The sequence below is a fragment of the Tolypothrix sp. PCC 7601 genome (assembly GCF_025677855.1).
Classification (GTDB): domain Bacteria; phylum Cyanobacteriota; class Cyanobacteriia; order Cyanobacteriales; family Nostocaceae; genus Aulosira; species Aulosira diplosiphon.
Genome location: NZ_CP064879.1, coordinates 1,499,461 through 1,557,131, shown reverse-complemented (window position 1 = coordinate 1,557,131; position 57,671 = coordinate 1,499,461). Strand labels below are relative to the sequence as shown.

At 40.8% G+C, this 57,671-nt stretch carries 51 protein-coding genes (2 of these 51 only partly in view); 32 read left to right on the top strand and 19 right to left on the bottom strand.

Going from position 1 to position 57,671, the window contains the following annotated elements; translation table 11 throughout:
• The 3 genes in view from HG267_RS06420 to HG267_RS06410 are tightly spaced (at most 56 nt apart) and all read left to right on the top strand, a layout consistent with a single transcriptional unit that may run on beyond the window.
• Nucleotides 1-231 carry the 3' portion of a PleD family two-component system response regulator gene (locus tag HG267_RS06420; RefSeq protein ID WP_045871672.1) on the top strand. 135 nt of this gene lie to the left of the window's left edge, so 231 of the gene's 366 nt are visible here — the last part of the coding sequence; its start codon lies off the left edge, out of view; it ends in the stop codon at nt 229-231.
• A 7-nt stretch (nt 232-238) separates the two neighbouring features.
• The gene (locus HG267_RS06415) at nt 239-844 is read left to right on the top strand and encodes a chemotaxis protein CheC (RefSeq protein ID WP_045871671.1); all 606 of its coding nucleotides are present in this window, start codon (nt 239-241) and stop codon (nt 842-844) included.
• A 56-nt stretch (nt 845-900) separates the two neighbouring features.
• Nucleotides 901-2,511, top strand: coding sequence for an ATP-binding protein (locus HG267_RS06410; RefSeq protein WP_045871670.1), 1,611 nt, complete (start codon nt 901-903; stop codon nt 2,509-2,511).
• Nucleotides 2,512-2,710: 199 nt separating this feature from the next.
• Here the strand turns inward: HG267_RS06410 and HG267_RS06405 are convergent, their stop codons facing one another.
• Nucleotides 2,711-3,148, bottom strand: a complete 438-nt coding sequence (locus HG267_RS06405; RefSeq protein ID WP_052335267.1) for a hypothetical protein — start codon at nt 3,146-3,148, stop codon at nt 2,711-2,713.
• A gap of 687 nt (nt 3,149-3,835) precedes the next feature.
• Here HG267_RS06405 and HG267_RS06400 point away from each other — a divergent pair.
• Complete coding sequence (locus HG267_RS06400) at nt 3,836-4,915, top strand: ATP-dependent 6-phosphofructokinase (RefSeq protein WP_045871669.1); 1,080 nt, start codon at nt 3,836-3,838, stop codon at nt 4,913-4,915.
• 151 nt (nt 4,916-5,066) lie between these two features.
• Here HG267_RS06400 and HG267_RS06395 read toward each other — a convergent pair whose 3' ends face one another.
• The 7 genes from HG267_RS06395 to HG267_RS06365 form a co-directional block, all read right to left on the bottom strand.
• Nucleotides 5,067-5,417, bottom strand: a complete 351-nt coding sequence (locus tag HG267_RS06395) for a DUF5615 family PIN-like protein (protein ID WP_045871668.1) — start codon at nt 5,415-5,417, stop codon at nt 5,067-5,069.
• A 3-nt stretch (nt 5,418-5,420) separates the two neighbouring features.
• Nucleotides 5,421-5,651 carry a DUF433 domain-containing protein gene (locus HG267_RS06390; protein WP_045871667.1) on the bottom strand — a complete coding sequence of 77 codons (231 nt, stop codon included), beginning with the start codon at nt 5,649-5,651 and terminating at the stop codon, nt 5,421-5,423.
• Between the two features lie 240 nt (nt 5,652-5,891).
• Complete coding sequence (locus HG267_RS06385; RefSeq protein WP_052335266.1) at nt 5,892-6,896, bottom strand: tetratricopeptide repeat protein; 1,005 nt, start codon at nt 6,894-6,896, stop codon at nt 5,892-5,894.
• A 507-nt stretch (nt 6,897-7,403) separates the two neighbouring features.
• The gene (locus HG267_RS06380) at nt 7,404-7,838 is read right to left on the bottom strand and encodes an SHOCT domain-containing protein (protein WP_045871666.1); all 435 of its coding nucleotides are present in this window, start codon (nt 7,836-7,838) and stop codon (nt 7,404-7,406) included.
• A 315-nt stretch (nt 7,839-8,153) separates the two neighbouring features.
• Nucleotides 8,154-9,857, bottom strand: coding sequence for a DNA mismatch repair endonuclease MutL (gene mutL / locus HG267_RS06375; RefSeq protein WP_045871665.1), 1,704 nt, complete (start codon nt 9,855-9,857; stop codon nt 8,154-8,156).
• A gap of 164 nt (nt 9,858-10,021) precedes the next feature.
• Nucleotides 10,022-11,065 carry an adenosine deaminase gene (locus HG267_RS06370; protein WP_045871664.1) on the bottom strand — a complete coding sequence of 348 codons (1,044 nt, stop codon included), beginning with the start codon at nt 11,063-11,065 and terminating at the stop codon, nt 10,022-10,024.
• Between the two features lie 157 nt (nt 11,066-11,222).
• Entirely contained in the window at nt 11,223-13,751 is a 2,529-nt protein-coding gene (locus HG267_RS06365; protein WP_052335265.1) for a PAS domain S-box protein, read from the bottom strand.
• A gap of 802 nt (nt 13,752-14,553) precedes the next feature.
• Here HG267_RS06365 and HG267_RS06360 point away from each other — a divergent pair.
• From HG267_RS06360 to HG267_RS06335, 6 genes are all read left to right on the top strand, one after another.
• Nucleotides 14,554-15,897, top strand: coding sequence for an adenylosuccinate synthase (locus HG267_RS06360; protein WP_045871662.1), 1,344 nt, complete (start codon nt 14,554-14,556; stop codon nt 15,895-15,897).
• Nucleotides 15,898-15,989: 92 nt separating this feature from the next.
• A complete protein-coding gene (gene rplY / locus HG267_RS06355; protein ID WP_045871661.1) occupies nt 15,990-16,289 on the top strand; it encodes a 50S ribosomal protein L25 in 300 nt (99 codons plus the stop codon).
• A gap of 291 nt (nt 16,290-16,580) precedes the next feature.
• Nucleotides 16,581-18,122, top strand: a complete 1,542-nt coding sequence (locus HG267_RS06350) for an AAA family ATPase (protein WP_045871660.1) — start codon at nt 16,581-16,583, stop codon at nt 18,120-18,122.
• Nucleotides 18,123-18,138: 16 nt separating this feature from the next.
• Entirely contained in the window at nt 18,139-18,639 is a 501-nt protein-coding gene (locus HG267_RS06345) for a hypothetical protein (protein WP_045871659.1), read from the top strand.
• Between the two features lie 70 nt (nt 18,640-18,709).
• The gene (locus HG267_RS06340) at nt 18,710-19,501 is read left to right on the top strand and encodes a YdcF family protein (RefSeq protein WP_045871658.1); all 792 of its coding nucleotides are present in this window, start codon (nt 18,710-18,712) and stop codon (nt 19,499-19,501) included.
• A gap of 215 nt (nt 19,502-19,716) precedes the next feature.
• Nucleotides 19,717-19,938, top strand: a complete 222-nt coding sequence (locus HG267_RS06335; RefSeq protein ID WP_045871657.1) for a hypothetical protein — start codon at nt 19,717-19,719, stop codon at nt 19,936-19,938.
• A gap of 5 nt (nt 19,939-19,943) precedes the next feature.
• Here HG267_RS06335 and HG267_RS06330 read toward each other — a convergent pair whose 3' ends face one another.
• Nucleotides 19,944-20,216 (bottom strand): ferredoxin-thioredoxin reductase variable chain, encoded by a 273-nt coding sequence (locus tag HG267_RS06330; RefSeq protein WP_045871656.1) that lies wholly within the window; start codon nt 20,214-20,216, stop codon nt 19,944-19,946.
• Nucleotides 20,217-20,914: 698 nt separating this feature from the next.
• A complete protein-coding gene (locus HG267_RS06325) occupies nt 20,915-22,828 on the bottom strand; it encodes a protein phosphatase 2C domain-containing protein (protein ID WP_045871655.1) in 1,914 nt (637 codons plus the stop codon).
• 234 nt (nt 22,829-23,062) lie between these two features.
• Here HG267_RS06325 and HG267_RS06320 point away from each other — a divergent pair, with 234 nt between their 5' ends.
• Together HG267_RS06320 and HG267_RS06315 are read left to right on the top strand one after the other, a co-directional pair.
• On the top strand, nt 23,063-23,497 hold the full coding sequence (locus HG267_RS06320; RefSeq protein WP_045871654.1) for an NfeD family protein: 435 nt from the start codon (nt 23,063-23,065) through the stop codon (nt 23,495-23,497).
• A 161-nt stretch (nt 23,498-23,658) separates the two neighbouring features.
• Nucleotides 23,659-24,633, top strand: coding sequence for an SPFH domain-containing protein (locus HG267_RS06315; RefSeq protein ID WP_045871653.1), 975 nt, complete (start codon nt 23,659-23,661; stop codon nt 24,631-24,633).
• Nucleotides 24,634-24,723: 90 nt separating this feature from the next.
• Here the strand turns inward: HG267_RS06315 and HG267_RS06310 are convergent, their stop codons facing one another.
• Nucleotides 24,724-26,556, bottom strand: coding sequence for a DUF5777 family beta-barrel protein (locus tag HG267_RS06310; protein ID WP_045871652.1), 1,833 nt, complete (start codon nt 26,554-26,556; stop codon nt 24,724-24,726).
• A gap of 243 nt (nt 26,557-26,799) precedes the next feature.
• Complete coding sequence (locus HG267_RS06305) at nt 26,800-27,204, bottom strand: Fur family transcriptional regulator (protein ID WP_045871651.1); 405 nt, start codon at nt 27,202-27,204, stop codon at nt 26,800-26,802.
• Between the two features lie 145 nt (nt 27,205-27,349).
• On the opposite strand from HG267_RS06305, the gene purS reads away from it, so the two are divergent.
• The 7 genes from purS to HG267_RS06270 all read left to right on the top strand — a co-directional run bounded on the left by purS (nt 27,350) and on the right by HG267_RS06270 (nt 33,444).
• The gene (gene purS / locus HG267_RS06300) at nt 27,350-27,628 is read left to right on the top strand and encodes a phosphoribosylformylglycinamidine synthase subunit PurS (protein ID WP_045871650.1); all 279 of its coding nucleotides are present in this window, start codon (nt 27,350-27,352) and stop codon (nt 27,626-27,628) included.
• Between the two features lie 70 nt (nt 27,629-27,698).
• Nucleotides 27,699-28,376 carry a phosphoribosylformylglycinamidine synthase subunit PurQ gene (gene purQ / locus HG267_RS06295; RefSeq protein ID WP_045871649.1) on the top strand — a complete coding sequence of 226 codons (678 nt, stop codon included), beginning with the start codon at nt 27,699-27,701 and terminating at the stop codon, nt 28,374-28,376.
• A gap of 440 nt (nt 28,377-28,816) precedes the next feature.
• A complete protein-coding gene (locus HG267_RS06290) occupies nt 28,817-29,188 on the top strand; it encodes a hypothetical protein (protein ID WP_045871648.1) in 372 nt (123 codons plus the stop codon).
• Between the two features lie 58 nt (nt 29,189-29,246).
• On the top strand, nt 29,247-29,501 hold the full coding sequence (locus HG267_RS06285) for a TIGR02450 family Trp-rich protein (RefSeq protein WP_045871647.1): 255 nt from the start codon (nt 29,247-29,249) through the stop codon (nt 29,499-29,501).
• A gap of 788 nt (nt 29,502-30,289) precedes the next feature.
• A complete protein-coding gene (bchL, locus tag HG267_RS06280; RefSeq protein WP_045871646.1) occupies nt 30,290-31,156 on the top strand; it encodes a ferredoxin:protochlorophyllide reductase (ATP-dependent) iron-sulfur ATP-binding protein in 867 nt (288 codons plus the stop codon).
• A 31-nt stretch (nt 31,157-31,187) separates the two neighbouring features.
• Nucleotides 31,188-31,886, top strand: coding sequence for a DUF5331 domain-containing protein (locus HG267_RS06275; protein ID WP_045871645.1), 699 nt, complete (start codon nt 31,188-31,190; stop codon nt 31,884-31,886).
• 154 nt (nt 31,887-32,040) lie between these two features.
• On the top strand, nt 32,041-33,444 hold the full coding sequence (locus HG267_RS06270; RefSeq protein WP_045871644.1) for a ferredoxin:protochlorophyllide reductase (ATP-dependent) subunit N: 1,404 nt from the start codon (nt 32,041-32,043) through the stop codon (nt 33,442-33,444).
• A gap of 186 nt (nt 33,445-33,630) precedes the next feature.
• On the opposite strand, the gene HG267_RS06265 is transcribed toward HG267_RS06270, so the two are convergent.
• Nucleotides 33,631-33,867, bottom strand: coding sequence for a hypothetical protein (locus tag HG267_RS06265; RefSeq protein ID WP_045871643.1), 237 nt, complete (start codon nt 33,865-33,867; stop codon nt 33,631-33,633).
• A 618-nt stretch (nt 33,868-34,485) separates the two neighbouring features.
• Between HG267_RS06265 and HG267_RS06260 the strand changes: the two genes are divergently transcribed.
• The 5 genes from HG267_RS06260 to HG267_RS06240 all read left to right on the top strand — a co-directional run bounded on the left by HG267_RS06260 (nt 34,486) and on the right by HG267_RS06240 (nt 43,802).
• Nucleotides 34,486-35,475, top strand: a complete 990-nt coding sequence (locus HG267_RS06260) for a cyanophycin synthetase (protein WP_045871642.1) — start codon at nt 34,486-34,488, stop codon at nt 35,473-35,475.
• 515 nt (nt 35,476-35,990) lie between these two features.
• Nucleotides 35,991-36,221 carry a hypothetical protein gene (locus HG267_RS06255; RefSeq protein ID WP_155539382.1) on the top strand — a complete coding sequence of 77 codons (231 nt, stop codon included), beginning with the start codon at nt 35,991-35,993 and terminating at the stop codon, nt 36,219-36,221.
• Between the two features lie 589 nt (nt 36,222-36,810).
• On the top strand, nt 36,811-39,345 hold the full coding sequence (locus HG267_RS06250) for a proteasome protein (protein ID WP_045871640.1): 2,535 nt from the start codon (nt 36,811-36,813) through the stop codon (nt 39,343-39,345).
• A gap of 253 nt (nt 39,346-39,598) precedes the next feature.
• Nucleotides 39,599-42,559: a virulence factor SrfB gene (locus HG267_RS06245; protein ID WP_045871784.1), complete on the top strand. Its 2,961-nt coding sequence runs from the start codon at nt 39,599-39,601 to the stop codon at nt 42,557-42,559.
• Nucleotides 42,560-42,707: 148 nt separating this feature from the next.
• Nucleotides 42,708-43,802, top strand: coding sequence for a hypothetical protein (locus HG267_RS06240; RefSeq protein WP_045871639.1), 1,095 nt, complete (start codon nt 42,708-42,710; stop codon nt 43,800-43,802).
• Between the two features lie 249 nt (nt 43,803-44,051).
• Here HG267_RS06240 and HG267_RS06235 read toward each other — a convergent pair whose 3' ends face one another.
• The gene (locus HG267_RS06235; protein ID WP_045871638.1) at nt 44,052-44,231 is read right to left on the bottom strand and encodes a chlorophyll a/b-binding protein; all 180 of its coding nucleotides are present in this window, start codon (nt 44,229-44,231) and stop codon (nt 44,052-44,054) included.
• Nucleotides 44,232-44,445: 214 nt separating this feature from the next.
• Here HG267_RS06235 and HG267_RS06230 point away from each other — a divergent pair, with 214 nt between their 5' ends.
• A complete protein-coding gene (locus tag HG267_RS06230; RefSeq protein WP_045871637.1) occupies nt 44,446-45,261 on the top strand; it encodes a DNA adenine methylase in 816 nt (271 codons plus the stop codon).
• A gap of 242 nt (nt 45,262-45,503) precedes the next feature.
• Entirely contained in the window at nt 45,504-46,583 is a 1,080-nt protein-coding gene (gene trpD / locus HG267_RS06225; RefSeq protein WP_045871636.1) for an anthranilate phosphoribosyltransferase, read from the top strand.
• On the opposite strand, the gene HG267_RS06220 is transcribed toward trpD, so the two are convergent.
• Complete coding sequence (locus HG267_RS06220) at nt 46,513-47,580, bottom strand: TIGR02281 family clan AA aspartic protease (RefSeq protein WP_045871635.1); 1,068 nt, start codon at nt 47,578-47,580, stop codon at nt 46,513-46,515. The two genes, trpD and HG267_RS06220, sit on opposite strands and share 71 nt — an antisense overlap.
• A gap of 330 nt (nt 47,581-47,910) precedes the next feature.
• Here HG267_RS06220 and carA point away from each other — a divergent pair, with 330 nt between their 5' ends.
• The 5 genes from carA (at nt 47,911) to HG267_RS06195 (ending at nt 51,856) form a co-directional block, all read left to right on the top strand.
• Nucleotides 47,911-49,074: a glutamine-hydrolyzing carbamoyl-phosphate synthase small subunit gene (gene carA / locus HG267_RS06215; RefSeq protein WP_045871634.1), complete on the top strand. Its 1,164-nt coding sequence runs from the start codon at nt 47,911-47,913 to the stop codon at nt 49,072-49,074.
• Between the two features lie 124 nt (nt 49,075-49,198).
• Nucleotides 49,199-49,657, top strand: coding sequence for an STAS domain-containing protein (locus HG267_RS06210; protein ID WP_045871783.1), 459 nt, complete (start codon nt 49,199-49,201; stop codon nt 49,655-49,657).
• Nucleotides 49,658-49,911: 254 nt separating this feature from the next.
• Complete coding sequence (locus HG267_RS06205; protein ID WP_045871633.1) at nt 49,912-50,391, top strand: Mini-ribonuclease 3; 480 nt, start codon at nt 49,912-49,914, stop codon at nt 50,389-50,391.
• A gap of 96 nt (nt 50,392-50,487) precedes the next feature.
• Nucleotides 50,488-51,456 carry a 23S rRNA (guanosine(2251)-2'-O)-methyltransferase RlmB gene (rlmB, locus tag HG267_RS06200; protein ID WP_045871632.1) on the top strand — a complete coding sequence of 323 codons (969 nt, stop codon included), beginning with the start codon at nt 50,488-50,490 and terminating at the stop codon, nt 51,454-51,456.
• 97 nt (nt 51,457-51,553) lie between these two features.
• A complete protein-coding gene (locus HG267_RS06195) occupies nt 51,554-51,856 on the top strand; it encodes a DUF1816 domain-containing protein (protein ID WP_045871631.1) in 303 nt (100 codons plus the stop codon).
• A gap of 440 nt (nt 51,857-52,296) precedes the next feature.
• Here the strand turns inward: HG267_RS06195 and HG267_RS06190 are convergent, their stop codons facing one another.
• From HG267_RS06190 to HG267_RS06175, 4 genes are all read right to left on the bottom strand, one after another.
• Nucleotides 52,297-53,154: an alpha/beta fold hydrolase gene (locus HG267_RS06190; RefSeq protein ID WP_045871630.1), complete on the bottom strand. Its 858-nt coding sequence runs from the start codon at nt 53,152-53,154 to the stop codon at nt 52,297-52,299.
• 94 nt (nt 53,155-53,248) lie between these two features.
• Nucleotides 53,249-53,839 carry a CAP domain-containing protein gene (locus HG267_RS06185; protein WP_045871629.1) on the bottom strand — a complete coding sequence of 197 codons (591 nt, stop codon included), beginning with the start codon at nt 53,837-53,839 and terminating at the stop codon, nt 53,249-53,251.
• Nucleotides 53,840-53,904: 65 nt separating this feature from the next.
• Entirely contained in the window at nt 53,905-54,612 is a 708-nt protein-coding gene (locus HG267_RS06180) for a CAP domain-containing protein (RefSeq protein ID WP_045871628.1), read from the bottom strand.
• Nucleotides 54,613-55,080: 468 nt separating this feature from the next.
• A complete protein-coding gene (locus HG267_RS06175) occupies nt 55,081-55,860 on the bottom strand; it encodes a DsbA family protein (protein WP_045871627.1) in 780 nt (259 codons plus the stop codon).
• A gap of 769 nt (nt 55,861-56,629) precedes the next feature.
• On the opposite strand from HG267_RS06175, the gene HG267_RS06170 reads away from it, so the two are divergent.
• On the top strand, nt 56,630-57,671 hold the 5' portion of the coding sequence (locus HG267_RS06170) for a PAS domain S-box protein (RefSeq protein WP_052335264.1). It continues 3,602 nt past the right edge of the window; only the first 1,042 of its 4,644 coding nucleotides appear in the window; its start codon is at nt 56,630-56,632; its stop codon lies off the right edge, out of view.

Sequence of the window (57,671 nt, the reverse complement as noted above, 5' to 3'; positions counted from 1 at the left end):
CCAAACTGTGTGTTAGCTGATATTTTAATGCCGGAAATGAATGGTTTTGAATTTTTGCAAGCTCTCCAAGATGAACAATTAAAAATTCCTACCATTATCATCTCAGCAGATATTCAAGATGGCTCACGCAATCAAAGTTATCAGTTAGGCGCAGTTAACTTTATTAACAAACCGCCAAAAGAAAGTGAATTGCGCGCAGCAGTTCAGCAAGTTCTCAATACCAAGGAATAAAGCCAAGATGAATGTGACAGCAGAACAATTAGATGCCCTCCAAGAATTAATTAATATTGGAGTTGGTAGGGCAGCAAGTTTACTCAATGAAATGGTAAACTCTCACATTCGTCTAGAAATTCCTTTTGTCAAGGTATTAACAGCTGTGGATGCCTATGAAGAATTAGCTTTACGATTTCATGATGATAGTTTAGCCGCTGTGAGACTCGGCTTTACAGGCCCCTTTTACGGTACAGCTGGCTTAATTTTCCCAACTGACAGCGCCTCATCATTAGTAGCAGTTTTGACTGGTGAAAACCCAGATTCAACTGATTTGGATGCAGTTAAAATTGGCACATTAAGCGAAATCGGTAATATTGTAATTAATGGGGTAATGGGTTCAATAGGTAATGTGTTGAGACAGCACATGAGTTACACAATACCTGTTTATTTAGAAGATAAAATTGAAAATTTATTAGCATCTGCCAATGTGAGCGAGTCAAAAATTTTGCTAGCACAAGCAAGATTTACGATTGAGCAATTAGAACTAATTGGAGATATCATTTTAATATTTGAATTAGATACATTTGATACCTTAATTCAAATAATTAATCAGGAAATGGGAGTATCATGAAGCGAAAAAATCTTACAAAAAATAGTATAAATTTTTAAATTTAGTCTGATGATGATATGAATAGAATCGAACAAGCTCAAGAAAAATTCGCCCTGCTAGATAAAATTACTTTAGGAGCTTTTGTTCTACAGTCAGACTACAGTGTTTTATTCTGGAATAGCAGTTTAGAAGAATGGACACAAATTCCCCGCAGTCGGATTTTAGGTAATTCAATTCTGGAATATTTTTCCCATCTTAATCAACCGCGCTACATTCATCGCTTAGAGCAAATTTTTCAAGGTGGCCCGCCTACAATATTTTCTTCGCAATTACATCAATATATTATTCCCGTACCGTTACCCCAAGAAAAATATCGCATTCAGCACACCACAGTAACTGCTGTAGAAGCTGATGGTGATTTTTATGCATTATTTTCCATTCAAGATGTTACCGAACTCACCTTCCGTGTTCAAGAATATAAAAACGTGCGCGATCAAGCATTAGCAGAAGCAGAAGCACGCCAGCGATCGCAAGAAGCCGCCGAAGCCGCAAACCGCATCAAAGATGAATTTCTTGCTATTGTCTCTCATGAATTGCGATCGCCTCTTAATCCAATTTTAGGATGGGCGAAGTTACTCAAAAAACGTAATTTAAATGAAACAACTACCCTACGCGCTGTAGAAACTATCGAACGTAATGCCGAATTACAAGCACAGTTAATTGATGATTTGTTAGATATTTCGCGTATTTTGCGAGGTAAACTCGGCTTAAATTTAGAAACAGTGAATCTCGCCACCACAATTGAAGCAGCTTTAGAAACAGTCAGATTAGCAGCAGAAGCCAAATCTATTCAAATTCATCTCAAATTAGATCGTAAAGTAGCACAGGTAAAAGGTGATAGTAGCCGATTGCAACAAGTAGTGTGGAATTTGCTTTCTAACGCCATCAAATTCACTCCATCTGGTGGAGAAATAGAAGTTAAATTACAACAAATAGATTCACAAGTAGAAATTCAAGTCAGCGATACAGGTAAAGGTATTAGTCCAGATTTTCTACCCCATGTATTTGAATATTTCCGCCAAGCCGATAGTACAATCACCCGTAGATCGGGGGGATTAGGATTAGGTTTAGCGATTGTGCGTCAACTTGTAGAATTACATGGTGGTAGAGTTTGGGCAGAAAGTCTTGGAGAAGACAAAGGCGCAACATTTACAGTTTCTCTACCCGCGTTACCAAAAACCCTAAGATTATCAGCTAGAGATAGCGATTTATCACAAGATTCCTATTCTTTATCTGTACCTTATGCCCCATTAGAAGCAATCAAGGTATTAGTTGTAGACGATGATGTAGATACAAGAGAATTTCTCGCCTTTTTATTAGAACAGCATGGTGCAATCGTCACCAGCGCCGCCTCAGCCAACGAAGCACTGATTGCGATCGCTCAATCAAAACCCGATTTATTATTAAGCGACTTAGGTATGCCAGAAGTTGATGGCTACGCCTTAATCCGTAAAATCCGCAGTATGCCAGCCCAGCAAGGAAAAGAAATTCCCGCGATCGCCCTCACCGCCTACGCCGCAGAAACCACACAACAACAGGTATTTGCGGCGGGATTTCAACTGCATATCGCAAAACCCGCCGATCCGTCAAAATTAATCGCTGCGATCGTTGCACTGGTGAAACGGTGATAGGGGTTAGGGACTGGGGAACTCAGGGCCCCTCTGGGGATAAGGGGTAATGGGGATTGGGGAGAAATGAATAATGACTTTTGACTCTTGTACAGACGCGATGAATCGCGTCTGTTGCAACTCAGCATAAATACGCTTAAAACGCTTACTAATGACTAATGACAGCCCTTGTCAGTTATTTTCAATTGCAACACTCTACTTAAAATTGCGTTACAGTTACACTCAAGCCAGAATCAAGTTTAGGCACTTTCAAATATTCTATCGGTTCGCTGCTATTGCGAGGTGTAGGATTATTGTTTGGCTGCTGACATTTTGCAAACGCAGCTGCTGGATCTTTCAAGAAATCTAAAGGATTGACTTTTTGACATCCTTGCTCTTCGATTCGAGAAATTCTATTATTAGTTGGCAATAAACTATTATTTGGTTGAATAATCACATTCTGCCACTTATTATTAATTGTTGCTGCTTCTGTCATCAGATTCACCGCTTGGTTGGGTACATCTGTCACAGGTTCTACAACAGCAGAATTAGCTGGTTCCATCATTGTGGGCATTAAATTTTCTTGTTGAGCATAGGCATTTTTAGTTCCTGCGATCGCACCCATCAAAACTAAGGAAATTAAAAGAAAATATTTCATAGGTAGATGCCTCAACATTTAATATCAGTTTGGAATCTGTGCTTGCTGTATTAATAGTAACAAGTATAGTTATAGCAAAATAACAGTAAGAATAAGATAAATATTTCCTTTTATGTAGATAATTTGTGAACAATATTACTTTTGTCACATATTGTAAAAAATCAATGCAACTACTAACTTCAAAAGCTATTCATCAATAATAGGACTGAGGCAGCACAAATATTTTCGGGGCATGACATGGTCAAAAATTAGACTTTGGAACGCCAGTTGCTACCCTGCGGGTTCCGCGTTAGCGGTACAAGTCTGGCGAATGAACGCAGTAATTCCTTTTGACTCTGGACAACCACTGCGGGAAAAATATGATACTTGCGTAAGTCCTAAAATATATAGAAATTCGCTTATTAAGAAAGATATAAAAAAGTAAAAATCCGGAAATTATCTCATACAAAGCTTTACATATTTCGCTTGTATTCCCTTAATTAATTGGTTTTAAACATAATCTGATTTTTGTGTTCACAGATAGTTTAATCTACTAAATACGGGTAAGTTGATAAGAAGATTTGTAGGAGTAGAAATAGATGCATTATGCAATAAGCAAATGCACCTAAAATTGCTAAATTTTAATTTCCTTAACCTTGAAATATTCTTGCCGGCTTACTGATTTCTTGTTGGAAACTCGAAAAAAATATGGGGAAATCTAAGCGGATTGGCATTCTTACCAGTGGCGGAGATTGTTCTGGTTTGAATGCAGTGATCAGATCTGTAGTTCATTGTGCTTCGGGAAAAGGTTGGGAAGTATTGGGAATTCGTCAAGCAACTGTAGGATTGATGGCGCGTCCACCAGAATACACAAAACTAGAAATTGACCAAGTTGACCCACTGTTAACTGCTGGTGGCACAATGTTAGGAACCACAAATAAAGGCGATCCATTTGCATTTCCCATGCCTGATGGTAGTTTATGCGATCGCTCCGAAGACATCATTGCAGGTTATCATCAACTCGGTTTAGATGCTTTGATTGGCATTGGTGGTGATGGTAGTTTGGCGATTTTGCGGCGCTTGGCACAACAAGGCGGGATTAATTTAGTCGGGATTCCCAAAACCATTGATAATGATATTGGCATTACTGAACACGCCGTTGGTTTTGATACAGCAGTAAATATTGCCACAGAAGCATTGGATAGGTTACATTTCACCGCCGCATCTCACAGTCGAGTGATCATTTTAGAAGTGATGGGACGTGATGCCGGACACATTGCGATTGCTGCGGGAATTGCTGGGGGAGCAGATGTAATTTTAATTCCCGAAATTCCCTACGACATGGATCAGATTTGCTACAAAATTAAACATCGCCAAGAACAAGGCAAAAACTACTGTTTAATTATTGTTTCTGAAGCAGTTCGGACTCAAGATGGTGAATGTGTAACAATGACCAATCGTGCTGGAGAATCTCGCTATGGTGGTATTGGTCAATACTTAGCCGATCAAATTAGCGATCGCATTGGTGCAGAAACACGCGTTACAGTTTTAGGACACCTGCAACGAGGTGGAACAGCTTCACCACTAGATCGTTTAGTAGCAGCAGCTTTTGGCGTAGCTGCGGTCAATCTTATTGATGAAGGTAAATACGATCACATGGTTGCCTGGCAAAATCGCCAAGTTTTTACTATACCAATTGCGGAAGCGATCGCTCAATATCGCGCCGTCAATCCAGGGGATACTTTAGTGAAAACTGCGCGTGGTTTAGGTATTTATTTGGGAGATTGAAATAGGAAATAGGGCACAAATCAGTAGGGTGTGTTATCGCGTAGCGTAACGCACCTTGAATTATTCTACTCACTAGATCGAGTCTATTTTGTGTATTTTGCGATCGCTTGTTCTTGCCAAAGCTTGGACTTTAAATCTATAGCAAGCGTTTTTACAAGAGTCTCATACGGATGCGATCATCTTCAATCACGCTGAAATGAGCGGCCCAATCGTTTCGAGATGCGATCGCAGTCGCAACTTTTTGAGCCACAACTGCGCCCGAAGGAGCTTTAATCCGAAACAAGATAATTCCACTGGTCGCTGGTAACTTTGAACGGAAGGCGAGTTCACCAAAGTCTTTGTCGAAGGTCAGGAGAATGCGATCTTCGGTTTGAGCGCGACTCAACACCTCAGGATCGGTAATCCCAGGCGCATCGGTGCGAATCCACACAACATCGTGCCCTTGTTGCCTAAGGGCTTCTACAGCATCAGATGGGAAGTTCTCGTTGGCAAGAAATCGCATAGGCTATGCAGGAAAGGCGTAGACTTTTTCCGCTTTGAGGGTGGCGCTGGCATAGCTGAGGCAGGCTTGAACATCCTCAAGGGTAATACCAGGGTAATTGCGGAGAATTTCATCGGTTGTCCAGCCTTGAGCAAGCAAGTCGATAATAAACTCGACAGCAAGGCGAGTCCCTTTGATAATGGGTTTGCCGACAAGGATATTAGGATCAATCGTGATTCGAGATTGCCAGTCCATAGGGTTACGTTGAGTGTATTGTCTTCAGTTTACGCTTGCTCTTACCCACCAAATCAAAAACTAATTCAGTCTGAGTATTTTGCGATCACTTGTTCCTTGCAAAAAGCTTGGTTATAACTTAATTTAATAAACATAACATTAGTCTTAATTTCTTTAAGTTATGTTAGCACTGTGGTTGAGTCGCTAACAGCAACTTTTAGAGATACTATGATCAGCATAATTTGTTTATTAAATAGAAAGTTATTTAAACATCCACTTAAGAATTATATACACTATCAATCCTCCAACTAATAATCCGGCGAAAAAGTTCTTAAATGATTTATTTCTGGCATAATATTGATTTAAATCTAGACCTTGTTGAAAACAAATTGCTTTCATAAATTCTCTATCTAAATCAGTATATTTTCTCTCCCGATCATCATATTTATCTTCAAGATATTTAAAGAGTAAACCCGCTGCTAACTCTTTTTGTTTGGGTTGAGGCGTTGTTGGAAATTCTCTGGCTATTTGTATTGAGAGAGCCTTAAGCTTTGCAGCGTGATACAGCAATTTTTCATAGCTCCCAAAATCCTTCTTAAATACATTTTCTTGTAACTGGTTGCTATTTCCTACTTGTTTTCTACCTAAATTAGAGTTAGCACTTTGGATCTGTTGCAGAATCTTTTGAGCATTTTCATAATTAGGTAGGTCGTTCTGGTCAGAAAAAAGTTGTACAGCTTTTTTAATATCATGAATAGCTTCATCAAAGAGACGCAAATCTGCTTTAGCACCACCACGGCTAAAGTATGCCATTGCATAACTTGGATTGATCTTGATTGCTAGATCATAGTATTGAATTGCCTCCGAGTATTTTTTACGTTCGCAAAAGTAGACTCCCAAGAAATTCAAGTAAACAGATAATTCTTTACTTAAAGTATTCCATGATGTCTTAGCTTTTTCTTTTGCTCTTGTCACAGAAGCAGCATTTGCAAGGAAATTTTCATAGGCAGTGTTGGCATCAATTGCTCCCTTTGCTAAAGTTTGACAGTATCGTTTGCCTGCCTCTGTAGTAGCTGTGTTAGAAGCCATTAAAAATAGATCTGCTGCTTCCGCATAATTTCCTTGGTCTGCATAATCAATTGCTTCTAAGACTCTAGCAGCATGACGATTTTCCATTGATTGAGTCATATCAGATCCAAAAGTAGCATCGAGAAAATCTTGGTATCTACCAACAGGGCGCTCAGGATTATTGCCTAGATTAGTCATAGCAATTGGATACACACTCTATATGATAATTATGCTTGCCCTAAATCTAAATCTGGGCAACTTTTTATAGACCTTTAGCTAGAGTACCCAAAACCTTGCTATAGATAAACTTCTGCAATTGCCCCACCAAAATTTCAAAACATTTGAGTGTAATCAACAAGCTAATAATTACAAGTATTAAATGTGTTTATGTACAGGAAGGTACAAAGGATTTCGGAACTTATACCAATTTAATGTGAAGTTGCACATATCTTGATCCCCCTAACTACCTCTTCAAAAGGGGGAAGCACTGCGTTGGGCGGCTTTGCCGACTTGTGCCGCTAACGCGGAACCCGCAGGTTAGCAAGTGGTGTGGACTTTGGTAGATGTATTCTGGTTTCCCCCTTTTTTCAAGGGGGATCGAATTCTATGCAGCCTCATAAAGAATTGGTATTAGGCAATTAGTGCCAACTTTTTATTTTCAAATTCTTCATTGGTAATAATTGCTGCATCTCTAGCATTTTTAAGTTATTTGATTTGATTGCTCAGTTCGGATTTTTGTTTAATTGCTAACTTCTGAATCTCATATTCTTCTTGGCTGAGAATTCCACAAGCCAAAGCAGCATTGAGTTTAGCAATTTGAACTTCTACTTCTGAGTGAGAAGACTCATGGATTAATTCAGATCTCTTCATCTCAAACTCACCTTGAGTTAAAATTCCCTCATCAAGGAGGTGCTGAAGTTTTATCAGTTTCTCTTCTGTGTCTACACACTGATTAAAAGCTTGCATTAATTCTTCAATTTCCAACCTTTTTGCGCTATAGGCAATTTCATCAATGAAGCCTTGCTCGTAAGCATCTCTGAGATGCTTGAGTTTTACCTCCAAAGAACTCTGAGATTCCATCAGAGCTAACTCTACAGAAGATTGATCCCGATTATTGCCGTGGTAATTTTTGTTAGTCATATTTCACCCTTATAAATCTTGATGTATAAGCAGGATTCTCATACCAATCCAAATAATGTTTGTGACAGATCAATGATTTGTCAGGACTCAACAATATTGTTTCCTTAACTATTTGTCATATCTTGTTCAAATTGGTATCAAGTCTGCTTATTTTAGAATTCCCTGGATTTAATCTGCACTAACAATAAAGTTCAGAATTCCGATTACTTACATACTCAGACTTGATTGCTAAATTTGCTTAATATTACAAAATTCCGCAAAATCAACGACGACAATAAACTAACTTAATTTATCAAATAGCTCTCATCATCAAAATTAAATTCCGTGGCTCTTCCCAATCACCCAGTTACGCCGGAAAAATCGCGCTAAAGCGGATTCTTCTAATGATAAATAAATAGGCCTTCCGTGAGGACAGGTGCGAGGATTGCGAGTGCGTTGCCATTGATCTAAAAGAGTTTGCATTTCTGGCAAACTCATCGGTGTACCATTGCGTATAGCACTGCGACAAGCAACAGCAACTTGCGCGGCTTGTAAATCACCACCTAAACTCAGTTCTAAAATAGCATCGGCACAATCTTCTCGTTGTTGCAACATTGCGGGGATATTGCGAACCGCCCAAAGCTGTTCGCCAAAGGTTTCTATATCTAAACCAATGCGTTGTAATTGTGCAACTTGTTTTGGCGTTAATTGATAAAGAATAATTGCTGGTTCAATGGGTATCATTTGCCAGCTATCGCATAATTGCTCATACAAAACTCGCTCATGGGCAATATGCTGTTCTACTAACCAAACTCCCTCAGAATGTTCCACCACAATATAAGTATTGCTAACTTGAGCAACAGCTTTTAAAGAATAAGGAGTACTCAATCCTGAGTTCTGAGTATGATCCTCATCTTTGGGATTTTTCGGATTAAAATTGTAGCCGCCTTTAGCTTCCGCAGCTTTGAGTAATTTACTGACGCGGGTAATATGAACGGCTTCTTTAATATTGGCAGAACTGAGGCGTAATGCTTGCTCAATTCCTTGAGTCACTTGTTCTTGCCAATAACCGATTTCATTAAGATAAATTTCTGTTTTCGCTGGGTTACGATTCCAGTTAATTTGGTCTGGAGAAATATCAAGATGTAAGAAACAAACGGGATAGCGATCGCGTGGTAATGTGCGATGGAATGCTGCCAAAATTGTTTGCTCTAATTCTGCTGACTTCACCATCCGGCCGTTAATGGCTACACGTACCCAATCTGGACGATGACGATGACAGCGATCGGGTAATCCTACCACTAATGTGAGTTCTGAGTTCTGAGTTCTGAGTTCTGAGTTAGCTGGATGGGGTATTGCTAGTTTGACTTCTTGGAAGTCGGCTTCTTTAACTTGGGGTATGAACTGCGGCAGTAATTTTTTGCTGGTGCTAGCCGGATAAATCGTAAACCAATCACGGTCATTTTGTTGCACTTGCCAGGTAACTTGGGGATGACATAAGGCAATTTGTTGAATTGCAGTTTGTACAGCTTTCATTTGCTGTGCAACTACTGGTAACCCCTGACGACGCGCTACACAATTGGCGAATAAATCAGATACTGTCACCACTGTACCAGGTGCGATCGCAGCGACTTCTACTTGCTGAACTTTTCCGCCATCGCTATAAACAACTCGCCATCCCCAATTTTCACCAGCCGGACGACTCAAAATTTCTAAATTTGACAAATTTGTCAAACTGTGCAGTGCTTCTCCCCGAAATCCTAAACTGCTAATTTTCCATAAATCAGCACAAGTGTAAATTTTACTGGTGCTGTGAGTGGCTGCGGCTTTTTGCAAATCATCTAAGTTCATTCCGCAACCATTATCGGCTACGCGCACTCGCCATTGCTGCGGCCAGAGAGACACAACAATTCTCGTCGCGCCAGCATCCAAGGAATTTTCTACTAATTCCCGCACGACAGAAGCTAAAGAGTCGATCACCTCTCCAGCTGTAATTAGATATACGACTTCTGTCGGTAAAGCGTGAATAGTAGATGTCATAAATTACAGTGTAGGCGAAAAGCCAGCACTGAATACAATAAGCAATTTTGTTTACTCTTCAACAAAATTTTTATTAATTTTAAAGCCATGTTGTTCAGATCCCCGACTTTTTCAAAAAGTCGGGGATCTATGACTATTGGGCAAATCCAAAACTGGCTGCGGAATTAATCTCTCATTGCCAAAACTTTCGGAGGTTCCGGTTTCAGCAATTCATTTAACAGAGATGCAGGACGTTCGCCATGAGGCCAAGCAAAAGCATGACGGAAAGCTGCATCCTGACAAGCTTGCAACTGTTTAAAGTTAATAATGTCGTATGTCAAAAGATTTTCATACTCAAAAGGCAGACGCACATTATGTAACCCAGCGTTATCAGTACAAATTGCAATATCTACCCCAGCGTCAAAACATCGGTCAAAAACTAACTTTAGTTGACGGATATCCTGTAAAGTACCAGTTTTAATGTAAGTTGTGGGGCAAACTTCCAAACACTGTCCTCTTTGCGCTAACTCTGGCAGTAACTCAGGATACAACAGAGGAATTTGAATACCATGTCCAATCCGCTTCAGGTAGGGTAGCAGTTCGGTGTAACAACCTGCAGTAGTTTCGTAAAGATGTCCTGTGGTGTTAATACCTAAAGAACAGGCATAATCATACAGATTCAGCCATTCTTCTAAACGTTCAGCATAGTGGCTATCACCACCGGCGATATCTACCGCACAAACATACTGTTTACTTTGTGCCGCCAAATCAACAATGGCCTTATTCACCTCATAAGGTAAACGTGAGTGCATACAGAGAATTTGGCTAGTCACAATCGGATATTCTTCCAACTGACTGGCTTTACCCACAACTTCAACAATTTCTGCCATCTTGTCAATTCTTTCGGATTGACTTAAATGTTCAGGTGTTCGTAAATAGGGGGTGTAACGCAGTTCCAAATAAGCCAAATTCTCAAATATATAAGCACCCCGTAACAATCGGTAGATAAAGTAAGGCAAAGTTTCTACAGTCTGTACACTTTCTACCAAGGTGTGTAATTCTAAATACTCGTCTAAGGTATTACGAGGTTTGGTATAAAACTCTTCAAATTCTGGATAGTTCGCAAAGCGGGAAATTAACTCAGACGTATGTCTCTCGAAATATCGCCACAACACACGAGGTACAACCGAACCGCCCAGATGCCGATGCAATTCAGCGTATAAAGCCATATTGGTGTTTTCCGGAGAAATTTTACTAATCTTAACAAGAACTTCGGGAAAAAAAATCTATACCTTTAGGGAGATTGTATAAAGGTAAGGTTAATTTATTTGTTTCGATGTTCAGTAGTTGTCATTAACTCATTGGTTAACAGTCAACAGTTAACAGTCAACAACCAAGGACTTTTATTCTAGCGATTGTTTGTAATAACTCGTTGCTAGTACAGGGTTTAGATAAAAATGCACTAACACCCATATCAGTAACTTCCTTGATGTTCTGAGGGGATAATAGTCCACTCAAAGCAATAATTTTGACATGAGGATTAATTGTTTGTAATTTGCGAATTGCGATCGCACCATCCATTACTGGCATCATCATATCTAGCAACACTACGCTTATTTGCTGTTGATACTGAGCATAAATTGCTACGGCTTCAATGCCATTGCTAGCAGTTAACACCTGATAATTATGTTTTTCTAAGGATGATTTGGTAATTTCTCGAATGGCGGCTTCATCATCAACTAGCAAAATCCATTCACCATTTCCTGTTGGTGCTGCAATTTCGGGGGTATGCAGAGGTTGAGTGCTATTACTAAATGCTGGTAAATATACTTGAAACTCTGTGCCTTGGTTAACTTTACTATTGACATTGACAAAACCATTATGGTTTTTAATAATACCAATGGCTGTAGATAGTCCTAATCCTGTACCTTTACCCACCTCTTTTGTGGTAAAAAAGGGTTCAAAAATCCGCTCTTGAATTTCTGGTGGTATTCCCGTACCCGTATCCCTAACAGAAATAGCAATATAAGCGCCTATTTGAGCATCAATATTAATTAGGGTTGATTTCTCATCAATTACCACATTTTCTGCACTAATTTTCAAGATACCACCGTCGGGCATGGCATCACGGGCATTCACTACCAAATTCATCAGCACTTGATGCAGTTCAGTGGTATTGCCAAACACATACCACAGACTTGCTGATAAATCTACTTGACAGGTAATCGATTTAGGAAATGTTTGTTGGATAATTTGCTCAATTTCCTGTATCAAAAGTCTAGTTTGGACAATTGTCTTTTTGCCTTCAATACCTCGAGCAAAAGACAACACTTGCTTGAGCAAATTAGCGCCACGTTTAACATTACTTTCTAGGGTTTGCAGAATGCGTTGACTTTGTTGGTCTGGTAATTTCATCCGCAATAGTTCAACTGACATTAGCACAGGAGCTAGAACATTGTTAAGGTCATGGGCAATCCCACCTGCTAGAGTACCAATACTTTCTAACCGTTGCGATCGCAAAAGCTGTGCTTCTAGTTGTTTCTTTTGAGTAATTTCTGTACTGACACTCAAAATTGATTTTGGTTGATTCTGACTATCCCGCATGAGTGTCCAGCGGCTTTCGACAATAATTTCTTTCCCCTGTTTTGTAAGTTGCTGCAATTCGCCGCGCCATTCACCTGCACGTAAGACTGTTAAAAATGCATCTTCTAGTTGTGGTGAACTATCTTTGTATAACAAATCAACCACATTTTTACCTAAAACTTCCTCAGCCTTCCAGCCATAAACGCCTTCAGCACCTTGATTCCAAAATAATATTTGGTTGTGGATATTTCTGACTACAATTGCATCAGTTGCAACATCTAAAAGTGCAGCCTGTTCACGAATTTTCTGTTCTGCTTGTTGGCGCTTGGTAATATCTCGCGTTACCGCTAAATGCAAAAATGTACCATCAGCTTCGTTATGTAGTGGTACAGCATGAGTTTCTAACCAACGACGAGTACCCTGACTACCGACAATCTCGTATTCTAAATTCCCTTTATAGCCCTGACAAACACGTTCATGTAGAGATACAAAGGCTTCTCGGTACTCTGGTAAAATAGTCGCAGTAAATGCTTGCCCAATCAAATTTTCTGCACTTTCTAGCTCCAACATTGCCAAGCCAGAGGCATTAATTTCTAATAAGGTACCATCCTTAGCAATTAACTTCAGACACTCTGGTTCTGCATCAATAATTGCTCGCAACCGATTCTCACTTTGACGTAAATTTAATTCTGTCTGTTGAAGCCGCTTGATGTAACACCATAACAAGTCATATAACAAAGCCACCAATAAAAAATCGATGATAGCAGCTAATAAAAATGTCGCCATTGACTTACGAGAAGTCACTTGTAACTGCTGATTGCGCTGTTGTAATATTTTTTGCTCACTTGCTAAAGACTCATGAATAAATCTTGGGATATCATGACTCAGCATTTCCTGTTGATGAGACAACACTGATTGCCTTGCAGTATCAAACCCTTGGTTTTGCAAAACAACAACTTCTGCTTGCAAGATGTTGAGTCTGTCAGTAATTTTTTGTTCTAGTACAGCAACCCATTGATGATTTTGTTGCGCTTGAGTGAGCTGTTTGAGAATTTGAATATTATTATTAATTTGTTGACTTGCTTGTAAATAGGTTACTAAGTTATTTGTGCTTATAGTTATTAAGTAGTTACGCTGTGCCGTTTCAGCATTGTTTAGCGTTGTCAGTAGCGTTTGAACTTGAGTAATAATTTCTTGGGAGTGTGTTATTAATTGCCAATTCTGTACCAGTTGCATCGTAGTGCTATGGGAAACTACAGCATTCGTAAACAAAACCGCCAAGACTAGAATAAATACTGCTTTCAGCTTTTGGATGACAGACCATTTCATCATGCGATCGCCTTCAATGCTGGTGATATCCCCAATGCGGTAAATTTAAAATTGAATACCTAAGATCAGTCAAAAATCTTGATACCACTTTGAACACAGGACAATTTTTAATATTTACACTGAGATGTATCCCATCGCGAATAGTGGTATGAATTATTCATTGTTAGCAATTTTAGGTGATTACTGAGACAGAAAAACCGCTATAAAAGTTACTTTATTAGCGGTTTTCAGTTAGATGAAATCTAATTTTTAGATTTTTCCAGAATTGAAAATCGGGACAAGTTTTTTTGTGTAAATGATTGATGATTAATACAATTATTTGCGACTATTAGTATTAAAAACTATAATACAAAATTTATTGTTGATCCGCAAGTTGTTTCAGCTAGATAAATAGAAGCTGTTAATAGCATAACTACTGACTACTTAAATGATTTTCTACAGCATAACTATTGATAATTGATGAATATTCGCGGATTCCAAATCCTAGAATTATCAAATAATGCGTGGATATCAGGTTTGGGGCATGATTAATAGCTGCTAGAGATATTGAAAGATTTTGATTAGTTTCCAAAATCAAACATTAATTCCATAATTTATTGTTTGAGATGCTCACAACTTTTCACGCCTAACCATTAAATAACCTCATGAGTAAGTATGTACTCATAACCTCTGGTTAAGTGAATAGGTTACTGTTTGCTAGGTGATGAATTTGTTGGATTGAGAATTTTGCAATTTTCTTGACATAAGTTACATATTATGTAAATAATAATTGTTTGTGGAAACTTTAGCTCTATAAAATAAAAGCTTGGCTAACGTTATTGTCATAGGTGCCCAGTGGGGCGATGAAGGAAAAGGTAAAATAACTGACTTACTCAGCCGCTCCGCAGATGTAGTTGTCCGTTACCAAGGGGGTGTCAATGCTGGACACACAATTGTAGTTAAAGGTCAAACCTTTAAGTTACATTTGATTCCCTCTGGTATTTTGTATCCAGATACCGAATGCATTATCGGCTGTGGTACAGTCATCGATCCCAAAGTTTTAATAGCAGAACTAGATCAATTAGAAAGTTTAAATATTTCTACTAATAATCTGCTAATTTCCGAGACTGCCCATGTAACTATGCCTTACCATCGATTAATCGATCAGGCATCAGAAGAACGTCGGGGAAGCCACAAAATCGGCACTACAGGAAGGGGTATTGGCCCCACCTATGCTGATAAATCTGAGCGCACAGGTATCCGAGTTTTAGACTTGATGGACCCTGAAGGATTGCGCGATCAGTTAGAGTGGACAATTAATTATAAAAACGCAATTTTAGAAAAGCTTTACAACCTACCTCCTCTTGACCCAGAAGAGGTAATTCAAGAGTATTTGGGTTATGCTGAACGGTTGCGGCCTTACGTCGTTGATAGTTCGCTGAAAATATATGATGCGATTCTCAAACGGCGCAATATCTTATTTGAAGGCGCACAAGGGACGCTACTAGACCTAGATCATGGCACTTATCCCTACGTCACATCATCTAACCCTGTAGCTGGGGGGGCTTGCGTTGGCACAGGCTTAGGCCCGACAATGATTGACCGGGTAATTGGGGTGTCGAAAGCTTACACAACACGCGTTGGTGAAGGGCCTTTCCCAACCGAACTACAAGGTGAATTGGGAGAATTGTTGTGCGATCGCGGTGCTGAATTTGGTACAACTACTGGTAGGAAGCGTCGCTGCGGCTGGTTTGATGCTGTAATCGGTCGGTATGCCGTACGGATTAACGGTATGGACTGTATAGCAATCACCAAACTAGATGTTCTCGATGAACTAGAGGAAATCAACGTTTGTGTCGCCTACGAAATTGATGGCGAACGCTGCGAACACTTCCCCACCAGTGCGCGTCAATTTGCTCGCTGTCGTCCCATCTACAAAACCTTACCAGGTTGGAAAGTTTCGACAAGTAACTGCCGTACCCTGGAAGATTTGCCCAAGCAAGCCCTAGACTACCTAAAATTCTTAGCAGAATTGATGGAAGTCCCGATCGCGATTGTCTCCTTAGGAGCTAGCCGCGATCAAACCATAATTGTAGAAGACCCAATCCACGGGCCAAAACGTGCTTTGTTACAGCCTGACGGTACACCTGTCTCTTTACTCAGCGCCTAGCACTAGTCATCAGTCGTTTCGTCATCAGCAAATGACAAATGACAATTGACCAATGACAATTGACAATTGACAAATTACCACTAACAACTTGTATGAGCCTCACAGTCGAATCTAAAACCAGACCAGAAGGCAGCAAGCCTAAAGCTTTGCGTCGTTCTGGATTAATTCCCGCTAATTTATACGGTCACAAAGGCGCAGAATCAATTTCTTTAGTAGTTGAAGCAAAAACCGTTGAGCGCTTGCTCAAACACGCTGTTGTCAACAAAACAGAAGTTGAACTCACCATTCCCGAGCTTGAGTGGACTGGTAAAACTATAGTTCGGGAAGTTCAAACCCATCCCGCAAAAGGTACAACCTACCACGTCAGCTTTTTTGCCACTCCTCAAAGCTAATTGCGGAAGATATTTCATCTTTTTTGCTACCTAAATTTTGTGATAATTGCTGATAATGCCAGGGGTAACACCCTGGTTTTTTGTTAAGCTATCAGCGGCAGTAGAAGGATGAAGTCTCAAGGATGAAGTATAAAAACCACATCTATATATTAAGGATATAGTTTTTAGATATTGGGCATTTGGTGCTTGTCAAAAGTCAACATTCAAAGACTATTGATAATTTCTTCCTTGTCCCCATTACCCATTCCCCATTACCCATTCCCCATTCCCCATTCCCATTCCCCAACAAATATGACAGAAGCAACTCTTCCCGCCTTAATTCAGCAAATGTTGCAGCCAGGATTTTATCCTCATGCAGTTTCAGAACCTATTCAACTGATTCAAACCCATGTTTCCTATGTGCTGCTCACTGGTGATTATGTTTATAAATTGAAAAAGCCTGTGAATTTTGGCTTTTTAGACTACTCCACCTTAGAAAAGCGACAACATTTTTGCCAAGAAGAATTGCGCTTAAATCAGCGCGGTGCAGGTGAATTGTATTTAGAAGTCTTACCTCTAACTCTAGAAAGCGAGCAATACCATCTCGGAGGAACAGGTGAGGCTGTAGAATACACGCTGAAGATGCGCCAGTTTCCTCAAGAGGCGCTGTTTAGCAGCCTATTTGAGCAAGGTAAGTTAAATGAAACGCACCTGGAAGAATTGGGACGGATAGTAGCGCAATATCACGCCAAAACTGAGACAAATGATTATATTCGCAGTTTTGGTGAAGTTCCTAAAGTTCGGGAGGCGTTTGATGAAAATTACGTGCAAACCGAGAAATATATCGGTGGGCCTCAAACTCAGGAACAGTTTGACGAAACCAAAGCATACACTGAGCGTTTTTTTGCAGAACGAGGAGAATTATTTGCCAGCAGAATTAAAAATAACTATATTCGCGAATGTCATGGCGATTTACACCTGAGAAATATCGCTCTATGGCACAATCAAATCCTGCTGTTCGACTGCATTGAATTTAATGAACCCTTCCGCTTTGTAGATGTCATGTTCGATATTGCTTATGCGGTGATGGATTTAGAAGCACAGCAGCGAAAAGACTTGAGTAATGCTTATTTAAATACTTATGTAGAACAGACTGGCGATTGGGAAGGCTTACAGATTTTACCCATATATTTAATTCGTCAGTCTTATGTGAGAGCAAAAGTCACTTCATTTTTGTTAGATGATCCAGCTGTACCAGATGCAGTAAAAGAACAGGCGACAAAAACCGCAGCCACATATTATCAGCTAGCTTGGGAATATACTAAACCCAAACAAGGGCAACTGTTCTTAATGTCGGGTTTGTCTGGTTCTGGTAAGAGTACCACAGCTCGGTCTTTAGCCCGTGAAATCGGCGCAATTCACCTGCGTTCAGATGCAGTCAGAAAACACTTAGCGGGAATTCCCCTGATGGAACGAGGCGGGGATGAAATCTACACACCCGAAATGACTCAGAAAACTTATGCACGGCTGTTGGAATTAGGGACTATACTTGCTAATCAAGGTTTTTCCGTAATTTTGGATGCCAAATATGACCAACAACAGCTACGCCAAGAGGCAATTACCCAAGCCGAAAAACACCAAATTCCTCTCCAGATTATTCAATGCACAGCACCGCTAGAAGTTGTACAAGAACGTCTGCTGAAGCGTACTGGGGACATTGCTGATGCTACCGCCGATTTACTAGCATCCCAAATTAAACTATTTGAAGAATTTACTGAGACAGAAAAACCCTACCTTAAGATTTTGGATACAACTCAGCCACAACAGGCACAATTAAAAGAAATTATTCACTAATAGCCTGGTTTATCTCATGGCACAGAAAAAAGACTTCATGAATATGTCGCCAAACTTCCTATCGCAACTGATATTTGGCTTAATTTTAACCCTGATATTAAAGATGACAGGGTCTTCGCTATCCCTCAGTATCTTTTTAGGAATCATTGGCGGTTTCACCTTAGGTTGGATCACCGCAGCCGGTAAGAACAGTGCTCAACCGCAGTCTGTAGACTCTTCCGAGGGGATTGATGCAGCGCTGAAATATTGGTTATTGTTCTTAGCTGGCTTTAGCTGGTTAGGATATCCAGCACCGATGAGTATCTTATTAGGGGCATTAGGTGCTTTGGGCGGTGGCTGGATGATTGCTTGGTGGGGAAGTAAAGAAGAAACTAGAACTCAGTTACCCCTTGAACCTACAGAAGAAATTGAGGACGAGCAACCCAGTCCTAGAAGCAATGTTAGGCGCACTAGAAAAATAGCTCGACGTTTCCGCCGTACACCCGGAGGTATCAATTTAAAGTTTTGGGAACGGTAGAATTTGGTAATTGGTCAAAGGTCATTTTTTCCTATTACCAATTACCAATTACCAATTACCAATCCCCAATATGTTCTTATATCTCTCCAAGTTGCTACCGCTATTTTTCTATCCGCTGGGATTAGCTTCTATTAGCTTGGTAGTAGCATTAATAACAATATGGAAACGACCGCGCACGGCTGCGATCGCAATTGCTTTATCCCTATTTTTATTGCTATTTTGCAGCAATGCTTGGATCTCTCATTTACTAGTGCGATCGCTAGAATGGCAAAATACTGCAACTGCTCAAATACCGAATGCGGAAGCTATTGTGGTTTTGGGTGGTGCTACTAAATCGGCTTTTTGGCCCCGTCCCGGTGCTGATTTAAGCGAACAGGGCGATCGTGTGATTTATGCTGCTCAACTATATCGTCAACAAAAAGCCCCGATCATTATCCTTAGCGGCGGTAGAATTGATTGGCGTGGTAGCGGTACTTCTGAATCGGCAGATATGGCAAATATTCTCACGTCTGTTGGCATACCTGCTACTGCGCTTGTGCAAGAGCCGGAATCGCTCAATACTTATCAAAATGCCGTAAATGTCAAGAAAATTTTGCAATCGCGTAACATCAAGCAAGTATTATTAGTCACTTCGGCAATGCATATGCCGCGATCGCTCAAAATTTTTCAGCGTCAAGGAATTGATGCGATTCCAGCACCTACTGATTTTCTAGTCAGTGCAGGCGAAATGCAAGAACTGGGTAATAGCCCTAAATCCGCTATTTTGAATTTACTACCTGATACTAATAATTTAAACGAATTTACCAGCGCTTTAAAAGAATACGTTGGTTTGTTTATATATAGTTTGCGGGGTTGGCTCTAGACAGTGCTGAGTTCTAAGTTTTGAGTAGTATAAGCAGTAGTTTGAATTTCGGAAGTCTAATTTGCAATCGCTATAATTTCAATAGTCACAAAGCTTTGATTTTTAGATCTGATTCAAAGGTTATACATACATAGTTCCTAGGTGAAGATTTTAACCTTTGACCCTTGACTCTTGACTTTTATTAAATTTCTCAGGAATCAGCACTCCCTGATATTATGTCTAAAAATTTACCTTATATTATTCCTGCGACTCCCAGCGAAGTTGATGAAACCTTTGCTGCTTATCAAACAACTCACCAGTTTTACCATGAAGTTAGGGAGCGCTCAGAATTTCGGCAACATTGTGAGTGGTATTATACAACAGCAATGCAACACCGTCAAGAACTAGAAAGAATGCGCGGCGAATTGAATATTTTCCGATGGTTTCGCCGCTCCTGAGGGATTTAGATGATTTCTAATTCACTCTCGCGTAAGTGAGCTTTAAATCTTTTACTAAACTGGACTAAGATTGGCAGATTGGCACTTACAGGTCTACCTTGCCATTGGGTGACAATAGATACAATTTCACCGTCTGAGCCTTTAAGGTCAAAACCCTGACCGCGATGTTCAGGATGGTGGTAAACTACTACCGATTCTTTAACACGAACGCGATCGCCAACTTTCATAGCAACATTTACACCTAGCTTTTCCTGTTCCACAAGTATCTCCACAGCCATCCCTTACTGAATTAGCTTTTTTGAAAAATAGACTGCTGGCAACAGTCACACTTTTGATCACATCTGTACAGACTGGCTGTTGAATGCTTCCGTAACTGCTATACGAACAAAGCCTGCCATGCAGGCTTTGTTGTCGATCAATTAGCAACATTAGACTCACCTAATGCTTTAGCAACAGGTCTGATCTTTTGATTGTGAGTTAGTTTTTCATCCTAACCACTTGTTAAACAAACTCTGCCAAAGAGCTTGCCAAAAACGAGATTTACCCAATAAGAGACTATCTGATGATGACAAAAATCTACACCATGATTGCCTGCTCAGTGAACTTGTTCACTTCTAGGCGTGTCTCAGAAGCGTTTTGTTGAGGATGATCTGCATCACGGGTAAGCAAAACCCGCTTTAGCTGTTATTTTGCGCTTTAACGCCAAGTCTCATTCTACAACAAGTTGGTGTTGTGAATTGGATTGGGGACTGGGGATTAGGGACTGGGGATTGGGGACTGGGGACTGGGGATTGGGGATTGGGGAACTCGGGGCCCCCTCTGGGGATAAGGGGTAATGGGGATTGGGGATTGGGGATTGGGGATTGGGGATTGGGGAGATGAGGGAGATGAGGGAGATGAGGAAGATGAGGGAGAAATAACAAACACCAATGACAAATGACCAATTACCAATTACCAATTACCAATTACCAAACCCCTATTTAGGACATACCTGCTGTACGCTTGGGGGAAGTTGGCGACACATTTGTTGGAATGTTTGTGGCTGGAATTGGGATAAGACGAATAAGCCGATGGTTGTTCCGCCCAGAAGCAACAATAATAATCCGCCAACCAACAGCGCAGGTTTGCCTCGGCTGGGTTTTTCTGCTGGGGTTGAGGTAGCTTCTTCGGCGGTGATATCCAAATCTACTAGGACTGGTGAACTTTCTGGGATCGCTGCTTCGGATGGTTCTGCTTCGATGATTTCTACTTGTGGTTGTTTGTAAGTTAAAGAAATTAAGTATTCTCGGGAAATGCCGTATAAGGTCATCACTACAGATGCATTGTCATGACCATTTTTCTGATTAGCTAAGTTAATCCAGCGTTGGAGAGCATCTTCAAGAGCTAGTTTTCCAGTTAACACTGGAACTGCGTATTGTTGCCAGGATTGTTCTACCCAGTTATTGTCACTTAAACCATCGGAACATAACAACAAGATGCCATCTTCTTCCAAAATGAAGCGCCTGATTTCAACCCGAAGAGATTCGGCATCTCTGGCTCCTAAAGCCTGGGTAAGAGCTGTTGCATCTGGTCTCATTAATGCTTGACGATAAAAATTGCGAGCAAAACGGACTTCCCGCGCTGCGACATCATCGTCTACTGTTAGAAGTTGGCAATAATTACGGGTAATCCAGTAAGCACGGCTATCGCCAACACTAGCTAGGTAAAGTTCATGGGCATTTTTAGATTCCTTACCAGAGGTAGTCTGTACTCGCTGCGGCACTTGCAATGCCATCACGAGGGTTGTGGCCATGCGTTCTCTACCTTGGCGGTTTTGCTCGTCGTTACGGGCACAAATAACGTTATTTACTATCCTTAAGCAGGCTTCTAGTTGTTCTGCAAACAAGTCAGGCTTGACAATTTGACCTTCTTGTGAAACATCTGCTAATAAGGCACGGATTTGCAATTTTAAGGATTGTACTGCTAGTTGACTAGCTACCTCACCACCTTGATGACCGCCAATACCATCACAAACAATTGATAACTGTGGTACGAGGAATTCTTCTAAATCGTTAACATTAGCAGGGTAGCAAGCATCTTCATTTGTGATCATTTGCATCCCCGCATCGGTTGCACCCAAAACTTCCACGTTAAATGGTAAGTCTGCTGCGGCTGAAAGTAATAAGGCATTGAGTTGATTAGTAATTTCTGCCAAATCAGCTTCCTGTGTACACATCTGCTTGACGATGTTCTGCAACTTTCCGGCTACGGCTGGTTTTGCAGATGCTACCAAAGGTTGCCAAAATCGGCCTAAATCTTGCAAACTCACTAAATTTTCTTGTGTCTGGTGAAGTTCTAACAGGCGGATACACCAACCTTGTACCCGCAGGTTGTTTAACATGAGTAAACTGTTAGCAACTTCTAATTCTGATAACGGCTTCCACAGTTGGAGAATTTGCCACAGCCAATAAACCTGTCTGACTGCTGTTGCTTGTTCCCATGCATCTGCGATCGCCGGATAGACATTGCCATTTTCTGCGATCGGTACATTTTCCAGTAACAGGATATGATCTCCACCGCCCTCAAATTCTGGAATATATCCATAGGCTTGGGGGATATGCAATCGCTCATAATATAACCGCAAATAAGCAAGCACTTCATTTGGCAATTCTTCTGGGATATCTGGTAGTAGCCCCGGTTGCGTATCTAACCAAACTTGCTGCGTAATAACCTCATATCTATTTGCCACCGTTGTTCCTGGTGGTATTTTTGCTGCTTTTGGGCCAGTCGCCCAAAGATAGCGATGAACTAAGGGAGTCTGGCAATTAGCGCAAACACGACTCTCTAAAGAATTAATAGGACTAGTACAGTCTGGATTGATGCAATAAATGACCTGTTGAGTAGAAATCATAATGGTATAAATTTAGGAAACAAACTAAGTCGTGAATTTCGATTACATATTGCTGTCAAATACTTAAGGGCTAGAATAGACTGGATTTTTGTACCTCTGGCTACATGTTGTTACGGAAATTAATCAAAATTGATGGTTAAAATACCATATTTTGTCTTTTGGAAACAGCCAGCCTCTAGGTGGATCTAATAGGAGAAATACATTTACGCAAATGTAACGTCTTAGGATGACGCTATGCCAAGTTATACCGTAATCTGGCTCTTAGCAGGAGCAGTTTTATGTTTAATGGAACTGTTCTTGCCGTCTGCTTTTGTCGCTTTCATGATGGGAATTAGCGCTTTTATTGTGGCGCTACTGTCTCAATTCATTCTGCGGACTGTATGGCTGCAAGTTATAGCCTGGCTGTTGCTGTCCACATTGCTAATTGTGGGTTCTCGCAGGTTTTTACAACCACGACGACGTAAATCAAACATCCAAGATGCAATTACAGCTGAAACTCTAACAGAAATTCCGCCTGGGAAAACAGGCCGGGTACTATACGAAGGAAATTCTTGGCAAGCAAGATGTGACGATGACAAACTCAGCGTTGCATCTCATCAAAGGGTTTATATTGTCCGCAGAGAAGGCACCACCTTGATTGTGATGCCGGAACATTTGTTGCATTCGTAGTTGGGCATGGGGCATTGGGCATTGGGCATAGGTAATTGGTAATTGGTAACTGGTAATTGGTAATTAGAATTTTCTCCCCTTGTCCCCAGTCCCCATTACCCCTTATCCCCAGAGGGGGCCCCGAGTTCCCCAATCCCTACAGAAAAATTAGGAGAATTATTATGGAACAGTTCTTGTTACTGATATTTTTGGCTCTTGGAGGTTCTGCTTTAGCAGGTTCAGTCAAAGTTATTAATCAAGGTGATGAAGCCTTAGTGGAAAAATTGGGTAGCTACAACAAAAAATTAGGCCCTGGGCTAAACTTTGTTACTCCTTTCCTCGATAAGATTGTCTACAAGCAAACTATTCGCGAAAAAGTCTTAGATATTCCGCCACAACAGTGTATTACCCGTGATAACGTTTCCATCACAGTTGATGCCGTAGTTTACTGGCGCATCATGGATATGGAAAGGGCTTATTACAAAGTAGAAAATCTCCAGTCGGCGATGGTGAATTTGGTGTTAACTCAAATTCGTTCGGAAATGGGACAACTGGAGTTAGATGAAACCTTTACCGCCCGTTCTCAAATTAATGAACTTCTCTTGCGGGATTTGGATATTGCGACTGATCCCTGGGGTGTGAAAGTCACGCGGGTAGAACTGCGAGATATTATCCCCTCGAAGGCGGTGCAAGAATCGATGGAATTACAGATGTCGGCAGAACGGCGCAAACGGGCATCCATCTTAACATCAGAAGGCGATCGCGAATCTGCTGTTAATAGCGCTAGAGGTAAAGCCGATGCCCAAATTCTAGACGCAGAAGCCCGGCAAAAAGCTGTAATTTTACAAGCAGAAGCCGAACAAAAAGCGATCGTTCTCAGGGCACAAGCTGAACGTCAGCAGCAAGTTCTCAAAGCCCAAGCTATTGCTGAATCTGCAGAAATTATTGCCCAAAAAATCAAAAACAACCCCGACGTTCAAAAGTCTTTGGAAGTTTTATTTGCTTTGGGTTATCTAGATATGGGCGCGACAATTGGTAAAAGCGATAGCAGCAAGGTCATGTTTATCGACCCACGCAGTATTCCCGCTACCTTAGAAGGTATAAAGTCCATTATTGCTGATGGGCAGGAATTACCGGGGATTAATCATCGGGGGTGAGGCAAGGGGATAGGGAGCAGGGAGCAGGGGAGAAATATCTACCAATTACTCATTACCAATGCCCAATGCCCAATGCCCCATGCCCAAATTTCAAATTCCCCAAATGAGGCTAAAACCAAAATTTGTACCGTCTGGTTCTGCGTTTAAATTTCCTAAGCCACTTTGCCCAATGGCGTTAGTAGCAAAAATATCTAATCCGAAGCGAGAACTGGGTAAGAAGCGCAAGCCTGTGGCCCAAGTACTGCTTTTGCCATCTACAACCGGGGTGAATTCTCCAATCAATTGCAGCCAATCTGCGATCGCCTGATTAATTCCTATCCCTATCCCTATACGCCTAGTCGATCCAAAAAATGCTCCCTTGGGATTAATGGAAATGGCAGTTTGGGAATTGAGTTGATAGGTGATAGGCAACTCTACGTACAGAGTGCCATTGATACCACCTCTTTGCAATGCTGTCTCACTAATTCCTGCCAGTTTAGCACTGAGGGTGACTCCATCCCCTCTTGCTTGGTCGAAAAACTTGAGTTTTATGGCACCGCCAATTTTGATTCCCGGCCCAGATATATCTCTTTCGGAAAAGCGATCGCTTGAAGCAAATTGATCGACACTCAGCTCTAACTGTGAATCTTCCGTTAAGCCATAGGCTAGGGCAAAACTAGAACTACCATGTGTACCTAACCCGCCTCTAAATTGGAAATTACTAGTTGGTAGAGTACTTGCCGTTGACAGTGTCAGACCATCAAATAGCAATGTATGATCGCGGTAGGCAAGTGTGGTGCGGGGAAAATTACTAAAATTAGCTGCATACCCTTGCCCCAAATCAATAACATGCTTGACGCGAACACCCAATAATAAATCATCGCCATCAGGAATAAAGCCTAACAAGCCTGTGGTCGGTGTAGCACCATAACTATTGGTAGCATAAACCTCTGCCCCTATTTTGGGGTTAAGGGTATAATCTATACCCACAGTCCAAAGTAATTTACGAGTGATAGAGCGGTCTTTGGCAATGAAAGTATTGCCTCCTGGCCCCAAGGGAGTTTGTATATTGGCAAACAAGTTAACTCTTTTGGAAGTTTGCCAGCTAAACCCTGTGCCAATATTGAAAAAAGTCCCAAAAAAATCTCCCCCGGCAACTTTATCTGGAAAGAAAACAACTCCTGGGGTGAAATGTAATTGCAGATTGGGAGATGCTTTGTAGGTAATTGGCAAGTGTAAAGCGCCAACTGGCCTCACATTAAAAAATGGTTGGTTGGGGCTATTCTTAAAAATCCCGGTATCTGAAGATATATGTAATAACTGAAACGCGCCTGCAAGACCAACAGCCCAAGAATTCTGGTTGAGAATTTGATACTTTAGCTTAGTGCCATAACTAATAGTTGCGAAAAAAGGACATTCGCTTCTCACTGGGCATTTTAAATAATCATCGAAAATATCGCCAGTAAAACCTATCTGGAAATTGTCTGTAATTCCCCAGTCGAGATTTAACTGATAGGTTTGTAAACCTGTACCTGAAACAGAAGCATCCGTTGGCAGAACTTGCAAAAAACCAGCTTCCAACTGCACTACACCCTTTGGTAATTGATTGGCTGTTTCCAAGTTATGCAATTGAGTTGGCGGTGTTTGTAATGGGGAAAGCGGCACCTCTGGCTGCACATTCTGAGTTGAATTGTCACTCATGAGCCACAAAAAATTTGCGTCTCGCTGTTTTTGCAATTTCTTTGCTGGAATATCTGGGAAAGCGATTAGCGGTACTTGTCCTTGCAAATCTCTAGCTTCAGTACTGATAGGCGATCGCACTGGCGTAACTGCTTCTGTGATCGCTTCTCGAGAATAGCTAGAGGTTAACCCTTCAGATCCATAACTGAGACTTGGACAAGCCAGAAACAGCAAACCACAGGAAAGGATTTTGATTTTACGCATATTTTTTCTGGGGCGATCGCGCTATTTCCAGATAAGAAAGAGTATAAAAAAAATTCCATTTCCTTGAGAGCGACATGAAAATCACTGCCAGAGAGGTTTTCCGTTCTCAGTGTATTACTAAATGCCTACCCAATTTCACATTTGCATAGGATGGGGGGATGAGGTAGATAAGGTAGATGAGGCAGAAAGGAGCACAAGCGAATAATAGCAATTACCAATTACCCATTACCCATTCCCCCTTCCCTACTCATTCACCTCAGCCGCCTGGTTACTCTGACACTGGGTACACAAACCAAAAAACTCAAGCGTGTGGTAAAAAATTTTAAATTTATGCTTTTCTTGCAACTTCTCTTCTAAGTCATGTACTGGGCATTGATTAATCGGAATAGAGACACCGCATTGCAGACAAGTGAGGTGATGTTTATCTTGTTGCGCTAGGCTATAGAGGGCTTCACCATTTGCTAGAGTTCTGATTTGTACCAGACCTTCCATTTTTAAGGCTTCTAAAGAGCGGTAAACAGTTGCTAATCCCATACTCTGATTGCGATTACGTAATTCAACGTAAATATCCTGCGCGGAAATACCTTGTTTAATGTTTTTCAACAGGTTCAAAATTTTATCCTGACTGCGGGTGCGTATGGCTCTCATAGACAATTATTTGAATTTGCCGCTGTGGTTGAAGCCTTCATACTGGCTAACTGATAAATTAACTGTAGTCGCTTCCTAATCTTATTTTCACTCAGTTGGAACAGAAAGTTATAGTATAGCGATCGCAGCATTCAGCGTTAAGCCCGTGCAAAGTAAGTATTTAGCTAAAATTTTCGTGACACTTCGTCCCTCAGTTTTAGACCCAGCTGGTGTGGCTGTACAATCTGGCCTCAAACAAATGGGATACGACAACGTAGAACAGGTGCGGATTGGTAAGTACATTGAATTAACCATCACCTCAACCCAAGAGGCTAAAGCCCGCCAAGAACTGAATAACATCTGTGACCAAATGCTAGCAAATCCGGTAATTGAAAATTATCGCTTTGAATTAATCGAAGTCGAAACGCAGACAGGGGTGTTTTAGGTTTGGGGATTGGTGTTTGGGATAGTAAATGACAAATGACAAATGACAAATGACAAATGACAAATAACAAATGACAAAATTTGGTGTTGTTGTTTTTCCGGGTTCTAATTGCGATCGCGATGTTGCTTATGTCACCAGAGACTTACTACAGCAACCAACTCGCATGGTTTGGCATCAAGAGACGGATATTGCTGATTTGGATGTGATTGTCATCCCTGGTGGCTTTAGTTACGGGGATTACTTGCGTTGTGGTGCGATCGCTCGTTTTTCGCCTGTGATGCAGCAGGTGGTTGAACATGCCCAAAAGGGGAAATATGTCTTAGGTATTTGCAACGGGTTTCAAGTATTAACTGAAGCAGGATTGCTGCCAGGTATATTAACCAGAAATCAGGATTTGCATTTTATCTGCGATCGCCTTCCTCTGAAAGTTGAGCGTACCAATTTGCCTTGGACGCAGGGTTACTCAGATGATGAAATTATCACTGTGCCTGTTGCTCACGGAGAGGGCAGATTCTACGCTGATGCAGCTACCCTCGCAGAATTGGAAGATAACGGGCAAGTGGTTTTCCGCTACGCAGGTGAGAATCCCAACGGTTCGTTAAATAACATTGCTGGAATTTGTAACCGCCAAGGCAACGTTTTAGGGATGATGCCACACCCTGAACGAGCCTCCGACCCCGTGTTAGGTGGTAATGATGGTTTACGGATGTTTCAAGGCTTATTAGATAAAGTAGCTGCGATCGCCTAAAGTCAGTAGGGTCATCATAATATTTGTGCCCTCAAAATCATCTCTACCCAAAAAAATTACAATCTGCTACTAAATCTTGTGGGGTGGGCATCTTGCCCGCCTCATTATGTAATACCAATTTGAAATAAAAATGCTACATATTGTAGAGGCACTGCATTGCCCTTTCCTCGAAAATATATTGATGTGTCGCCAACATTATTTGAATTGGTATAATTTGTATATCTCAAACCTGATTATTAAAGTATTTTTGCAATCTCAAACATATTTAAACAAATATCTAAAACCGAATTATTGCTAAATTTTTAAGTCCAGTATGGTGCGTTAGCGATAGCGTAATTTACCATATTTTTAGGTGCATTACTCATTTATCTTCTTACTCAGAACTCAGCACTCAGAACTCAGCACTCAGATTATCCCAAGTTGCATAATGAATATTGAAGATGATTGATCCCTATAACTTTGAAGATGATAACTTTGATTGTGATGAGGAGGAGTTATTTTCCCAAAAACGTATTAGCCAAATGACAGAAAGCGAAAAGCTACAGCGTTTTAAACGTTTTTTCGACAGTAGCATCCGTGCTATTTTACAAGATTGCCTGTTTCGCATTCTCAATCATGAAGATGGTACTGGCACTTTGCAAATTCTTTGCCCCAACGAAGTTGTGCAGCAACGCCTCAGCAAGAAAAAACGCAAAATCACTAATAATATCAACACTTGCTGGAACCACATTAAATTGTTTGGGTTATGTGTTGAGCAAAATGGTGAAAAAAATTGTCAAACTTTTGACCTGAATGGCGATTTAGTCAACTGAAGGCTGAAGCCTGAAGTATGAAGTGTAAAGTATAAATTTAACAAACAATAAATAAAATATGCCTAAAAAACAGAAATTTCCTTACCTTTTGGGTTCTAAATGGACAGCCCAGCAAAAAGTAGATGGTTGGCGACATTTCCAAGTTGTTAATCGCAAAAATCAGGGTAAATGGGTTTACGCAGAATTAGTTGCAGCTTGTGACCCAAATGTCCGGTTTTGGATGAATGCCAAATTATTACAAGATAACTCTCAGTGGCAACCTGGCTGGCAACCTTTAAAAGAAATCAACCAAATTGAAAGCGAGGTGTCTTGAATAAGGGTTTGGTAATGGGTAATTGGTAATTGGTAATTGGTAATGGGGATTTTTCCCCTAATCTACCTAATCTCCCTCATCCACCTCATCCCCAATCCCCAGTCACTTTATCTAGCCAAACACTGACCGTTTAAAAATTTAATAATTTGTTGCATATTAAAAATTACCTGCATCAACAATAGCTGCGGACGAATCTAATAAATTGAAAGGTTATCGCTATAAAAGCAATATTTTCCGGAATAACTTAGAATTTCAGTCTCAATTGGCCCTTAGCGTTCCCTAGCTTCATAGGCTAACCGACAGCTAGGAAGATAATTCATGGAATTTAGCCAGCAGCTTCTATCCTGCGAGCGTTTTTGGTATGTATAGAGACTTTTTTAATATCTCATCCTTAGAAGCATGAATCTCGATATTCTCCACTGACATTAAGTATTTATGCCTCTCATCTGCAGAGATTAGCATAAGCAAAATCAATGGAAAGCATAGATAATAGCCGATTTATTCATTTTGTCTTTTGTTACTAATTTTATTTAAATAAAACATAAATAATTTAAATAAAGCTATAAAAAAGTTTTTTATGGATTTTATGAGCCTTTAAGCTGTAAATATCTTTTAAATATACTTAAATATCTCTATATCTTCTAGTTACATATTTACAGCCCCTTTATTTTCCTTGTAGTTTGGACAATAATGACATCACAAGACCTCACGCATCGCCATCTCAGGCTAGGTGAAGGCAAATGTTTCAGCCAAGAGTTTGAAAATAAACTATTAAGAGGCCAACGAAAGTGAAACTAGCAGTTTATGGAAAAGGTGGAATCGGCAAATCCACAACTAGCTGTAACATCTCAGTCGCCCTAGCAAAACGCGGCAAGAAAGTACTACAAATTGGCTGCGACCCCAAACACGATAGTACTTTTACGCTCACCGGATTTTTGATTCCGACGATTATTGATACTCTGCAAGAAAAAGACTATCACTATGAAGATGTCTGGCCGGAAGATGTAATTTACAAAGGCTACGGTGGTGTTGATTGCGTAGAAGCAGGTGGCCCGCCAGCAGGTGCTGGGTGTGGTGGATATGTTGTTGGTGAGACCGTGAAATTACTGAAAGAACTCAACGCTTTTGATGAGTATGACGTAATTTTATTTGATGTACTTGGTGACGTTGTGTGCGGCGGTTTTGCAGCGCCACTCAACTATGCTGATTACTGCATGATTGTTACCGACAACGGCTTTGATGCTTTGTTTGCCGCCAATCGGATTGCTGCTTCCGTGAGAGAGAAAGCCAGAACTCACCCACTGCGTTTAGCTGGTTTAATTGGTAATCGCACTTCCAAGCGCGATTTGATTGAAAAATATGTAGAAGCAGTACCAATGCCAGTTTTGGAAGTTCTACCTTTAATAGAAGATATTCGAGTTTCTCGGGTTAAGGGTAAAACTTTGTTTGAAATGGCAGAATCCGACCCTTCTTTAAGCTACGTTTGCGATTACTATCTCAACATTGCCGACCAAATTCTTGCACGTCCAGAAGGGGTAGTACCAAATGATGCCCAAGACCGTGAATTGTTCTCTTTATTATCAGATTTTTATCTAAATCCGAATAAACCCCAGGTGCGTAATCCGGAAGAGGAATTAGACTTGATGATTGTATAAATCATCAAAATTCCAGGATGGGGAAAATAGTATGGCTTTTTTTCATAGCTTTACAGATTCATTAAAGCAAAAATGGTTGGAGTTTTTCCAGGCTAATCGTGACTGGATTACTCTCCATATGGAAGTGGAATCAGTGTACACCCCCGATGGAGGGAAGCGACCACCTTCTTACCTCATCCTGGGAGTTGCCAACGCGTTAGAACCAAAACTAGCGCAGTTAATGCTACCCTTTTCTAAACTTAATCCTGACGCTGACACGTTAATTGAAGTACTGGATTTACATTTTGACCCAGACATGGCTCTTGGTAATCGCGTAAATCCTAGAGATTTAGATAATTATCACTATCAAGATGCTGCTGTTGCTGAAGAAAGCGCCCATCATCATACAGAAAACAATCCTCAAAGTAATGGCTTTGCTAATGTAGCAGTTGCTCAAGAATTTACGATTGTAAATGGGCTAAACGCCACTAACTCACAACAAGCTGCTGATGAAGATGAGTTTGGTGATATTTCCTTTGAGACAACATCATCAGAAATCAAGCTGGATGACCAAATACTGGAAGATTTAGAGTCACCAGATGAGAACGCCTTCAGTGACGTGTTATCAGATGTTTGGGGTGATGAAACATCGCTACACAAGGGTGATGCAAGTAATGACTTTTTAGGGGAAGAACTGCCAGCTGGCGTTTTCGATGATTCCGAAATTGCCCGTCTCTTCCCCAACGCTTAATTTTTTAGCGTTCCTGTTGAATTTAGGGTTTGCTGGCTGGTGCTATGTACCACATATCACAGGAGTTTGGGGGAAGAATTGTTCTTTCCCCACATACCTGCCCTATGTTCGCCTGCCTTGTTCGCTTTAAATATCAAGGGGAGAAATAACCAAAATGACTGTCGCTCAACAACCAGAAGCTTTAAACTTTGAGTGTGAAACTGGGAATTACCACACCTTTTGCCCTATTAGCTGCGTGGCGTGGTTATACCAAAAGATTGAAGATAGTTTCTTTTTGGTGATTGGAACCAAGACTTGTGGGTACTTCCTACAAAATGCGATGGGGGTAATGATTTTTGCTGAACCCCGCTATGCAATGGCAGAGTTGGAAGAGGGAGATATTTCGGCACAACTGAATGATTATGAAGAGTTAAAACGGTTGTGCTTACAAATTAAACGCGATCGCAATCCTAGTGTAATCGTTTGGATTGGTACTTGCACCACCGAAATCATCAAAATGGACTTGGAAGGCTTGGCTCCCAAGCTGGAAGGTGAAATTGGGATTCCCATCGTCGTTGCTCGCGCCAACGGTCTAGATTATGCCTTTACCCAAGGGGAAGATACTGTCTTAGCTGCAATGGCTAATCGATGTCCCGATAAGGCTCCTGTGGCGGAAACAGATAAAAACGAACGCAACGCTATTTCTAAACTGCTCAACTTTGGTAAGAAAAAAGAAGAAGTAGTCCAAGAAGAATCCCAATATGTAGACCATCCTCCCTTGGTTCTCTTCGGCTCCCTTCCTGACCCTGTGGTAACGCAGCTCACCTTAGAATTGAAGAAGCAAGGCATCAAAGTCTCCGGCTGGCTACCTGCGAAGCGCTTCACTGAACTGCCAGTATTGGAAGAAGGCTATTACGTCGCTGGTGTCAATCCCTTCCTCAGCCGCACTGCTACTACCTTAATGCGTCGTCGCAAATGCAAACTCATCGGCGCACCTTTCCCCATCGGCCCCGATGGTACCCGTGCTTGGGTTGAGAAGATTTGCTCGGTGTTCGGTATTACTCCCACAGGTTTGGATGAACGGGAAGCACAAATTTGGGCTGGGTTGGAAGAATACGTGAAACTCATTCGCGGCAAATCAGTATTCTTCATGGGCGATAACTTACTGGAAGTTTCCTTAGCGCGCTTCCTGGTGCGCTGTGGAATGACAGTTTCCGAAATTGGGATTCCTTACATGGATAAGCGCTATCAAGCTGCTGAATTGACCCTACTGGAAAATACTTGTAAAGAAATGGGTGTACCCCTGCCAAAGATTGTTGAAAAGCCAGATAACTATAACCAAGTTCAGCGTATTTATGAATTAAAGCCAGACTTAGTGATTACTGGTATGGCTCATGCTAATCCGCTTGAAGCCAGGGGTATTAACACCAAGTGGTCTGTAGAATTTACTTTTGCTCAAATTCACGGCTTTGGTAATGCGCGTGACATTTTAGAATTAGTAACTCGTCCCTTACGTCGCAATAACAGTTTGAAAGATTTAGGTTGGGATAAGTTGGTTAAGGAAGAAGCCAAAATTTAGAATTTCAATTTTAATCAACAATACTGAGTTACAAGTGCTGAGTCCTGAATCTTTTCTACTTCACTCAGTACTCCGCACTTAAGACTCAGAACTAAAAAAGTAACACTATCTATTTAAGGGTGAACGTCAAGTTCGCCTTTTTTCTTGAAAATGTTGGCTATATTTTCATCCTTAACACTTCATCTTTCAAAGGACAGCTTCATCGCGTTTACAATCCACAACAATCTCAAAGATAGTGTTTGGTATTACTTGGCGTAAGTGGCGCAAATAGCCATCAGCATCAGAACGGCTGCGGAATCTAGCCACAATTACTGGGTCTGTATTGGGAACAATACGAGTGATAGCCCAAGTGTTAAGGCGTTGTCTGTAGCCTTTAGTTTGCATTTCTGTTGTGGAAGCTGGATATTCGGTATTTTGTGGCATGATCTAAATTATCCTTCGGGAGCTAAGTCAAGGGCGTTAGTAAGTCTCTTGGCGGGGATAGACTAACGCCTTTTTAAGTATCGATGCACCCTTAGTAATACATTATTTTTGTGTTGTCAACACCTGGGACTAAGGAGTGCAAGTAACTAATTTCCTATTTTGAGTATGAAATTTTACTTCTATAATTAGATGCTCTACTAAACTTGCTATTTTTACCGCAATTAGGAGCTGGTGTACTTAGTTCTAAGATTACTCTATTTATGGCGTTATCCAAAAAAATAAATTTTTTTTCTGTGCAAGTTTTGAGTAAAAAATTATTTTGCCAGCACAACGATTAACTAAACTAGGTTTGTTAAGATTTAGCACTAACTAAATCGATTTGTTGCTCGACTTACAACCTAGACAGTTTTGACATAGATTTCAGGCTTGACAATTTAGTACAGAACAATTGAATATATACTGGGCACATTGTGCAATTTTTATCTGTGGGGTATGACCCCCTTAATCCACTTGTAATTAAAAAATATTCCCGTAAATAAATTCAAAAATGGTGCGTTAACAGAGTGTAATGCACGCTACAAAATATGGAATTAAATTGAAACCTAATAATTTATAAAAATGAAGACACCATTTGTTGTCACAATAATTGAAAAAGTTGTTGAGCAAATTGGAGCAGTATTAGTATTAGACCCAGAATGTAAATATGTAGGTCATATTACCTTTAAAAATGGGAAAAAAACTGTTTTTCGCTCTACGCATTTCAGTATAAATGGTTTTGGAGCAGCAGAGTTAGCCAAGGATAAAGGTTCCTCTAGTTTTTTTCTCAATCATTTTGGCTATAAAGTTCCTGAAGGCAAAACTTTTTTTAATGAGAAACTATGCAAACAAATTGAGACGTTAAGAAATATCGATGATGGTTTTAACTATGCTAAGTATTTGGGAATGCCTGTAATAGTTAAACCACTTAATCTCAGCCAAGGTAGATTCGTAACTAAAGTTTATAATAAACGAGAATACTATCAAGTAGCAAAAAAAATATTACAAATAACCCCAGGCTTTATTGTTGAGCGATTCCATATGGGCAATGACTACAGAATTGTAGTCTTAGATCAAGAAGTAATGATTGCCTATCAGCGAATTCCTTTATTTATTGTAGGTGATGGTGAATCCACTGTTTTAGAGCTTTTGCATCAAAAGCAAGAAATTCTCAATCAACATTCTAGAAAAATTATCGATTTTGAAGATTTTAGAATTGCTCAAAAATTAAAAAGGCAAAAATTAGCCTTTGAGAGTGTGCTTCCCCCAGGTAATATTGTTTATCTTTTAGACAATGCAAATTTATCGAGTGGCGGAGATGCTGTAGATTTAAGCGACATTATTCATCCAGATTTTAAAAAATTGGCAATTAATATCGCTAAAGATATGGGTTTAAGATTAGCAGGGGTAGATATTATTGCTAGCGATATCACAATGCCAATGGTAGACTACACCATTATTGAAGTTAATGGCTCTCCAGGATTGCTCAATTATGCTTCATTGGGTGAATCGCAAACTCGGAGAGTCGAAAATTTATATCTCAAAGTTCTGCTAACAATTGAGAATGAATGAAGGGATTGGGGATTGGGGATTGGGGATTGGGGATAAGGGGTAATGGGGATTGGGGATTGGGGAACTCGGGGCCCCCTCTGGGGATAAGGGGTAATGGGGATTGGGTTTAAAAGGACAAAGTTATTGCACTGAAAAATATAAATTAAAAACACAAATCAAGTGCAGATTTTATTTTTGGGTTAAGCTGAGAGCGATCGCACTTGAAAACAAAGAATCCCCCCAAGTCCTGAAAATCCAGGTTGATTGAGGGGTTCAAATGTTGCAGCAAAAAGTGAATTACTCTTCAGTAAACAGGGTTTTGGTTAAAATTTCAATAAGTTTAGGTTAAGTTTCCGTAAAGAAGCTGTCAAAGATTCGTGAAGCCTACAAATAAAATCAGCCATTCTACATCTGAAATCTATGGCAGTAGGCAGGTTCAAAAGAATCTTTGATTCAGTAAAATTATCGAGAAAATGATTCTCACATGAAAATTTATTGGTGACTAGAGGGTTTTCTCCCCTCATGGCTGTTGGGTGGTGGGGATTGGGGATTGGGGACTGGGGATTGGGGACTGGGGACTGGGGACTGGGGATTGGGGATTGGGGACTGGGGACTGGGGATTGGGGATTGGGGACTGGGGACTGGGGATTGGGGATAAGGGAGATAAGGGAGATGAGGGAGATGAGGGAGAAAATTCCCATTACCAATTACCAATTACCAGTTACCAATTACCAATTACCCATTACCAAACACCAAACAATAGATAATTCGCGTAGGCGTAGCCCGCCGCAGGTATCGCATTTTAGGAAGAGGGTGCAACCGCGAATCTAACCAATCATTACTGCCAAATTTATATCTACACAGCACCCTTATCTAACTTTCTGCCTTTTCGCCTCTTGAGGGCAGATATTAGAGATGCACTTGATTATCAGGATGCGTCTAAATTGATTATCTAATATATCAAAATATCAATAGTTAGCAAAAAATACAAAATCACTACTTTGATACTTGTTAATTTTTTCTAAAGAAAATTGGGAACATCAGTTAGCTACCAACATTCTTTGTTATTACGTATAATTTGGAAAATTTTTTAACACATAGGAACGCGGAGCCAGTCTTGGGTAAAGTATAGAAGTTCTATTTATAATTGTGACAACCTTGTAAAACTGTGAGTAGATTAATTTTGAATTTTGAATTTTGAATTTTGAATTTTGAATTTTGAATTCCCCATAGGGGTTGAGTGCTATGTATGGTAAAAAATTGTGAAATTTTTAATTTTAAATTCCTGTCAAGCAAGAGTGATATTTTTTGTGTTATAAAACTCACAGCAATTTATCTTAGAGCAAAAAATACTCTATGGAAACAGAACAACTGGAGCGTTTTAAAGAGTATGGCGAATTCATCCTCCAGAAATTAGACTCTGTACCTGAATATCCCTCCAAGCAAGAAGATTGGGTACCAGCTAGTCTTGATGAGAGTCTGTTTCGCTTGCGGGAAGCTGCTCAAAAAACTGTAGAATTGGCTACCTCACCAGTCAAAATTGGGGTGATGGGTGAATTTAGCAGTGGGAAAACTTTGCTGCTAGGTAGTTTAATTGGCTACGCTGATGCTTTACCTGTGAGTGAAAATCCAACTACGGGAAACGTTACAGCTATACATATCATTCCTCAGGAAGGCTTTGCGACTACTCAGCTAGGCAATTTTACCGTAGAGTACTTAGATGATGAAGGTGTACATGATTGTCTGCGGTTTATGTTGGGGGAAGCTAATCGCCGCACCATCGCTGCGGGACTTCCACCGGCGCTGCTATCGAAGCTGAAGGAACCAAAAGATATTCTCAGTTGGTGTCAGGAAACCTGGAAGAGTAGCAACAATTTGGAGTTGCGTTATTTACTGCGTGAGTTAGTCATATTTATTCGCGCTTATCTATCTTACGGTGAGGCGATGTGTGGTGGATGCTACCAAATTAATGCTACCACTGCCCGTGAGGGGTTACAGTTACTTGAGCAACCAATGGCGATTCAAACCCTCAGCTTTGATGATTTACCCCCTGCTCATATTAAATTACCAAGTCCACCGCAAAGATTAGCCTCAAAGTTATTACAGAATAGTTTCCCGTTGATTCGTCGTGTAGATATTGAAGTGAAAATCTCACGGGAAATTTGGGACGTTACGGGTGCTTCAGAATTTATTTTGCTTGACTTTCCGGGGTTGGGTGCGTCTAATTCGGGAACGCGCGACACATTTTTATCCCTGCGAGAATTAGCAGAGGTGCAGACAATTCTCGTATTGCTCAATGGTAAATCTCCTGGAAGCGATCGCGCCAATAAAATCTTTACCATGATGCAGCAGCAGCGACCAGGACAAGACCTCAAGGATTTGATTCTGGTGGGTGTGGGACGGTTCGATCAACTTCCCTTGGAAAGCGAAGGTGGGGAAAGAGAACTTGATCAATTAATTAACGATAGCGGCGAAAATTATCCTTTACAGGAAAGCAGCGTTTTTCAGAAACTTAAAGTTTTACAAACAACCATTGACGCAGCCGGTGCTTTTACTACTCAAAAAGACCGCATCGTTTTACTATCACCACTGTTAGGACTAGCAGATTTAGCAAAGCGTTCCACTTCGGTAAAAGCAGGTTCGCCAGAGTTTTTAGCTAACCTCGATTATCCCGATTATCTAGACCGTTCTAAAAGGTTACAAGAAAAATGGGGCAGATTAAGCGATCGCTTATTAACATCCGATGGACGTAATTATCTTGGCAGACAACTGGGTTACTTTGCTCAAGATGGCGGTATTAGCAAGCTGCGAGAATTAATTCAAAAACACGTTGCTACCCACGGACTAAAGCAATTGTATGAAGATACAAAACGTGCGGCGGAAGTTGTACGTCAGCAACAAAATAATCTCAAAAATATTCTCCACGAAATTCACGAACAAGGTATACCTACTGGAGACAGTCCCGCTTTTATTGAATTACGAGAAGCAATTGAAAATTTAGATAAAAGCTATAGAAACTTCCAAAAAGATTTAGGAAAAGAACCACTCAAAGATAGACGCAACGTTTCTGTCAGCGATGTCGTTAAAGATGAATTAACTTTTAGAATCCTCAGTTGGAGTCAATGGACTTTACTGTTCAACAAAGTTAATAATGGTACAATCGCCCTCACCGAATCTAAAGGTGCAGCCGGAAAGTTATTTGAGCGGGGAAACCGAGTTAATATTACAATTCCCACCAAAAGCGACGATTTTTATCCCATCTTTGCCAAGACGATTCAAGAAGTAGAAGAATTTGCGCGCGATCGCATTAGTCAAGCAATTGGAGATTTGCTGACTAAATTATCAAATTACGTCGCTAAAGAACGGGAATTTCTGCAAACAAATCTCAACCCAGAGATGGAATCAGATATTGAATCAAAATTTGGTATCGAAGAAGCAGAACTTTTTTATAAACTACTTTTAGGCTGTGATCCTAATCAATGGCAAGAAGCAATCATTTCTGAGATTCATAATCAAGAAAAATCGATTACACCGGAAATGATCTTTCCCTTAGCGCGTCAAGATGAAAAACATAATATCGGGCAAATTTTTGATTGGGCCCCTGAACGCAACGGTGCGCCTAAAGCCAACAATCATCAACTTTTTGTCTTACGTCTAAGAGATGAAATTACTGCTAGCGCTAGTCTGCATCTTGTGCAATATGTGAGTGAAGTAAATCAAAAAGTGAACGCCGAATTACAAGGAATTTTGGATCAAATTATTCCTAGTTTGCAAAATATTTCTAAAAAAGAGAATTTACTTAGACATATTGCTGCTGGCGATACACCATCACAATCATCTATTCCCACTTGGTTACAAATTCTCGCTGATGTCTCAGCCAAAAACTATTAGTAAATAGTGCTGAATCTTCAGAAATAAACTCTTACTATTCTCTTTCTTCGTGTACTACCCTTCGGGAACGGCTTCGCCGAACGTGTCTTCGCGGTTCGTTGATCGAGATTTTTTAAACGAACCACATTCGCGAAGCGTCTCGCAGAGAAGGCGCATTCACGAAGTGTCTCGAAGAGAAGGACGCAAAGTAGAAAGACAAGAAGAAGATATTCAGCGAATCTCTGCGTTTCCAATTATCCCCTCAACAAATCCTATGAACTCCTCCCAACTAAATAGCGAACAACAAAAAAGATTTCCCGGATGGTTAGCTGTCGATTTTGGTACATCCAACTCTACTGTTACCCTCTTCGATCCCATCGAAGTACCCATCGCCGAAGTATTACCCAGAGAACAAGAAATGCGACTACGCGATCGCATGGCGCAATGGCTGAATTCTCCGGCGGGAATTGCTTTACCCGATGTCAGTGCTGGCGATTGGGATAAATTTATTGCTGATATTAGTAAAAATTTGGAAATCGAACCTAGCCGCTTAAGTGAAGTGTTTGAAAGTGATAATAGAGAACGATTTTTAGAAGCAATTCGCCAAATTGAACTATGTTTAGGTACAAGCGATCGCTTTCGCCGTGCTGTTAGTAAAAAACTTTATCAGATATATCATGAAGTCTTCCGCGTTCCTACTTTAGAATCGCAAAATCTCATCCCTGTGGTTCTAGATATTGATCGCCGCAGTACCGAAATTAAAAGTGAGTTAGAAATTTCGCGATTATCAGCCCTACAACTGAAAATGGGTAGGGAAGCTAGCGACAACAGAAAAAAAGCGATCGCCCAAGGAACTAGCAGTGCTTTAAAAGAAATTATCAGCCGCTTTCATCACTCACCCAAACGCTATTTTGGACAGGATCGTTCTTTTCCAGTAATTGTTGATGAAGATGAAGAAACCATCAACGTTAACCAATTAATTCAAGCAGCTTGGGGACATTTAATTGAGTTAACCCAAGACTATCGCCAACGCGCTAGACGCAGGTTTTCTGACGGGGGATTTCTTTCCGCAGTTGTTACCTATCCCACCGTCGCACCGCCTGTTGTGCGTAAGGAAGTTAAGAAATTAGTGGAACAATTAGGATTAGATGATGTCCAAACTGCTTATGATGAAGCTGTTTCTGTAGCTATATTTTTCCTGTGGCGAGAATTTGGCGGTAATCTCAATATTGGGATTGAATCTTTCAAGACTCGTTGTCGCCAAGAAGGAAATAAATGGTCACAAAATGTTCTGGTTTTAGATATTGGTGGTGGTACTACAGATTTAGCTTTAATTGAACTCACATTAGAAGATAAAACGCCTTTCTTTGCTGATAATGAAGACCGAGGTTTAGGGGGACGCTATTATAAACTCACACCCAAACTCTTAGGTTCATCTGGACATTTACAGCTAGGTGGCGAGTTAATTACCCTGCGAATCTTCAGGCTTTTAAAAGTGGCGATCGCAGATTTTTTATTAACAGCAGTTTCCACAGGTGAGTTAAGCAGCGATAAGCTGGAAGATTTAATTAATTCTGAATTAAATGAACGCTTCCTAGAAAATGGACAATTCAAAAGCGGCAGTATTTTAAAATGTGTAGATAAAGAAAATCCTGAAGGTGACGCTGCTTATAAAGACGCTTTAGATACTGCGGAAAAAGTCTTACCTACCCGTTGGCAACAAGCACCGCAACGTCTGCAAACATTTTATACCTTGTGGGATCATGCCGAAGCTGCCAAAATCAAACTTGGGCAAAAGCCGCCAGAAGATGCTTCAATCCTAACTTTCAGCCTTGCTGAACAGCAAATTTATGAATTACTAGTTCAAAGTGCCATTAAATACCAAGCAAAAGATACCAGTAGTATCTGCGTTACCATCGATAGTCAGCAATTCGATCGCGCCGCATCATCATCTATTAAAGAAGCGATCGGTATTGCTAAAGGCTTGATGGATAGTCGCTTACGTCCAGAAGATGCCAAAGTAGATTCGTGGAATTCCCACAAAGTAGATTGGTTGATTTTATCGGGGAAAACTTGCAACCTCGACTTGGTACAGCGCCACATCTACCAAGAATTTAGTAAATCTCCCTACTTCGTGTGGAACCCCGAACGCATTACCTTTGTGTTGGAATTTACCAAATTAGCCACCTCAGCCGGTGCTTGCTACGCCGAAAAATTACGGAGATTACGCTTTGACCCCGAAGAGTCAAAAGGATTACTCCGTAAAGGCGCAAATCAACTAGAAATTGATGTCAAAAACCTGTTTTATTATTTACCTTGCAACTTTAAACGCAAAACCCAAAGTAACGAACTGCTGACAATCTTTAAAGCCGGACAAGAACTTTATCAACTAGGCGCTGATGAAAGCGTTGCTAAAGTTCGGACTGAGTGGCAAGGTATACAGTTAACAAATATTATTTACCGTCAAGATTATGAAGATGGGGATTTGCGGCTGTGGGGTAGCTTTGATGGCAAAACTTTGATGGAAAAACTGGGATTATCAGAACCAGACTTCCTGAAGAAAATTAAAGTTCAGTTTGAAATTGACCAAACCCTACAATTTAGTGTCTTACTTTGTCAAGGAAATCCACATTATTTAATTGATGTTTCTGGTATTGATGTTAATTCTGTAATCTCTGCCGCCTCAGGAACTTCAGCCTTATTTGCTGATGGTAAATTAAAGTGGAATATTGCCGTAGAAAGACCTCATAAAGACTTAAATGATGGTGATATTGCCATCAATGTAATTGAGTCAGCAACAGTAGATCAACCAGATGCTTATCATCTCGTATTTGAAGCCGACAAAGATGTGAGTAAATCCCTACAAGAATTCCATTATTTGCGTGATGGTTCACCAGAACCAGGAACCGGATTAATTAGTAATCCTCTACCTCCCTTCCCCAAAAATGGACAACACACCTTTTATGTTGTGCAAACTGATGCACAAACTAATACGAAAAAATGGATACGTATTGGCGCATTAAGTAAACCCGATTTCGCTACAGATTATCCTTGCCAATATCGTGTCAGCATAGACAATTACGGAATTTTACGAATGCACGCCGGGGAAGTACCTTACTGGACATCAACCGATCAAAAATGTCTCAAACAAGAAGGATGTGTTTACCGTGCTGAACTAGAATTGCAACCCAATGAAGTTGATAAAGAACGCGATCCATTTTGCGGTATTCATTAGGTAATAAACTCACGCAGAGGCGCAGAGGCGCAAAGAAAGGAAAAACCTCTCAACAACATCTTTCTCTTTGTTGTCTGCGCCTCTGTGGTTCGTATAAATTTTACCTTCGTGTGAGATAGAAAAATAGATTAAAATCGAGGCTAAATTCATGCAGCACCTACGTCAGCTATTAGCAATAGAAAACTCAAATTTAGCCCAATTATTACGGTTTAGCCTGTACGGAATCGAAGCAGCTTTAAAGCAAGCGCAAAAAGAATTACCTAGCGATCCAGGGGCTAAATTATGTGACGAGGTGCTGCAAGAACTTCATGATATTTTACAAACTAAATCTCAAAAATTACCAGAGTTAAACTCTAATCATGAATTAAAACTAAGTCGTCTGAAGAAAGCTTTTAATACAGATAAAGACCTGAAATTATATTTAGGAAATTCTCAACTCCAAAGCCAAACAGATTCAGAATTATGGAACGAGATGCAACGCAAATTGCTACGAGTTCCTGAAGACTTGGCGACAGCTTGGCGACAACGTGCCTTGACTTTAGCGCAAGAAGTTGGTGCTATAGAAGATAATTCCAATCTCTACACCCTACCCTTCATCAGAGACGAAATTATTTACCCTGGATTGAGTGGTACTATCCAAGCTCAAGGTTTATGTTTATCTCAAAAATTACTGCCAAATTCGGAAATTATTCCCAATAACGAATCCAGCGACTTAAATTTACTAGCTGGCTATTTGCTACTTTGTATAAAATTTATCGAAATTGACCCAGATTTACACCACGCTTTAAAGAGCGTATTTAGCTTTGATATTATTTCCTTAAACTCTAAGCCAGAACAGCAAACTCAATATATTGAAGCATTCACAGGGCGCTTTCATCGTACTCAAAAAGCTGTAGAAAATGCTGATCCAGTCTTAACCCTACGTGCTTGGATTGACATTGACGAAGCCATACACTCTTTAGTATTTGTCCCGCCAAGCGATCGCTATTCTTGGTGGGGTAACTTACAACAAGAATCACGCCGAATGCTGAAAAAATTTGTCGATCAAGCGATTAATGCAGGTAATGAAGTCAGAATACGCCAATTATCCGGGCTTTACGCCGATATCTGCGCTTTAACCAAAGATGACTTGCAACTCGATTGTGGCGGTAATCCTGGCGAAGTTTTAGCTTGTCTGCGAGTCTACGCGCGAATTAATCAAGAAGAGTTACCAGGGCGTGTAATCTTTCGTGCATCACGGTAGTTTATGGCTATTTTTGACTAAATTAACTACCAATTTCTGGATTTAAGAGAAGCAAAACTGAACAATTAATGTCCAGCTTTGCTTACAAGTTAGAAATGCAAAAGCTTGCATTTTCTGCAAATATCGAAAGAATGATATTTATCTGAATGTATTGCAACTGCGATCGCAGTCTGAATGAGTCTTGATGTCAACAGAAGCCAGGCGACTCTACACATCGCAGTCTTAAGAGAACATCAAACGAAGCTGAATTTAGAGGATACCCCAGAAGTGTAAAACTCCTTGGCCCGAAAAAACTTCCACTAAAATCGCCGCTAGAAAACCAATCATTGCAAAACGACCATTCCAGTTTTCGCTCTGAGGAGTGAAGCCCCAGCGTAAAGCGTTAGGATCTTCAGAAACTGTAGGTGTAGGATTCTTCGTGCCTGTCATAAATAACACTCCGAGCTTTTATGTGGTGACAGTTGTGACTGCCTGTAAAGTAATGTAACAGATTTTTATAGAAATGCAACATTTTCTTGACAAAAGAAAGATAAATATATTTTGCACTCACCTATAGACTGTTTGCATAAGTAGCTTTTATTGTTTACCGCATCTAGGAGAATTTTTATACTTAAAATAAGATTTTCGCGATCGCCAGAAAATCATGTTCAAAAGTCCACTCCGTTATCCAGGCGGTAAATCAAAAGCAATAAATCAAATAATCGAATACTTACCAGATAGTTTTTCTGAATTTAGAGAACCATTTGTAGGGGGTGGTTCTGTATTCATCTACTTAAAGCAAAAATTCCCCAATCTCAAAATTTGGATTAACGATTTAAACCGGGAATTATTTCTGTTTTGGAAATTTGCTCAATCTGATATCTCTGAGCTAGTTAAAGAAATTCGTCATATTAAAAATAAATATACAGATGGCAGATTCTTATATAAAGAATTAACAACCGTAGATATTAACCAGCTATCTGATTTTGAAAGAGCAGTTCGCTTTTTTGTTCTTAACCGCATTACATTTAGCGGAACTGTAGAATCTGGCGGTTATTCTCAAGAAGCTTTCCATAAACGCTTTACTAATTCATCGATAGACCGTCTTGAGAAATTAGAAAGCATTTTATCAGAAGATATTCTCATTACTAACTTAGATTACAGCGAATTATTATATGCAGCAGGTGAGAAAGTATTTTTATTTTTAGATCCGCCATATTTTATAGCTACTAAATCTAAACTCTATGGCAAAGCAGGTAACTTACATACCTCTTTTGAACATCAAAAATTTGCCGAAGTATTAAAACAATGCCACCACGATTGGTTAATTACCTACGACGATTCGCCACAAATTAGAGAAAATTTTAGCTGGGCAAATATTTTCGAGTGGAAATTGCAGTATGGGATGAATAATTATAGACAGAGTAATGCAGCCAAAGGAAAAGAGTTATTTATTACCAACTATAAGACTTTTTCGTAGTGATAAATTAAATTCTTTATATATATAAATCAGATTTAATTGATGAAAAAATCTCAGTAAGTCGTAATACACAAAAAGCTTTGTTACTGATGCGTTAGCGATAACGTAACGCATCCTACGTGAACTATTCTCTCTATATCAACCATTAAATTGCTGACTACAAACTGTTTCCCGTTTTCCGGTAGGATAGCTCCCAGACACTTCAATAAAAGCTCAACCCTACCACACGCAAACAAAATTGTATGACAACTTCCCCCATCTCCACGCCAGAAATCTCAACAAGCTGGTATCTCTTGCTGCAACAGTTAATCGATGGAGAATCTTTATCCCGCACTCAAGCTGCGGACTTGATGCAAGGCTGGCTAAGTGAATCTGTTCCGCCTGAATTATCGGGAGCAATTTTAACAGCGCTAAACTTTAAAGGCGTTTCGGCTGACGAATTAACAGGTATGGCGGAAGTACTACAATCTCAATCAAAAATGGGGACTGGGAACCCAATCCCTAATCCCCAATCCCTAACTCCTCTCATTGATACCTGTGGTACTGGTGGAGATGGTTCGTCAACTTTTAATATTTCGACAGCCGTTGCTTTTGTGGCTGCAGCTTATGGTGTACCTGTGGCTAAACATGGTAACCGTTCGGCATCAAGCCTCACAGGAAGCGCTGATGTTTTAGAAGCTTTGGGCGTAAATCTTGGTGCTGCTAGCGAAAAAGTCCAAGCTGCAGTTCAAGAAGTGGGGATCACTTTTCTGTTTGCCCCTGGTTGGCATCCCGCACTCAAAGCTGTAGCAACATTGCGGCGGACTCTTAAGGTACGGACAGTTTTCAACTTACTTGGCCCTTTAGTCAATCCTTTAAATCCGACTGGGCAAGTAGTAGGGTTATTTACTCCTAAACTTTTAGCAACTGTTGCCCAAGCCTTACAAAAGTTGGGTAAGCAAAAGGCAATTGTTGTACATGGAAGAGAAAAATTAGATGAAGCGGGGTTAGGAGATATAACAGATTTGGCAGTTTTATCTAATGGTGAAGTGCAGTTAACTACTATTAATCCCGAAGAGGTGGGTTTAACGCCTGCAACAATAGGCACACTCAGAGGTGGAGATGTGCAAGAAAATGCGGAGATTTTAAAGGCAGTACTACAAGGCAAGGGAACTCAGGCGCAACAGGATGCTGTAGCGTTAAATACGTCATTGGCGCTACAAGTGGCAGGTGCCATCCCACTGCTAGACCATGCCCAAGGAATTAAACTAGCTAAGGAGATCCTAAATAGTGGCGCTCCTTGGGTGAAATTGGAACAGTTAGTTCATTTTCTGAAGAATTAACATCCGCATGGGATTGTGGGCGAAATTCCACGACATTGCGCTTGATAGTGACATCATAATTACCAAAAAAGTCGTGTCCCAGCAGTCCAGTTTCTAAATCTGAGCCTGCGATCGCCACGGCTACTTTATTCACACTGACCCCAGCAGCTGCCATCGAATTAACATAGCCAATAGTAAATTCTACTTGCTTAGAACTGGCTGTGTTGGCTTTGGTTCTACCTACTGGTACTACACCCAAAGCATTTGCCATGTTTTGGGTAATTACAGTTCCACTAGCCCCTGTATCTACAATCATCTCGAATTTGCGATCGCCGTTGAAGGTAACTTCAATAATTGGTGTCCCCCCGATGCGGCGTTTGATTGGGGCTGTAAAGACAGCTTGATCCTCAGCAATTTGTGCTGACGGCATCAAAACAGATTGCACTGCTGGCTGTGATTTTGCCACCAGTGGGGATAAAGGTTGAGTGGGTTGAGGCGTGATTTTTCTTGCAGATGGTACTACAACTACTACCCTTTGAGGAGCCTTTTGAGGTGGTTGTACCGCAATTGGCGCGAGAGATTTGGGTGTAGCTTTATCCAAAGCGTATTGAATTTGGCGCTGGTATTCCGAGATTTTGATTTGCGCGACCGTGAAATTAGGACTTTCTTGCTGCACATTTTTCATCAGCGCGATCGCATCCTGAAACTGAGTTGCTACCAACTTCCAATCATCAGGAGATTGGGCAGACTGGCTAATCGTCATCGCACCTGCGGCTTTGTCCAGCGCCAATTCAAAAGAATTCAATTGAACAGCAGACGATGATTGTGGCTGTGGTTCTGGGTTGGATAAAGGTGAAGCTTCGACAAAAGGCGATGCTGCTATCTTGTCCGCAAGCTGAGGTTGCTCTTGGTCAACAGTCACAGTGGTCTGTTTGTCTTTACTACAGGCAACACCCAAAACCGCTAGCGCACTTGTTAAACAAATCAGGGTTGCACGGGATAAAAAAGACTGAAGCATAATTAACTTCGATTTTACCTGCCAGAAGGTGAGGAAATCTACCTTTGTTGTGGGAAAGTTGGGATTGGGGATTGGGGACTGGGAAGAAGGGAGATGAGGGAGATGAGGGAGACAAGCAGGATAACTATTAATCACTAAACTTTCTGTTTTCTAGCAAACACCAAATGACAAATGACAAATGACAAATGCTTTTTATCGCTAATTTGTCCAACTCATGGGATAATTAACATTCGCAAGCTTACTAGGGACTAAAGAATAGGTCTAGAAACTAGCAAAATCCTAATCCCTAGCTCCTAGCCCCTAGCTTTTAACCCCTAATCATGATTGCTTATGCCCCTGTCTGACACAATCCCGGCTCTACTTGTTCTAGCGGATGGCACCGCTTATCGCGGTTGGTCTTTTGGTGCTATAGGAACCACAATTGGGGAAGTGGTATTTAACACTGGCATGACTGGGTATCAAGAAGTGTTGACCGATCCCAGCTATTGCGGACAAATTGTTGTTTTTACCTATCCTGAATTGGGTAACACTGGTGTTAATCCCGAAGATGAGGAATCAGCTAGACCGCAGGTACGAGGTGCGATCGCTCGCAATATTTGCCACCGCCCAAGTAACTGGCGCTCAACACAATCTTTGCCTGACTACTTGAAACAGCACCACATCCCCGGCATCTATGGGATTGATACTCGCGCCCTCACCCGTAAAATTCGGATGTATGGAGCCATGAATGGTGGAATTTCTACATCGATTTTGGATGAGGCAGAATTATTAGAACAGGTACAGGCAGCCCCCAGTATGCAAGGGCTAAATCTGGTGCGTGAAGTCACGACCCGAAAGGTTTATGAATGGTCTGATCCTACTATCCCCGCTTGGGAATTTAACTCTAATGTCTCTGAGCGCAACGGAGAAACCTTTACCGTTGTCGCCCTTGACTTTGGAGTAAAGCGGAATATCTTGCGGCGTTTAGCAAGTTATGGTTGTCAAGTCATTGTTGTGCCCGCGCATACAACACCAGAGGAAATTCTCAAATATAATCCAGATGGTATCTTTCTTTCCAACGGGCCAGGCGATCCAGCAGCAGTAACAGAAGGAATTGAAACTACCAAGGCATTGCTAGGCGCTCAAAAACCCATCTTTGGCATTTGTATGGGACATCAAATTTTGGGTCATGCCTTGGGAGCAGAAACCTTTAAACTCAAGTTTGGGCATCGGGGATTAAATCAACCTGCGGGTTTACAGCAACGGGTAGAAATTACTAGCCAAAACCACAGTTTTGCGATTAACCCAGATTCTTTACCAGAAGCAGTGGTAGAAATCAGCCACCTGAACTTGAACGATCGCACTGTTGCTGGTGTCCGTCACAAGTCTTTACCCGTGTTCTCGGTGCAATACCACCCCGAAGCTAGCCCAGGCCCTCACGATGCTGATTACTTGTTTGAGGACTTCGTCAAAGCAATGCGAGCAGCACGTCAATCGCAGGGGGATAGGAATTAGGGACAGGGGATAAGGGAGATGAGGGATGAGGGAGATGAGGGAGATGAGGGAGATGAGGGAGATGAGGGAGATGAGGGAGCAGGGTAGAAATGAATAATTACCCATGCCCAATGCCCAATGCCCAATGCCCCATCCCCTAAGTCATCAGGTTGTAGACAAATTGTACCAAAACCATTTATACTGGAGCGTTCACTTTCACCATGAGGAGGGAGTTATTGCTGAACAACTGAATCTAACTGTGAGCCTAAGGGGTACTCGTGAAACCCGGGATAATTATCAGCTATTCCGCCTCACAGGTTTATTAGATGCCTTTTCTGAGCCGACATTTCGCAAGGTACTCGGTGGCAAAATTGATGAGGGACCAAAGCATATTATTTTGGATCTCTCACAGATTGACTTTGTTGATAGCTCTGGCTTGGGTGCCTTGGTGCAGCTAGCCAAGCAGGCCCAAAACCTTACTGGCACCTTGCAAATTGTCACTAATGCCCGTGTAACTCAAACGGTCAAGCTGGTTCGCTTAGAGAAGTTTCTCTCTCTGCAATCAAATGTTGAAGCGGCTCTAGAAAACATCAAGTCTTCTTGATTGCTTGACCACTAACACCAATCTAGCTATCCGATGTTTTATCTGGATAGCTTAATTTTTGTCAAAGCTGTCAATTATAACTCTCCGTTTCTCAAGGAGACATATAAAGATAGCTAATGTGAAATAAAATGTCAAATTCTCAACAGAAAAATAAAATTTTAGTCAGTAATTTTGGTAGTGTATATTATGCTAAGTATTTAAAAACAATATCTATGATGTCTGCCAAATGTAGCCTACTAAGGAATGAATAACTTGTGAAGCCGGAGCAAGAAGAGTTATTAGATGGACAAAATGAACCTCTAGCTCAAAATTCATTTTGGACGCAAGCACTCTTGGTAAGCACAGGGCAACTACCCCAATCCATGACGCACTCACAAGTGCAACAAATTTCTCCTGCGGCATTAGCATACTTGGGAGATGCAATCTATGAATTATATGTTAGAATGTTTTATCTAATGCCATTGCAGCGACCAGATACTTACCATCGTCTGGTAGTGGCACAGGTGAGAGCAGAACAACAAGCGCTACATTTACGATCGCTCATTCCTCATTTAAAGGAAATAGAATTAGATATAGTCCGAAGAGGTCGCAACGCCGCCACAGGACGCTCTAAGCGAGTTGATCCCGAGATTTACCAGCAAGCAACTAGTCTAGAAACTTTAATTGGCTACCTTTATCTGACTGATTTCCCACGATTAACCGAATTGTTGCAAAAGCTCGAGCTAGAAAAATAGTGGGCAACTAATCTCACAAATCTTAAATCCAGTAGAGTTGATTTCGGTCGGTTAGGGAATCGCTATGCCCACCTAAAAGTTATCCCAAACACTCGTATGTCGAATAAATCCAAAAAAATTACCACGGTTGGCGAACCTAATCGCGTTGCTCCCCCTGTGAAAGTCAAAGGTAAGCGGATTCTGGCTAATCCTATCCGCAATCCCAGAAAGATTGATGGTAAGCCTGTCTCTGCTAAAGTGCAGCAAAACCGCAACTTTGCACCACCATCGCTGCCCAGTAAGGCGATCGCAGAAGATAGTGACATTATATATGGCCGTCATCCAGTATTAAGTGCTTTGGAAAACCAAAGAGGTCTTAACCGCATTTGGATTACTACTCGTTTACGCTACGATCCCCGCTTTCATCATTTGATCCTGCAAGCCAAGGACAATGGTGCAGTCATTGATGAGGTAGAACCAAAGCGCTTAGATCAAATTACTGATGGAGCTAATCACCAAGGGATAGCAGCACAAATTTCCCCTTACAGCTACATCGAATTACATGATTTGATTGCCAAGGCTAAATCTGTCAACGATCCCGTCATCATTGTTGCTGATGGGATCACCGATCCTCACAACTTGGGTGCAATTATTCGCACCGCAGAAGCTATAGGCGCACAAGGTTTAGTCATACCCCAACGACGCGCAGCTGGAATCACTTCTACAGTGGTAAAAGTAGCAGCTGGTGCTTTAGAAAACTTCCCAGTCGCCCGTGTTGTCAATCTCAGCCGTGCTATGGAAGAACTCAAGGAAGCTGGTTTTTGGATTTATGGCACAGCAGCTACAGGTAGCGAACCTTTGCACACAATCCGTTTTAGCGGGCCGATTGTTTTAGTCATTGGCTCTGAAGGGGAAGGGTTGAGTATGCTAACACAAAAGTCGTGCGATGTCTTGGTATCAATTCCCCTCCAGGGTAAAACCCCCAGCCTGAATGCCTCAGTAGCAGCAGGTATGGCACTTTATGAGATTTATCGCCAGCGTTCCTTAAACACACTTTACCTAGACAAATTGCAAAAACCTCTTTAAAAATTCAGAGTAAAAGAGTATAAAGAAATGTAAAGCAAAACCAGACAGCGAAATACCCTTTAATATCCAATACCTCATTCATAAATTGGCAACTACCATGAAAACCATTTGGGATGACCTAAAGGAAACGTTGATTAGTACAGTCAACAATCTTGGCTTGGCTTGGTGGGTAGAGATTGTGACCCAAAATCCCCGTTGCACATACTACTTTGGCCCATTTTTGAACTCTGTGGATGCCAATGTCGCCGTTAAAGGCTACATAGAAGATTTGGAGGCAGAAGGCGCACAGGGAATCATTGTGAACGTTAAGCGTTGTAAACCCGATTCTTTGACGATTGCTGAAGACTTGGGGGAAAGGATTGACCGTAAAGTAAAGCCTGCCTTTAGCGGTCAATATTAAACTAGGCAACCATTCAGCCTTCTGTGTGTTGAGTCCTGAGTAGAACCTACGCAACCACAAAGTTGCTTTTTGTCTGAATTTCTGATTGGCTGGCGACAAGTCCTTGAGAGACAGAATGCTTAATACTTCTTACCACGGGCTAAACGCCCTGCTATCACGGACAGGACTGGCAATCAATCACTGGTCAATAGTTAAAAAAATTTTCCCCATTTACACTATTGACCGCAAAAAATAATGCTAGTAAAAGCATTATTGATTTATGTAGAAAAAATCAAGTGAAAATAGATTAATTCAATTGCTGTGAATTAATACTTAGGATAATTAATTGGTGATTTTGAATTCCCCAAAGGGGTTAAATAAACCTCTTGGGAATAAAAAATTGAGCCTCAAAAATTAGTGCGTCTCCAAGCGGAGAATATTAAAACCGTAATTTTTAATCCTTAACTGGCTAGAATTTCTGCAAAATGGAGTTCTAGCCAGTTATCAATATCTCCTAATACTTGATCTGGGATTTCCCAAGGGAATAAATGGGCAGTATGGGGGTAAGATTGCCATTGACAATTTTTCAGATGGCGAGCGGTTTCTAAACTAGCATCAACTGTAATGTGACGGTCTTGGGCACCAGCAAGTACTAAAGTAGGACATTCAATTTGCCATAAGTCTGTCAGCCTGTTGTACCCAGAACGAATAGCAGTAAACAAGGCATTAGTAGCAGCCCCAGATGTTTGTAAATAAGCGGGTACAGCGTCCTTAGCTATATAACTGTATGCTGTAGGTGTATGTTGTTGGATTAGATAACGAAACAGCGATCGCTTACCAAAAGTATCAATATTCCATTGCCAACTAGGTTTAATATAGTTCAATATTCCTGCCACACCAGTATATAAATTATCCTGCCAAGTTATCGGAGGATGATTACCACGGGGTCTGGCGGCTGTAGCCACCAAAATTAGCCCAGTGACACGCTGTGGGAAGCGCAATGCTAATTCCATTGCCAAAATACCACCTAATGACCACCCCAATACCAGACATTTTTCAATCTGAAAGCGGTCTAATAAAGCTTCTAAGTCATATAAATGGTCTTGCATATTAAAATTGCCCTCAAAGCGACTTTTCCCATATCCGCGCAAATCAGGGGCAAAAGTTTGGTAGCGCTGCGAGAGGTGATTTGTAAATACAGCCAGACTGCGACCAGAACCGGGATGACCATGTAAAGCCAGAATGGGGAAGCCTTGACCTTGAACGTAGACATTCAACTTTGCAGCACCAGCCGCAGGATAATTATGGCGATCGCCCATTACGTTCTGTTCTCCTGACTACGCAAAAAAATACCTTGCTTCTAATTCTGACATACCCATAGCAGCAAGGATTTTAGGGAGATTTTGTGTGACATCAAAGTGATTTTTCTTGATAACCGCCAGCGTAGGTAATCACGCACATTTGTCTATATAAAGAGTGAATCCCAAACGCTACCCCTGTGACGTTAAAAGCCGAGTTAAACATATTTCGACGATGACCGCGATCGCGTACCCCATCGTCAATAATTAACTGCATGATGATGTCTTGTGGTACATAAGAACCATAACTAATATTTTCCGCTGCGGTGATTTGCCAATTCCCATAGCGACTCATGCGAGTAAAGGGATCGCTACCATCACTACCATAGTGACCTGTTATACCCTTTACACCTTGGTCTTGCACGTGATCTCTCGCAGCCAAAGACATTCCCTCAGATATACTCAAGGCTCCCACAGGACGAACTGATTTGAGAAATGCGATCGCCTCATCAACAGCTTTGACTCCTTCTTGAGTCTGCAAATAAACCCGTTCTGATATGAGGACTTGCTTCCCATCAAAACGCCGTCGCCAATTCTCTAAAACTGGAAGATATGCAGTGGGATTTGTCCGCACCTTGTTCATTTCTGCTATGACTTCTTGTTCTAAAAGTGATAGAGAAATACTATTGGAAATGTTAGATTTCATGAGTTAATAGTCAAGAGTTGGAGAGACACGATTAATCGCGTCTTTCCAAGAGTACATTAGCTATTTCATCCTTTTTCTATATAGCCCCCTGCGTAATTAATTACGCAGATTGTTCTATATTTTTTGTGAGAACCATAAGCCACACCAGCAACCTTGAAGCTACCGTTAAATATGTTTGTGCGATGACCGCGATCGCTCACTCCATCATCAATAATTAACTGCATGACAATATCTTGGGCAGTATTGGGGCCATAGCTAATATTTTCGCCTGCAGTAGATTGCCATTTACCATAACGATTAATACGAGTCACAGGGTTGCTACCATCACTTCCATTGTGCCCTGTGATTCCTTTGGGGCCTTGGTCTTTGACATGATCCTTCGCACCTAAAGACATACCCTTAGATGGACTTAATGTTCCCACAGGACGAGCTGACTTGAGATATGCGATCGCCTCATCGACAGCTTTTACCCCTTCTTGTGTGATCAAATAGGTATTATTAGAGATTTTGACTTTGTTTCCTTGGAAGCGCTTTCTATAGTTTTGTAATATGGGAAGATAAGATTTAGGATTTGTTCGCACCTTGTTAGTTTCATCAATTACCTGTCTTTCCAAAGGTGAAAGATAAGTTGCTTTCGCTAACAAAGTTGAATTAGCTGGTTGAACTACAGCCTGAGGAGATTTAGCCACAGACTGGTTAGTGGGTAGCAGTTGTTGATAACAGCTAGCTATCAAAGTCAGGGGCAAAAATAGCCAAAATCCTGGGCGACCCATGAATTGCCTCTCTAAAATAATTTTTTTTAAGGGTTTCTATACTTGTATTTAGATACACTACAAGTCAATAAAGTTTCCTAAATTTCAACTAAGTTATTTATCGAGAAAATTTTTCACAAATGACACTATAAAACTTACAATGGTAATAAATACGCGTAAAGAAAAGCGCAGAGTTACGCACAAATAATACAGACAACTCTCTTATACTTGGCGTAAACCTCTGCGTTGTACAATTCTCACTCAACAGTATGTTGTAACCTTTATAACAATAAACGTAAAGGGTAAGTACACTATCTGCTAGGGCAAAACAAAGTTTTGCCCTTATCTAGCAAGTTTGATGTCAAGACAACACACCGTAAAGCTACGGCATGGATTGAGATTGATATAGCACCAACAGCTTCTAGCCCCTCAGGAAGGTTTTCAAACCTTCTGTCCCATAAATGTTGGGTAAGCGTAGCTTAACCCAAGCTACTTCTGCCCTATTCCTTCTGACTGAGCATTAGCCAACAAGCTTTCGATTTTGGATAACTGCACCACACCCGAGAAGTTGTTACTATTCATGATAAAAAAGGGTGTGCCACCAAGCCCTAATTTTTCCGCTAGTTGAATATCTTTTCTAATGGCTTGTTCAGCAATAGGGTTAGCACCAAAGGCATCTGTTTTAAATTTTTCTACATCTAAATTCAAAGATTTGGCTGTAGAAAGATATAATTCCTCACTCAGTTGCTGTTGATGAGTAAATAGAGCATCATGATATTCCCAAAATTTACCTTGTTGATATGCTGCCCAAGCTGCTTTAGCAGCTGGTAGCGCTTGATCGTGAATTGGAATCAGGGGAAAATGTTTGTAAACCAATGTAAATTTGTTTGGATACTTGGTTAGCAACTGCTTGAGGGTTTTGTGTGCCTCAGCACAGTAAGGACATTGAAAATCAGAAAATTCTACCAACACTATTGTGGATTGTGGCGAGCCGATGGTAGGTGAATCGCCTATTACCAATTGGGTATTGGTTTTTAAATCTTGTAAAAACACTTGTCGTGTTTGTTGTAATTTCTGTTGCTGTTGCTGCTCGAATTTTTGGACAGATTCGATAATTACTTCTGGATGTTCGCGGAGTATTTGTAATACTTGCTGTTCTAGTTTGGGATTGGCAGAACTAACGGCTATTGCAGGAAATGACCAGCCTAAAACCAAACATGATAGGCAGATTAATAACCATGTACGCATATACTGAAATAATGGGTGCATTTTACCACGCTGGAATCAATTCATGAGATTTGGGAAGTCTTATTATCGTAATTTGTAATTCATAATACCTGCTGCAGGCAAGCAACAAGATACTGAATTCTCAATTAAGAAATAACTATTTATGTTACGAAAGTTTCAGGACTTACGCGACTGGTACACCTATCTTCTTTTGTCATAATCAAGAGTCAAGTGTCAAAAATTCAGGTTTTTTGGACTTTTGAACGCCAGTTGCTACAAATCTCTTAACCCACCCATCGCACTAGCTCCTCTTGACCCTTGAAAGCCTCAAGGAAAAAAATGTGACATTTGTCTAAGCCCTAAGTTTTTGAAATTTAACTATTATTCAGCAATTTTGTGAAAAAGCCTGCAGAAATTAAATTATTTAATTTTCAGAGGAACACAACTACCGTAGTCTTGCATTTTTTAAGATAAGTGATCGCATATTTTTGATTGGCAATTCCCTCATATTAGAGTTCTTTGTCCAGATTAGCTAAAAATCTTTGCTCAGGAATTTTTAACTACGCAAATATAATACAATTTAAATTCTCTAAGACAAATGATTCAATGATTCTCTGTATAAACTGGTTGTTTTGTATATTAACAAGCATATTTCTTCCGTTGTAACGAAATGTTCATTTAGATAAATAGCGTAGATACTTTTGTGGAGCATTCTCTAAAAAGTATCGAACAATCAATCTCAACAAGCTAAAATCGATACCTTACATTCACGATATCCGATCAATATGCCAGCCTATATAAGAATTTATCTATGGTTGCTGAATTTGATTACAAAATTTTGATTGTGGACGATGTTCAAGATGATCGGGTAATTTATCATCGCTATTTAAATAGAGAAACTCGCTACAATTATCAGGTCATAGAAGCAGAATCAGTTAGTGAAGCACTGGAATTGTACGATCGCAACTTACCCGATCTCGTAGTGCTAGATTATCAGCTACCCGATGATGACGGCATGGTATTTCTGCGGGAATGGCAACAGCGCTATAACGATACCTTGGTACCAGTGGTGATGTTGACAGGAAACGAGAATGCCACAGCCGCAGTGGAAGCAATGAAATTGGGTGTCCAAGACTATTGGATCAAAAGCCATTTAACGGCCGATTTATTTTGCCAGGGAGTCCGCACAGCCTTAGAACAGATACAGTTAAAACGGCAACTCTTTTTTCAACAAGAACAACAACGCTTAGTTAATAGTATTGCGCTTCGCATTCGTCAATCTCTGCAGCTTCAGGATGTCTTGCAAACTACAGTTGAGGAAGTGCGTCAACTGCTCCAGGTAGATCGTACTTTGATCTACAAGTTTGGCCCTGGTATGACGGGTATAGTCACAAATGAATCAGTTCTGCCTCAGTGGACAGCCTGCTTAAATGCCGAGATTGAAGAGACTTATTTTCAACAAAGTAGTGCCAACAAATACGATCAAGGTTGGTTGTGGGCTGTCTCCGATATTACTCAAGCTGGCTTAACACAATGTCATCAGCAACTGTTAGAAAATTTTCAAATAAAAGCAAACCTGGTGGTACCCATTTTGTTAGCAGTAGGAAATGGGCAGAGCAATCATACAGACAAAGAATCCACAAGCCAACACAAACTATGGGGATTGCTGATAGCTCATCAATGCGATCGCCCGCGTTATTGGCAAAATGCCGAAATCGCTTTATTGAGTCAGTTGAGCATACAACTAGCGATCGCGATCCAGCAATCGGAAATGTATGAACGGGTGCAAGCTCAATTGTACGCACAAGTACAAGCTGAATTAGAGCAACGGCAACGGGTTGCTGCAGAATTTC

Bases quoted from the DNA above. Each gene is read 5' to 3' on its own strand.
- HG267_RS06380 (WP_045871666.1), bottom strand. From the start codon at position 7,838: ATGACTAACAAAAATTACCACGGCAATAATCGGGATCAATCTTCTGTA.
- HG267_RS06400 (WP_045871669.1), top strand. From the start codon at position 3,836: ATGGGGAAATCTAAGCGGATTGGCATTCTTACCAGTGGCGGAGATTGT.
- HG267_RS06185 (WP_045871629.1), bottom strand. From the start codon at position 53,839: ATGAAATCTAACATTTCCAATAGTATTTCTCTATCACTTTTAGAACAA.
- HG267_RS06315 (WP_045871653.1), top strand. From the start codon at position 23,659: ATGGAACAGTTCTTGTTACTGATATTTTTGGCTCTTGGAGGTTCTGCT.
- HG267_RS06285 (WP_045871647.1), top strand. From the start codon at position 29,247: ATGCCTAAAAAACAGAAATTTCCTTACCTTTTGGGTTCTAAATGGACA.
- HG267_RS06260 (WP_045871642.1), top strand. From the start codon at position 34,486: ATGAAGACACCATTTGTTGTCACAATAATTGAAAAAGTTGTTGAGCAA.
- HG267_RS06250 (WP_045871640.1), top strand. From the start codon at position 36,811: ATGGAAACAGAACAACTGGAGCGTTTTAAAGAGTATGGCGAATTCATC.
- HG267_RS06320 (WP_045871654.1), top strand. From the start codon at position 23,063: ATGCCAAGTTATACCGTAATCTGGCTCTTAGCAGGAGCAGTTTTATGT.
- rlmB (WP_045871632.1), top strand. From the start codon at position 50,488: ATGTCGAATAAATCCAAAAAAATTACCACGGTTGGCGAACCTAATCGC.
- HG267_RS06290 (WP_045871648.1), top strand. From the start codon at position 28,817: ATGATTGATCCCTATAACTTTGAAGATGATAACTTTGATTGTGATGAG.
- HG267_RS06305 (WP_045871651.1), bottom strand. From the start codon at position 27,204: ATGAGAGCCATACGCACCCGCAGTCAGGATAAAATTTTGAACCTGTTG.
- HG267_RS06235 (WP_045871638.1), bottom strand. From the start codon at position 44,231: ATGACAGGCACGAAGAATCCTACACCTACAGTTTCTGAAGATCCTAAC.
- HG267_RS06390 (WP_045871667.1), bottom strand. From the start codon at position 5,651: ATGGACTGGCAATCTCGAATCACGATTGATCCTAATATCCTTGTCGGC.
- HG267_RS06245 (WP_045871784.1), top strand. From the start codon at position 39,599: ATGAACTCCTCCCAACTAAATAGCGAACAACAAAAAAGATTTCCCGGA.
- carA (WP_045871634.1), top strand. From the start codon at position 47,911: ATGCCCCTGTCTGACACAATCCCGGCTCTACTTGTTCTAGCGGATGGC.
- HG267_RS06275 (WP_045871645.1), top strand. From the start codon at position 31,188: ATGGCTTTTTTTCATAGCTTTACAGATTCATTAAAGCAAAAATGGTTG.
- HG267_RS06370 (WP_045871664.1), bottom strand. From the start codon at position 11,065: ATGGCTTTATACGCTGAATTGCATCGGCATCTGGGCGGTTCGGTTGTA.
- HG267_RS06415 (WP_045871671.1), top strand. From the start codon at position 239: ATGAATGTGACAGCAGAACAATTAGATGCCCTCCAAGAATTAATTAAT.
- HG267_RS06350 (WP_045871660.1), top strand. From the start codon at position 16,581: ATGACAGAAGCAACTCTTCCCGCCTTAATTCAGCAAATGTTGCAGCCA.
- HG267_RS06340 (WP_045871658.1), top strand. From the start codon at position 18,710: ATGTTCTTATATCTCTCCAAGTTGCTACCGCTATTTTTCTATCCGCTG.
- HG267_RS06325 (WP_045871655.1), bottom strand. From the start codon at position 22,828: ATGATTTCTACTCAACAGGTCATTTATTGCATCAATCCAGACTGTACT.
- HG267_RS06270 (WP_045871644.1), top strand. From the start codon at position 32,041: ATGACTGTCGCTCAACAACCAGAAGCTTTAAACTTTGAGTGTGAAACT.
- HG267_RS06265 (WP_045871643.1), bottom strand. From the start codon at position 33,867: ATGCCACAAAATACCGAATATCCAGCTTCCACAACAGAAATGCAAACT.
- HG267_RS06210 (WP_045871783.1), top strand. From the start codon at position 49,199: ATGCCCCATCCCCTAAGTCATCAGGTTGTAGACAAATTGTACCAAAAC.
- HG267_RS06330 (WP_045871656.1), bottom strand. From the start codon at position 20,216: ATGGCTGTGGAGATACTTGTGGAACAGGAAAAGCTAGGTGTAAATGTT.
- HG267_RS06175 (WP_045871627.1), bottom strand. From the start codon at position 55,860: ATGCACCCATTATTTCAGTATATGCGTACATGGTTATTAATCTGCCTA.
- HG267_RS06345 (WP_045871659.1), top strand. From the start codon at position 18,139: ATGGCACAGAAAAAAGACTTCATGAATATGTCGCCAAACTTCCTATCG.
- HG267_RS06385 (WP_052335266.1), bottom strand. From the start codon at position 6,896: ATGACTAATCTAGGCAATAATCCTGAGCGCCCTGTTGGTAGATACCAA.
- purQ (WP_045871649.1), top strand. From the start codon at position 27,699: ATGACAAAATTTGGTGTTGTTGTTTTTCCGGGTTCTAATTGCGATCGC.
- rplY (WP_045871661.1), top strand. From the start codon at position 15,990: ATGAGCCTCACAGTCGAATCTAAAACCAGACCAGAAGGCAGCAAGCCT.
- HG267_RS06240 (WP_045871639.1), top strand. From the start codon at position 42,708: ATGCAGCACCTACGTCAGCTATTAGCAATAGAAAACTCAAATTTAGCC.
- HG267_RS06335 (WP_045871657.1), top strand. From the start codon at position 19,717: ATGTCTAAAAATTTACCTTATATTATTCCTGCGACTCCCAGCGAAGTT.
- HG267_RS06195 (WP_045871631.1), top strand. From the start codon at position 51,554: ATGAAAACCATTTGGGATGACCTAAAGGAAACGTTGATTAGTACAGTC.
- HG267_RS06190 (WP_045871630.1), bottom strand. From the start codon at position 53,154: ATGGGCGATCGCCATAATTATCCTGCGGCTGGTGCTGCAAAGTTGAAT.
- HG267_RS06395 (WP_045871668.1), bottom strand. From the start codon at position 5,417: ATGCGATTTCTTGCCAACGAGAACTTCCCATCTGATGCTGTAGAAGCC.
- HG267_RS06180 (WP_045871628.1), bottom strand. From the start codon at position 54,612: ATGGGTCGCCCAGGATTTTGGCTATTTTTGCCCCTGACTTTGATAGCT.
- HG267_RS06365 (WP_052335265.1), bottom strand. From the start codon at position 13,751: ATGATGAAATGGTCTGTCATCCAAAAGCTGAAAGCAGTATTTATTCTA.
- trpD (WP_045871636.1), top strand. From the start codon at position 45,504: ATGACAACTTCCCCCATCTCCACGCCAGAAATCTCAACAAGCTGGTAT.
- HG267_RS06220 (WP_045871635.1), bottom strand. From the start codon at position 47,580: ATGCTTCAGTCTTTTTTATCCCGTGCAACCCTGATTTGTTTAACAAGT.
- mutL (WP_045871665.1), bottom strand. From the start codon at position 9,857: ATGACATCTACTATTCACGCTTTACCGACAGAAGTCGTATATCTAATT.
- HG267_RS06405 (WP_052335267.1), bottom strand. From the start codon at position 3,148: ATGAAATATTTTCTTTTAATTTCCTTAGTTTTGATGGGTGCGATCGCA.
- HG267_RS06230 (WP_045871637.1), top strand. From the start codon at position 44,446: ATGTTCAAAAGTCCACTCCGTTATCCAGGCGGTAAATCAAAAGCAATA.
- HG267_RS06310 (WP_045871652.1), bottom strand. From the start codon at position 26,556: ATGCGTAAAATCAAAATCCTTTCCTGTGGTTTGCTGTTTCTGGCTTGT.
- HG267_RS06410 (WP_045871670.1), top strand. From the start codon at position 901: ATGAATAGAATCGAACAAGCTCAAGAAAAATTCGCCCTGCTAGATAAA.